The organism is Arthrobacter sp. K4-10C (assembly GCF_059090085.1).
The window spans coordinates 1-56644 of sequence record NZ_JBNHFI010000013.1 but is presented as its reverse complement, the minus strand read 5'-3'; the positions used below and the strand labels follow the sequence as shown (position 1 = coordinate 56644).

The 56644-nt window shown below is 65.9% G+C and carries 51 protein-coding genes, 1 tRNA gene, 1 pseudogene and 2 riboswitches (1 of these 55 cut by a window edge); of the genes and pseudogenes, 18 read left to right on the top strand and 35 right to left on the bottom strand.

Annotation, left to right across the window (positions count from 1 at the left end; genetic code table 11):
* Together iolC and AC5RUU_RS17455 are read right to left on the bottom strand one after the other, a co-directional pair.
* Positions 1–751, bottom strand: partial view of a 5-dehydro-2-deoxygluconokinase gene (iolC, locus tag AC5RUU_RS17460; RefSeq protein WP_493976471.1) — the 5' portion only. 248 nt of this gene lie to the left of the window's left edge; 751 of the gene's 999 nt are visible here — the first part of the coding sequence; its start codon is at positions 749–751; its stop codon lies beyond the left edge, outside the window.
* 191 nt (positions 752–942) lie between these two features.
* Complete coding sequence (locus tag AC5RUU_RS17455) at positions 943–1347, bottom strand: tautomerase family protein (protein ID WP_493976470.1); 405 nt, start codon at positions 1345–1347, stop codon at positions 943–945.
* 184 nt (positions 1348–1531) lie between these two features.
* Between AC5RUU_RS17455 and AC5RUU_RS17450 the strand changes: the two genes are divergently transcribed.
* Both AC5RUU_RS17450 and AC5RUU_RS17445 read left to right on the top strand, forming a co-directional pair.
* Positions 1532–1891 carry an ArsR/SmtB family transcription factor gene (locus AC5RUU_RS17450; protein ID WP_493976469.1) on the top strand — a complete coding sequence of 120 codons (360 nt, stop codon included), beginning with the start codon at positions 1532–1534 and terminating at the stop codon, positions 1889–1891.
* Entirely contained in the window at positions 1888–2370 is a 483-nt protein-coding gene (locus tag AC5RUU_RS17445; protein ID WP_493976468.1) for an SRPBCC family protein, read from the top strand. The genes AC5RUU_RS17450 and AC5RUU_RS17445 overlap by 4 nt, the downstream gene beginning before the upstream one ends.
* Positions 2371–2532: 162 nt before the next feature.
* Here AC5RUU_RS17445 and sucD read toward each other — a convergent pair whose 3' ends face one another.
* The 6 genes from sucD to AC5RUU_RS17415 all read right to left on the bottom strand — a co-directional run bounded on the left by sucD (position 2533) and on the right by AC5RUU_RS17415 (position 10354).
* Entirely contained in the window at positions 2533–3435 is a 903-nt protein-coding gene (sucD, locus tag AC5RUU_RS17440; RefSeq protein WP_493976467.1) for a succinate--CoA ligase subunit alpha, read from the bottom strand.
* Positions 3436–3446: 11 nt separating this feature from the next.
* On the bottom strand, positions 3447–4616 hold the full coding sequence (gene sucC, locus AC5RUU_RS17435) for an ADP-forming succinate--CoA ligase subunit beta (protein WP_493976466.1): 1170 nt from the start codon (positions 4614–4616) through the stop codon (positions 3447–3449).
* 223 nt (positions 4617–4839) lie between these two features.
* On the bottom strand, positions 4840–5538 hold the full coding sequence (locus AC5RUU_RS17430) for a hypothetical protein (protein WP_493976465.1): 699 nt from the start codon (positions 5536–5538) through the stop codon (positions 4840–4842).
* Between the two features lie 27 nt (positions 5539–5565).
* A complete protein-coding gene (locus tag AC5RUU_RS17425; RefSeq protein WP_493976464.1) occupies positions 5566–6846 on the bottom strand; it encodes a glycosyltransferase in 1281 nt (426 codons plus the stop codon).
* A 20-nt stretch (positions 6847–6866) separates the two neighbouring features.
* Positions 6867–9401, bottom strand: a complete 2535-nt coding sequence (gene pcrA / locus AC5RUU_RS17420; RefSeq protein WP_493976543.1) for a DNA helicase PcrA — start codon at positions 9399–9401, stop codon at positions 6867–6869.
* A gap of 122 nt (positions 9402–9523) precedes the next feature.
* Positions 9524–10354, bottom strand: coding sequence for an inositol monophosphatase family protein (locus tag AC5RUU_RS17415; protein WP_493976463.1), 831 nt, complete (start codon positions 10352–10354; stop codon positions 9524–9526).
* 32 nt (positions 10355–10386) lie between these two features.
* Between AC5RUU_RS17415 and AC5RUU_RS17410 the strand changes: the two genes are divergently transcribed.
* Complete coding sequence (locus AC5RUU_RS17410) at positions 10387–11016, top strand: hypothetical protein (protein WP_493976462.1); 630 nt, start codon at positions 10387–10389, stop codon at positions 11014–11016.
* Here AC5RUU_RS17410 and AC5RUU_RS17405 read toward each other — a convergent pair.
* A complete protein-coding gene (locus tag AC5RUU_RS17405; protein ID WP_493976461.1) occupies positions 11009–11767 on the bottom strand; it encodes a DUF998 domain-containing protein in 759 nt (252 codons plus the stop codon). The genes AC5RUU_RS17410 and AC5RUU_RS17405 overlap by 8 nt on opposite strands.
* Before the next feature lie 77 nt (positions 11768–11844).
* On the opposite strand from AC5RUU_RS17405, the gene AC5RUU_RS17400 reads away from it, so the two are divergent.
* From AC5RUU_RS17400 to AC5RUU_RS17390, 3 genes are all read left to right on the top strand, one after another.
* Positions 11845–11917, top strand: a tRNA-Arg gene (locus tag AC5RUU_RS17400).
* 1 nt (position 11918) lies between these two features.
* Positions 11919–12410, top strand: coding sequence for a DUF6314 family protein (locus AC5RUU_RS17395; RefSeq protein ID WP_493976460.1), 492 nt, complete (start codon positions 11919–11921; stop codon positions 12408–12410).
* Positions 12407–12835: an NUDIX hydrolase gene (locus AC5RUU_RS17390; protein WP_493976459.1), complete on the top strand. Its 429-nt coding sequence runs from the start codon at positions 12407–12409 to the stop codon at positions 12833–12835. Before AC5RUU_RS17395 ends, AC5RUU_RS17390 begins: the two co-directional genes overlap by 4 nt.
* A gap of 39 nt (positions 12836–12874) precedes the next feature.
* Here the strand turns inward: AC5RUU_RS17390 and AC5RUU_RS17385 are convergent, their stop codons facing one another.
* Together AC5RUU_RS17385 and AC5RUU_RS17380 are read right to left on the bottom strand one after the other, a co-directional pair.
* A complete protein-coding gene (locus tag AC5RUU_RS17385; protein WP_493976458.1) occupies positions 12875–14788 on the bottom strand; it encodes an ABC transporter ATP-binding protein in 1914 nt (637 codons plus the stop codon).
* The gene (locus tag AC5RUU_RS17380) at positions 14785–16428 is read right to left on the bottom strand and encodes an ABC-F family ATP-binding cassette domain-containing protein (protein ID WP_493976457.1); all 1644 of its coding nucleotides are present in this window, start codon (positions 16426–16428) and stop codon (positions 14785–14787) included. Before AC5RUU_RS17380 ends, AC5RUU_RS17385 begins: the two co-directional genes overlap by 4 nt.
* Before the next feature lie 243 nt (positions 16429–16671).
* On the opposite strand from AC5RUU_RS17380, the gene AC5RUU_RS17375 reads away from it, so the two are divergent.
* Together AC5RUU_RS17375 and AC5RUU_RS17370 are read left to right on the top strand one after the other, a co-directional pair.
* Positions 16672–17409, top strand: a complete 738-nt coding sequence (locus AC5RUU_RS17375; RefSeq protein ID WP_493976456.1) for a hypothetical protein — start codon at positions 16672–16674, stop codon at positions 17407–17409.
* Entirely contained in the window at positions 17406–18143 is a 738-nt protein-coding gene (locus tag AC5RUU_RS17370) for a hypothetical protein (RefSeq protein ID WP_493976455.1), read from the top strand. The genes AC5RUU_RS17375 and AC5RUU_RS17370 overlap by 4 nt, the downstream gene beginning before the upstream one ends.
* A gap of 210 nt (positions 18144–18353) precedes the next feature.
* Here AC5RUU_RS17370 and AC5RUU_RS17365 read toward each other — a convergent pair whose 3' ends face one another.
* The 10 genes from AC5RUU_RS17365 to AC5RUU_RS17320 form a co-directional block, all read right to left on the bottom strand.
* Positions 18354–21386, bottom strand: coding sequence for an alpha-mannosidase (locus AC5RUU_RS17365; RefSeq protein WP_493976454.1), 3033 nt, complete (start codon positions 21384–21386; stop codon positions 18354–18356).
* 119 nt (positions 21387–21505) lie between these two features.
* On the bottom strand, positions 21506–22384 hold the full coding sequence (gene fdhD / locus AC5RUU_RS17360) for a formate dehydrogenase accessory sulfurtransferase FdhD (protein ID WP_493976453.1): 879 nt from the start codon (positions 22382–22384) through the stop codon (positions 21506–21508).
* 102 nt (positions 22385–22486) lie between these two features.
* Positions 22487–23854 carry a molybdopterin molybdotransferase MoeA gene (locus AC5RUU_RS17355; protein WP_493976452.1) on the bottom strand — a complete coding sequence of 456 codons (1368 nt, stop codon included), beginning with the start codon at positions 23852–23854 and terminating at the stop codon, positions 22487–22489.
* On the bottom strand, positions 23851–24144 hold the full coding sequence (locus tag AC5RUU_RS17350) for a DUF6457 domain-containing protein (protein ID WP_493976451.1): 294 nt from the start codon (positions 24142–24144) through the stop codon (positions 23851–23853). Before AC5RUU_RS17350 ends, AC5RUU_RS17355 begins: the two co-directional genes overlap by 4 nt.
* 15 nt (positions 24145–24159) lie before the next feature.
* Positions 24160–24834, bottom strand: a complete 675-nt coding sequence (mobA, locus tag AC5RUU_RS17345) for a molybdenum cofactor guanylyltransferase (RefSeq protein ID WP_493976450.1) — start codon at positions 24832–24834, stop codon at positions 24160–24162.
* Between the two features lie 56 nt (positions 24835–24890).
* Complete coding sequence (locus AC5RUU_RS17340; protein WP_493976449.1) at positions 24891–25391, bottom strand: HNH endonuclease; 501 nt, start codon at positions 25389–25391, stop codon at positions 24891–24893.
* Positions 25392–25712: 321 nt separating this feature from the next.
* Positions 25713–26480, bottom strand: a complete 768-nt coding sequence (locus tag AC5RUU_RS17335) for an NlpC/P60 family protein (protein ID WP_493976448.1) — start codon at positions 26478–26480, stop codon at positions 25713–25715.
* A gap of 157 nt (positions 26481–26637) precedes the next feature.
* Complete coding sequence (locus AC5RUU_RS17330; protein ID WP_493976542.1) at positions 26638–27309, bottom strand: C40 family peptidase; 672 nt, start codon at positions 27307–27309, stop codon at positions 26638–26640.
* Between the two features lie 70 nt (positions 27310–27379).
* Positions 27380–27557, bottom strand: a riboswitch (cyclic di-AMP (ydaO/yuaA leader).
* 128 nt (positions 27558–27685) lie between these two features.
* The gene (locus AC5RUU_RS17325) at positions 27686–28507 is read right to left on the bottom strand and encodes a M23 family metallopeptidase (RefSeq protein ID WP_493976541.1); all 822 of its coding nucleotides are present in this window, start codon (positions 28505–28507) and stop codon (positions 27686–27688) included.
* 10 nt (positions 28508–28517) lie between these two features.
* Positions 28518–28736: riboswitch (cyclic di-AMP (ydaO/yuaA leader) on the bottom strand.
* Between the two features lie 129 nt (positions 28737–28865).
* Entirely contained in the window at positions 28866–29561 is a 696-nt protein-coding gene (locus tag AC5RUU_RS17320) for an iron-dependent transcriptional repressor DtxR (RefSeq protein ID WP_493976447.1), read from the bottom strand.
* Positions 29562–29844: 283 nt separating this feature from the next.
* Between AC5RUU_RS17320 and serC the strand changes: the two genes are divergently transcribed.
* Positions 29845–30975, top strand: a complete 1131-nt coding sequence (serC, locus tag AC5RUU_RS17315; protein WP_493976446.1) for a phosphoserine transaminase — start codon at positions 29845–29847, stop codon at positions 30973–30975.
* Positions 30976–31055: 80 nt separating this feature from the next.
* Here serC and AC5RUU_RS17310 read toward each other — a convergent pair whose 3' ends face one another.
* A complete protein-coding gene (locus tag AC5RUU_RS17310; protein WP_493976445.1) occupies positions 31056–31733 on the bottom strand; it encodes a DUF3027 domain-containing protein in 678 nt (225 codons plus the stop codon).
* A 6-nt stretch (positions 31734–31739) separates the two neighbouring features.
* A complete protein-coding gene (locus tag AC5RUU_RS17305) occupies positions 31740–32123 on the bottom strand; it encodes a cold-shock protein (protein ID WP_493976444.1) in 384 nt (127 codons plus the stop codon).
* Positions 32124–32338: 215 nt separating this feature from the next.
* Between AC5RUU_RS17305 and AC5RUU_RS17300 the strand changes: the two genes are divergently transcribed.
* The 6 genes from AC5RUU_RS17300 (at position 32339) to AC5RUU_RS17275 (ending at position 39458) form a co-directional block, all read left to right on the top strand.
* Positions 32339–32572, top strand: a complete 234-nt coding sequence (locus tag AC5RUU_RS17300) for a hypothetical protein (RefSeq protein WP_493976443.1) — start codon at positions 32339–32341, stop codon at positions 32570–32572.
* Between the two features lie 10 nt (positions 32573–32582).
* Positions 32583–35060 (top strand): helicase-associated domain-containing protein, encoded by a 2478-nt coding sequence (locus AC5RUU_RS17295; RefSeq protein ID WP_493976442.1) that lies wholly within the window; start codon positions 32583–32585, stop codon positions 35058–35060.
* Between the two features lie 13 nt (positions 35061–35073).
* On the top strand, positions 35074–36720 hold the full coding sequence (locus AC5RUU_RS17290; protein ID WP_493976441.1) for a DNA repair helicase XPB: 1647 nt from the start codon (positions 35074–35076) through the stop codon (positions 36718–36720).
* Positions 36721–36873: 153 nt separating this feature from the next.
* Entirely contained in the window at positions 36874–37584 is a 711-nt protein-coding gene (locus tag AC5RUU_RS17285; RefSeq protein WP_493976440.1) for a response regulator transcription factor, read from the top strand.
* Between the two features lie 2 nt (positions 37585–37586).
* The gene (locus AC5RUU_RS17280) at positions 37587–39062 is read left to right on the top strand and encodes a sensor histidine kinase (protein ID WP_493976439.1); all 1476 of its coding nucleotides are present in this window, start codon (positions 37587–37589) and stop codon (positions 39060–39062) included.
* Between the two features lie 108 nt (positions 39063–39170).
* Positions 39171–39458 carry a WXG100 family type VII secretion target gene (locus AC5RUU_RS17275; RefSeq protein ID WP_493976438.1) on the top strand — a complete coding sequence of 96 codons (288 nt, stop codon included), beginning with the start codon at positions 39171–39173 and terminating at the stop codon, positions 39456–39458.
* 41 nt (positions 39459–39499) lie between these two features.
* Here the strand turns inward: AC5RUU_RS17275 and AC5RUU_RS17270 are convergent, their stop codons facing one another.
* Positions 39500–40525: an RNase H family protein gene (locus tag AC5RUU_RS17270; protein ID WP_493976437.1), complete on the bottom strand. Its 1026-nt coding sequence runs from the start codon at positions 40523–40525 to the stop codon at positions 39500–39502.
* 248 nt (positions 40526–40773) lie between these two features.
* On the opposite strand from AC5RUU_RS17270, the gene AC5RUU_RS17265 reads away from it, so the two are divergent.
* Positions 40774–42084, top strand: a complete 1311-nt coding sequence (locus AC5RUU_RS17265; RefSeq protein WP_493976436.1) for an ABC transporter substrate-binding protein — start codon at positions 40774–40776, stop codon at positions 42082–42084.
* A gap of 98 nt (positions 42085–42182) precedes the next feature.
* Here the strand turns inward: AC5RUU_RS17265 and groL are convergent, their stop codons facing one another.
* The 5 genes from groL to AC5RUU_RS17240 form a co-directional block, all read right to left on the bottom strand.
* The gene (gene groL, locus AC5RUU_RS17260; protein WP_493976435.1) at positions 42183–43811 is read right to left on the bottom strand and encodes a chaperonin GroEL; all 1629 of its coding nucleotides are present in this window, start codon (positions 43809–43811) and stop codon (positions 42183–42185) included.
* Between the two features lie 297 nt (positions 43812–44108).
* On the bottom strand, positions 44109–45386 hold the full coding sequence (locus tag AC5RUU_RS17255; RefSeq protein WP_493976434.1) for an ABC transporter substrate-binding protein: 1278 nt from the start codon (positions 45384–45386) through the stop codon (positions 44109–44111).
* Positions 45383–45589 (bottom strand): cold-shock protein, encoded by a 207-nt coding sequence (locus tag AC5RUU_RS17250; protein WP_493976433.1) that lies wholly within the window; start codon positions 45587–45589, stop codon positions 45383–45385. The genes AC5RUU_RS17255 and AC5RUU_RS17250 overlap by 4 nt, the downstream gene beginning before the upstream one ends.
* 168 nt (positions 45590–45757) lie before the next feature.
* Entirely contained in the window at positions 45758–46402 is a 645-nt protein-coding gene (locus AC5RUU_RS17245) for a LytR C-terminal domain-containing protein (RefSeq protein ID WP_493976432.1), read from the bottom strand.
* A gap of 43 nt (positions 46403–46445) precedes the next feature.
* Positions 46446–46787 carry a DUF3263 domain-containing protein gene (locus AC5RUU_RS17240; RefSeq protein ID WP_493976431.1) on the bottom strand — a complete coding sequence of 114 codons (342 nt, stop codon included), beginning with the start codon at positions 46785–46787 and terminating at the stop codon, positions 46446–46448.
* Between the two features lie 138 nt (positions 46788–46925).
* Here AC5RUU_RS17240 and AC5RUU_RS17235 point away from each other — a divergent pair, with 138 nt between their 5' ends.
* Both AC5RUU_RS17235 and AC5RUU_RS17230 read left to right on the top strand, forming a co-directional pair.
* Positions 46926–47696: a uracil-DNA glycosylase gene (locus AC5RUU_RS17235; RefSeq protein ID WP_493976430.1), complete on the top strand. Its 771-nt coding sequence runs from the start codon at positions 46926–46928 to the stop codon at positions 47694–47696.
* A 14-nt stretch (positions 47697–47710) separates the two neighbouring features.
* Complete coding sequence (locus AC5RUU_RS17230; RefSeq protein ID WP_493976429.1) at positions 47711–48550, top strand: siderophore-interacting protein; 840 nt, start codon at positions 47711–47713, stop codon at positions 48548–48550.
* Positions 48551–48588: 38 nt separating this feature from the next.
* On the opposite strand, the gene AC5RUU_RS17225 is transcribed toward AC5RUU_RS17230, so the two are convergent.
* The 6 genes and pseudogenes from AC5RUU_RS17225 to AC5RUU_RS17200 all read right to left on the bottom strand — a co-directional run.
* Positions 48589–50136: a threonine/serine exporter family protein gene (locus tag AC5RUU_RS17225; RefSeq protein WP_493976428.1), complete on the bottom strand. Its 1548-nt coding sequence runs from the start codon at positions 50134–50136 to the stop codon at positions 48589–48591.
* A gap of 37 nt (positions 50137–50173) precedes the next feature.
* The gene (locus AC5RUU_RS17220; protein WP_493976427.1) at positions 50174–51490 is read right to left on the bottom strand and encodes a peptidoglycan bridge formation glycyltransferase FemA/FemB family protein; all 1317 of its coding nucleotides are present in this window, start codon (positions 51488–51490) and stop codon (positions 50174–50176) included.
* Positions 51491–51603: 113 nt separating this feature from the next.
* Complete coding sequence (locus AC5RUU_RS17215; protein ID WP_493976426.1) at positions 51604–52677, bottom strand: lipid II:glycine glycyltransferase FemX; 1074 nt, start codon at positions 52675–52677, stop codon at positions 51604–51606.
* 131 nt (positions 52678–52808) lie between these two features.
* Complete coding sequence (locus tag AC5RUU_RS17210) at positions 52809–54269, bottom strand: L-serine ammonia-lyase (protein WP_493976425.1); 1461 nt, start codon at positions 54267–54269, stop codon at positions 52809–52811.
* Between the two features lie 74 nt (positions 54270–54343).
* Positions 54344–55504, bottom strand: coding sequence for a glycine cleavage system aminomethyltransferase GcvT (gene gcvT, locus AC5RUU_RS17205; protein ID WP_493976424.1), 1161 nt, complete (start codon positions 55502–55504; stop codon positions 54344–54346).
* Positions 55505–55514: 10 nt separating this feature from the next.
* Positions 55515–56644, bottom strand: a pseudogene (locus AC5RUU_RS17200) (glycine dehydrogenase (aminomethyl-transferring)); the annotation flags it as partial.

The window sequence follows — 56644 nt, the reverse complement described above, 5'->3', positions numbered from 1 at the left end:
CAGAAACGACCCGCTCTGTGCGGGTCTTCGCCATCACGCCCTCGGGGCCGAGCTTTACGACGGCGATCTCCACGCCCGCGGCCAGCAAACGGTCTGCCTGCTCATCCGGGGTACCCTCGCCCACCGCGACAGCGCATTCCTTGTCGTTGCCGATCGCGACCGTCACATGCGCGAGGACCTTCGCCACCTCCGCGCGGGCCTCTTCTTCCGAGGCCCAGAACATCGGCCGGTAATCCAAATCCAGGACGGTGAACTGCCCGTTGGCCAGCCCGGTCCGCGGCCGGGCCTCATGGGCTGCTATGTGCGCACTGCGGCTGGGCTCCTGGCACAGGCCGGTGACCGTGGACCAGAAAATCCCTGCCTCGCGGATGGCGTCCAGGTCCAGTTCCTCAGCCCTGATCTGCAGGTCCGGGGCGGTGGGGAAACGGCCGTAAAAATACAGCGGGAAATCCTCCGGCGGCCGGATCGCGCAGAACGTGACCGCCGTTTGGAGTCCCTGCACAGGGGCTACAAACGAATTATCCACACCGAACTTGTCCAGTTCACGGTGCAGGTACTTGCCAAAGGGGTCGTCACCGGTCCGGGTGATTACGCCGGTGCGGCGGCCGTGCCGGGCAGCTGCGACGGCTACGTTGGACGGGGAACCACCGAGGTATTTCCCGAAGGACGTGACGTCCTCCAGCCCAACCCCGATGTCGTCCGGGTAGATATCAACGCTGATGCGCCCGATCGTAAGAAGCTCGTGGGTCACGATAGTCGTGGACCTTTCTGGAGTGGAACTCTTGAACCTCTGAGTCTCAGGAGCTCCGGAACTTGCAGGCCGTGGCCGGGGCCACACGGACTACTTTGCCCTAGATCAAATGTCCTGTCAAAGGTTTGTGCTGACATGCTTACAACAGTGGCCTTACCGCACCGCCATCCCCAACGGGGCGGCCTCGGGAGCTACCTTTTCGGCACGGACAGTTCCCCGGTGACGTACTGTGCGCGCCCGAAGCCGAACGACCAGTCACCGGCAGTGTTCTCGACATACCCGATAAAGACATCCGCCCCCGAAACGCCTACGCCGGAAAGCTTGTCGGCAACAGCTGAAAACAGCCGCTGCTTCGCCTCCTGCGAGCGTCCTCCCTGGGTGAAGATCTGAATCATGACCACGCCGCCCGTCCGCTCGAATCCCAGGCCGGCGTCCTGGGCGAAGATCTGCCCCTGCTGGTGCTCCGTCAGGATATGGAAATAGTCCCGCTCGGGAATGCCGTATTCGGCGAGGATGGCGTCGTGGATGGCGTGACTGAGCCGCTGCAGCTCCTCGGCGCTGCGTCCTTCATTGACGTCGATTCGGACAAGCGGCACATTGGCTCCTTCGGTAGTTTGTTCTGACATACTAACAAATTGCTTTTCACCGAGGCAAGATCGTGGGCCAAAAAGGGGGCAGGAAAAGTATTGAAACCCGAGGGGCTCGGGAGTAGCCTTAAACAACCGAAAGGTTGATAAAGGAAACAGTTGATAAACTAAGTAATTGATTAGCGAGGCCGTAATGAACTCCGGAAGCGTGGAACTGGACTCGGCTTTTATGGCCCTGGCCGATCCCGTCCGGCGGAGCATCATTGCCCGGCTCAGCCGGGGCCCGGCCACTGTGAACGAGCTGGCGGAACCATTCGAAATCTCCAAGCAGGCAGTTTCGAAGCACATCCAGGTTCTCGAGCAGGCGCAACTGGTCACCCGGACCAGGGAGGCCCAGCGCAGGCCCGTCCACCTGAACCCCGCACGGCTGGAGGCACTCACCGCCTGGATTGACCAGTACAGGTTGGTCCGCGAGGAGCAGTTCCGCAGCCTCGACGCCGTGCTTCAATCCAGCGCCGGGCAGGACGGCGCCAAGCCAAAGGAAAAGCAATGACCAACCCACTGAAACTCTCAGTCCCCGAAGGCGTCCCTTTCATCGACTACGAGCGTGAGTTCGATTTTCCCGTCGCGGACGTGTTCCGGGCCCACAAGGAGCCCGAGCTGATTGTGCAGTGGCTCGGGCCGCGGGGCTACAAGATGGACATCGACCACTACGATTTCCGTACCGGCGGCAGCTACAGCTACCTGCACACGGGCCCGGAAGGCGTGCCCTACGAGTTCAAGGGCGTCTTCCACACCGTGCGGGAGAACGAGTTCGCCATCCAGACCTTCGAGTTTGGCGGGTACCCGGACGTGGTCAGCCTGGAGTTCATGACTTTTGAGGACCTGGGCAACGGCCGGACACGGCTGCGGGGACATTCGGTCTACCCCACCCTGGAAGCACGGGACGGGATGGCCCAGTCCGGCATGGAAGGCGGCCTGACCGAAGGCTACGAACGCCTGGACGAGCTGCTGAGCGGCGCCAAGGTATAGGGCCCAAAGTACGACGACGGGCGGTGCTTTCCGCAGGGAAGGCACCGCCCGTCGTCGTACTTCGCCCGTCGTCGTACTTAACGACAAACGCGGGGCCACTTCGCGCCCGCTCCAAAGACTGGAACGGGCGGCAAGTGACCCCGCGTTGTTCGGCAGTAAAGCCTAGAGTGCTGCGTAAACCTCGCGAAGCAGCTTGGCGGTCTCGGACGGCGTCTTGCCGACCTTGACGCCGGCAGCCTCGAGGGCTTCCTTCTTGGCCTGGGCGGTACCGGCGGAACCGGAAACAATGGCACCGGCGTGGCCCATTGTCTTGCCTTCCGGCGCGGTGAAGCCTGCCACGTAGCCGACAACCGGCTTGGTGACGTTGGCCTTGATGAAGTCGGCGGCACGCTCCTCGGCATCGCCACCGATTTCGCCGATCATGACGATCGCCTTGGTCTCGGGGTCAGCCTCGAACGCGGCCAGGGCATCGATGTGTGTGGTGCCGATGATGGGGTCGCCGCCGATGCCGATGGCGGTGGAGAAGCCAAGGTCGCGCAGTTCGTACATCATCTGGTAGGTCAGGGTGCCCGACTTGGAAACCAGGCCGATTGGTCCCTTGCCCGTGATGTTTGCGGGGGTGATGCCCACCAGCGCCTCACCCGGGGTGATGATGCCCGGGCAGTTCGGGCCAATGATGCGGGTGACCTGGTTACCGTCGGCGTCCACCTTCGCCTGGGCCAGTGCCCAGAATTCAGCGGAGTCCTGGACCGGAACGCCTTCGGTGATGACAACCACCAGGCCGATGCCGGCCTCGATGGCTTCAACAACGGCGTTCTTGGTGAAAGCCGGCGGAACGAAGACGATGGAGACGTCGGCGCCGGTCTCTGCCATGGCTTCCTTGACGGTGCCGTAGACGGTGATTTCCTGGTCGCCGTGCAGCACCGTGGTGCCGGCCTTGCGGGCGTTGACGCCGCCAACAATATTGGTGCCCGCCTTCAGCATTAGGGCGGTGTGCTTGGTGCCTTCGCCGCCGGTGATGCCCTGGACGATGACCTTGGAGTCCTTGTTCAGATAGATAGACATGGTGCGTCCCTTTACTTAGCTGCGTTGGCGAGCTCGGCGGCCTTGTCGGCGCCCTCGTCCATGGTGGCGGCCAGGGTAACCAGCGGGTGGTTGGCCTCGTTCAGGATGCGGCGGCCTTCCTCGACGTTGTTGCCGTCAAGGCGGACTACCAGCGGCTTGTTCGCGGTGTGGCCGAGTTCGGCCAGTGCGCCGACGATGCCCTTGGCGACGGCGTCGCAGGCAGTGATGCCGCCAAAGACGTTCACGAACACGGACTTGACCTGCTCATCGCCCAGGATGACGTCCAGGCCTGCGGCCATGACCTCGGCGGAGGCTCCGCCGCCGATGTCCAGGAAGTTCGCGGGCTTGACGTTGCCGTGGTTTTCACCGGCGTAGGCAACGACGTCAAGGGTGGACATGACCAGGCCGGCGCCGTTGCCGATGATGCCCACTTCGCCGTCGAGCTTGACGTAGTTGAGGTCCTGCGCCTTTGCCTTGGCCTCAAGCGGATCGGCGGCGTCCTTGTCCTCAAGGAGTGCGTGCTTGGCGTGGCGGAACTCGGCGTTCTCGTCCAGGGAGACCTTGCCGTCCAGGGCGATGATGTCGCCGGCGCCGGTCCTGACCAGGGGGTTAACCTCCACGAGGGTTGCATCTTCCTTCTTGAAGACGTCCCAGAGCTTGAGGATGACGTCGGCCACCTTGCCGCGCAGTTCCTCAGCAAAGCCTGCGGCTTCGACGATTTCGTCTGCCTTGGCCTGGTCGATGCCGACAGCGGGGTCGATGGCAACCTTGGCCAGCGCCTCCGGGCGTTCGACGGCCAGCTGCTCGATATCCATGCCGCCTTCAACCGAGCACATGGCCAGGTAGTTGCGGTTGGCACGGTCCAGCAGGACGGAGAAGTAGAATTCCTCGGCGATATCCGCACCCTGGGCGATCATCACCTTCTTGACGGTGTGGCCCTTGATGTCCATGCCCAGGATGTTGGTGGCGTGCTCATGCGCCTCGTCGGCGGACTTTGCGACCTTCACGCCGCCGGCCTTGCCGCGGCCGCCGATCTTGACCTGTGCCTTGACGACAGTGACGCCGCCAATCTTCTCGGCAGCTGCCTTTGCTTCTTCTGGGGTGTACGCCACGATGCCGGCCAGCACGGGTACACCGTGCGCCTCGAACATATCGCGCGCCTGGTATTCAAACAGGTCCACGGTTTAGTGTCCTTCTACGTCGAAGTAGTTTCTGTACAGTCGGACACCATCGGAAGACGATGACCGGGCTGCGGATTGCACGCACCGGCGGCCTGTTGGAAACGAGCCACGCGGCGTGATGCTCCTCTGGGAACTCTAGTCCTTTGCGGGGACCGGCCCGTCCCAGAGTACCGCTTATGTGAGTAAGGACACTATTCTATGAGGCGTAGAAAAACCCGCGGATTTACGGGGTTTTTGAGGCCTCGGCAGGCGCCGCTGAGGCTTCTCCGGCGGGACCGGGAATCAACTCGTAGCGCTTGGGGGAAACGAAGAATCCGACGCCCGCGGACACGTTTCCGCATGCCACGCCGCCGTTGTAGGCCGAACACCGCAGCCCGTTCCGTTCGAGGTTCTGCCCCTCGGCCAGGACCGGCAGCTGGGCCAGCGCCCCTGCCCTGCTGCCTTTAGGCCCGTAGGTTGCCTCCATTTGTGTGACGCCGGACCGGCACTCGCCATACGAGGCCTTGTCCGGTTTCAGCAGGGCAACGCCGCCCAGGTAACCGAGCCCGGTTCCTGCGCAGTCGTCGCGGACGTCGTCGGGGCCCGGTGTGGGGTATGTGGCCAGTTCGCAGTGGGCAACGGGCACGATCGCCAGCCGGTTGTTCGCGGAATCGCTGTAGCCGTTCACTTCGTACGGCAGGTTGATGTGCTCTCCACGGGCGGCCGTGAGCGAACACGCCACCGTACGGTCTGCGGTGACGAACGAAAGGATGTCTTCCCCGTTCGAGAAATCCTGGGGGTTGGCCAGGGCAGCCTGCTCCAGCTGGTCCATAGGCGCGGGCGGTGCAGGCGGGACGTAGCCGGGGTCCTCCGTGGTGATGCTGCAGGCGGTGGCCGCCGCCAGGATCAAGGCGGCGAAGATCCCCAGAACAGTCCGTCGCATGGCCCCATTATGCTTTATGCCCCCCGCTCACCTGGAGCTGAGGACACCTTCCACGACGCCGGCCGCTGCCTCGGCAGGGTCCTGGTGGGCGAAATCCTTCCGCATCTGCTCCGCCCGGTTCTTCCATGCCGGGTCGGCCAGGATATTCCGCACGGCCCGCCCGATATTCTCCGGCGAGGGAGCGTCGGTCCGCAGGTTGATGCCTGCACCGGCATATTCGACCCTGGCATTGACGTCGCTCTTGCCTTCGTTGATTCCGGACACCACCAGGGGCACGCCCTTGGATAGGGCCAGTTGGACGCCGCCGAATCCTCCATTGGTGACAAAGACGTCCGTAAACTCAAAGACGGCCGCAAAGTCGATGTAGTCGCGGATCCGGATATTCGGCTGCGGAAAACGTGCCCGCAGTTCCTCTGTTCCCCGGCCTCCCGTTGCCACCAGGACCAGGGCGTCCATGTCCTTCAAAGCCTCCAGGGTGGGGATGATGAGCTTGCTATGGTCCACGTTGTCCACTGTCCCCTGCGTGACCACGATGGTGCCGGCATACTCCTGCGGCACCGCTTCCTGCACCGCAGCTCCCGGCACCCGGTAGGGCAGGAGCGCGCCGACGTAGTGGACCTTGGGGTTCGTGTTGCGGCGTGGAAAGTCCAGGGACCTGGTCCCGGTCTGGATGATTGCATCCGAGCACCGGTAGGGCTCGTCGGTCAGGCTGCCGCCTTTGGGGACCTCCTGCCCATAAAAGGTGTGCTGGCGCCGGTAGCTCCTGCTCGCAGGACGGAGGATGACCTTGTCCGACAACATCCCGGCCGCCGACTGCAGGACCTTTTCCGCCAAGTTGCGCGCCGGACGGAAGCCGAAGAACAGCGGGGGCACCAGCGGATCGCTTTCCATGTTGGGAACCACCACAAAGTTCACCACCGGCTTCCCCATCAAGTGCGAGACAAGGCGCTGGATGAACATGGAACTGTCCACCACCAGGACATCGAATGAGAAATCCTGGTCCAGCTCCCGGATGTCCTCGAAGAAGTTGCTGATATTGCTGGCGAAGATCTTTTCGCCATCGAATCCGATGGCCCGGGGCCCCTTCAGCTTGGCCCGTTCCGGATAGAGCTCCAAGAGGTTGTCAGCCCGGTGCTCGATGGCCCGCTTGAAGGGAAACAGCGGAATCCCGAACTCCTCCAGCTTGCGGGCAAACACCTGGCCCGTGTACCAGCGCACATCATGGCCGCGCTCTTTGAGCCTCATGGCGACGCCGGTCATCGGGTTGAAGTGCCCGTCGATAGCCTGGCTGGCGAACAGGATGTTCATGACCCGCCCCGTCCGCGAACCTAGGCGTCCAGCTTGGTCAGCGGCGCGTAGCGAAGCAGCAGGCGCTTTTCGCCGACGTCGAACTTCACCTTGGCCACGGTCTTGTCCCCGGCTCCTTCCAAGGCGAGGACGGTACCGTTGCCGAAGCTCGTGTGGTTGACCTTGTCCCCCACGCTGACGGCGATGATTTCCTTTTGCGGCTGCACCCGGTTTCGCGCAATGACCGCGGGAACGTCGGCGTTGAAACCGGCCGAGGGGTCGGCGGCGGCTCCGCGGGAGGTACCCGCACCCCAGAAAGATCCGCCGTAGCGGCCCGAACTGATCGAACCCCCGCCCCAGGCGCCGGCCTGCCGGCTGGTTCCTTCGCGTTTCCATTCCAGCAGCTCCGCGGGAATCTCCTCAAGGAACTGACTGGCAGGGTTGTACTGGCTCTGGCCCCACATGCTGCGCACCTCGGAGCGCGTGACATAGAGGCGCTTACGGGCCCTGGTGAGGCCCACATAGGCCAGGCGGCGTTCCTCGGCGAGTTCCTTGGGGTCCGTGGCGGACCTCTGGTGCGGGAACAGGCCGTGTTCCATGCCCGTCAGGAATACCACCGGGAACTCGAGCCCCTTGGCCGTGTGGAGGGTCATCAGCGTGACCACACCGAGCCGCTTGGCCTCAGCCACGGCGGCATCGATGTCCGTGCCGGGGGCGTCCGGAATCTGGTCTGCATCCGCCACCAGGGAAACCTGCTCCAGAAATGCTTCCAGGGTCCCTTCCGGGTTTTCCTGCTCGTATTCGCGGACAACCGCAACAAGTTCGGCGAGGTTCTCCACGCGGGATTCGTCCTGCGGGTCTGTGCTGGCCCGCAGTGCTGCCAAGTAGCCGGTCTGTTCCAGGACTGCTTCGAGGGCGGCGGCAGCGCCGGAGCCCGCGGCCACCTCGGCAAGGTCGTCCAGCAGCTTCACGAACCCCAAGACGGCGTTGACGGAGCGGGTGGCCATGCCCGGTGCCTGCTCGGCGCGGCGTGCGGCTGCCATGAACGAAATCCGCTCGCGCTGCGCAAGGGCGGCGACGGCCCCTTCCGCACGGTCGCCGATCCCCCGTTTGGGTTCGTTGAGGACCCTGCGGAGGTTGACGTCATCGTCGGGATTGACCAGGACCCGGAGGTAGGCGAGGGCGTCCTTGATTTCCTTGCGTTCGTAGAAGCGGGTGCCGCCCACCACCTTGTACGGCAGGCCTACCCGGACCAGCACGTCCTCAATGGAGCGGGACTGGGCGTTGGTCCGGTAGAAGATGGCGACGTCACCCGGGCGCAGGTTGTCCTCGTCCTGGAGCCTGTCGATCTCCTTGGCGATGAACTGGGCTTCGTCGTGCTCGTTCTCGCCCACGTAGCCGATGATCTTGTGGCCTTCACCCTCCGCGGTCCAGAGCCGCTTCTCCGGACGGTTGGGGTTGCGGGAAATCACCGAGTTGGCCGCGCTGAGGATGTTCTGCGTGGAGCGATAGTTCTGCTCCAGCTTGATGGTGCGAGCCTCCGGGTAGTCCTTCTCGAATTCCACGATGTTGCGGATATCGGCACCACGGAAGGCGTAAATGGACTGGTCCGAGTCGCCCACCACGGTGAGCTCCGATGCCCCTGGCCCCTCCCCCACGATTTCGCGGACCAGCGAGTATTGGGCGTGGTTGGTGTCCTGGTATTCGTCCACCAGGACGTGCCGGAACCGGCGGCGGTAGGACTCCGCGAGCGCCGGGAAGGCACGGAACATGAAGACGGTCTCGGCGATGAGGTCGTCAAAGTCCATGGCGTTGGCCTGGCGGAGCCGCTGCGTGTAGCCCTTGTAGACCTCGGCAATGGCCTGCTCGAAGGGATCGTTGTAGTTCGCGGCAGAGGCGTAGGAATCGGCGTCGATGAGTTCGTTCTTCAGTGCCGAGATCTTGTGTTGGATGGCCTTGGGGGCGAACTTCTTGGGGTCCAGGTCCAGCGCTTTGGACACTTGCGTGACCAGCCGCAGGGAATCCGCGGAATCGTAAATGGAGAAATTCGACTTCAGCCCTACGTTGGCGGCCTCCTGGCGCAGGATCCGCACACAGGACGAGTGGAAGGTGGAGATCCACATGATCTTGGCGCGCCCGCCCACCAGCGCCTCAATGCGATCCCGCATTTCCGCCGCGGCCTTGTTGGTGAACGTGATGGCCAGGATCTCGCCGTGATGGGCCCGTCCCGTAGCGATCAGGTAGGCGATCCGGTTACTGAGGACACGTGTCTTGCCGGAACCTGCACCGGCCACGATCAGCAGTGCGGAACCGGCATGCTTGACCGCTTCTTCCTGCTGCGGGTTGAGCCCCTCCAGGAGCTTGGCGGCATCGAGCCGGGGCTTGCCATGGTGCTGCCGGTCCGGGCCGGCGCCGGGGTGCCCGCCGCGTGCCTCCTGGCTGCCGGCGTGCTCCCCGGAGGGGATGCTGCCGCCCGGACCGGCCGACGTAGCTAAGGCGTCCGGACGCGCCTTGGTGCGGGCAGCCGCTGCGGGGGCGGCCTTGAACGGTCCGTCAGAGTACGGGTCAAACAACATATCCATGGTGCCTACAAGTCTAGGCGGTGGGACCGACACGCACTTCCGGTCTGTGGATTACGCTGCAGGAACCTCGCTGTGGCGGGGCTGGAATCCTTCCAGCGCGGCCGTGCCTCCCGGGCTCAGGCCACCGAGCCGGATTCGAGCGCGGCACGCAACTCCCGCACCGCCGTCGTGCCTCCTGCCATGAACCACTCCAGGCCGTTGACCAGGACCGTGTCCACGGCGCCGCCCGCGGCGCGGACGATGGCCTTACCGGGGAGCCAGTCCCATTCCGGGCAGCTGTGCTGGAACCAGCAGCCGAGCTGCCCGTCCGCCACCCTGCCCAGGTCACAGGAGCCGGAACCAAGCATGCGCAGGGCCGCGGCGGAGGTTGCAGCGGCGTGCCAGGGCATCGCGCACAGCGGGTCCATGAGCCAGGTGGGGTGGATGTAGGTGGCGGCGCCGAGTTCGGCCACGGCGGTACCGTTCCGCTCGCCCCGGTTCTCGCGGAATACCGTGAGCAGCTCCCCGTTGAGGGTGGCCGGGTGGGAGCGGCCGCCCAGCCAGAGCTTGTCCTCCTCCGGCTGGTAGATCGCCCCGAGCCGGACGTCGGAACCGTCCTTCAGTGCGATGGCGGAGCACCAGTAGGTGGAGCCGTGCAGGAAGTTGTAAGTGCCGTCCACGGGGTCAATGACCCAGGTCCGGCCGCTGCTGCCCTGCACTGAGGCGCCTTCCTCGCCCAGGATGCCGTCCTCGGGCCGGCAGCGCTGCAACTGCTCCAGCACGTAGGCCTCCGCGGCGTGGTCGGCCGCCGTCACCACGTCCGAGATGGACGTCTTTTGCTGGGACTGCAGCCCGGCCATCCGCATCAGGAGCGCCAGCTGCCCGGCTTCCCGCACCAGGGCTGCCGCCAGCTGGTGGTCGTCCAGTGAGGGGTCAAGTTCAACAGCGCTGTGCCGGCCAATGGTCATGGCATCAGTGTAGGCGGCGGGATAATGGTGCCATGGCCAAAACCCCTGCCCAGCGAATCAAGAAGCACGGCGCCAAGGCGGCTGTGCCGCAGCACAACCTGCCGCCGGTCATCAATCCAACCACTACCCGGACACCGGAAAAAGCCCAGAACAACAGCAACCTCATCCTGATCGCGGGCGTGGTGGCCAGCCTGTTCCTGTTCTGGTATCTGCACCTGCTTACCATGGATCAGCTCCGGCAGCTCGCCGGCGGCCTGGCCATGCCCGACTCGCTCATCGGCGGCTTTGATCCCGCCTACATCGGCCAGCTGCAGGCGGCGATGAATGACGACGCGCGGGGCCAGCTCAACTACGTCCACAAGACAGCCGGGACGCTGTTTCCGCTGATCTTCGGCTTCACCTGGCTGCTGCTGATCGGCACCAATGTAGCCCGCAAGGCACTGCGCTGGACGCTCTGGGCGCTGCCGCTGCTGTTCGTGGTGGTCCGGTTGTGGGCCAACGTGGCCATCGACGGGATGATGGCGGCGGACTCCCCCGACGCCGGCCAGGTGGCTTTGGCGTCCGGCCTCACCGTTGCGGGCTGGGTGCTTTTGGTCCTTAGCCTGGTGGCCGGCGCCGCGGCCGTGGTGCTGGGCACGCGGCGCAGGAAGCCTGCTAGCTGAAGGCTGCCATCGCCCGGAGTTGCTTCCTGTGGCGGTGCACCCGCTGCGCGATCACCAAGCCAGCCGTTGCCATTCCCACGGTGACCGGATAGCCCATCAGGCGCTCGAGCGTGCCGGGCTCGGGGACGTCCATCCCGGTCAGGCCGCCGGTCACCAGGGCGGCCAGGGACACAACGCCGCACACCAATATGAACCAGGCCATGGCCGATTTCCGCAGCCACAGGATGCCCAGTACCAACAGGGCTGCGGCGCCCGCCAGGAAGTACATAACTGCTCCGGTGAAGTGCCAGCCGGAACCGGCGTCCTCCGGCACCAGTCCCACGATGACCGTGCCTGCCCCGGCTATCCCGGTCAGTACCCGCACCCAAATGGCCGCGAGCCAGGGCTTCCGGCGGCCGGGCTGCACCCGCGCGCCAGCCTGGGCGGCAACGCACAGCAGACCAGAGCTCAGCAGTATGGCGCCGAGCAGCATTCCCAGGCCCTGGACCACGAACGAGGCGTTCATCAGCCAGTTCAGCGGGGAACAGACCTCCCGGCCGTCAAAGATGCCGCAGTTCAGGGCGCCCAGGTCGCTGATGTAACCGGTCCGCAGGTCATACGGCCGGGGACCGGCCCATGCCCCGATCACCGCCGCTTCGGCCGCAAAATACTGCAGGACGCTCAACACGGACCACGCCCCGATGTACTGCCGGGTGGACGCGGTATCCGGAATGAACGCCGCAGCGGGCGCCGTCGAAGGGGCTGGGCTCATGCCTTGAGCGTAGTACGGCCCGGCACCTTGTATGCTTGTAAGCGTGTTCGGGCCGGTCCGTCGGTTACCGGATACCAGCCCTCGTAGCTCAGTGGATAGAGCACGGCTCTCCTAAAGCCGGTGTCGTTGGTTCGAATCCAATCGAGGGCACTTGAACCCTTTTTCCCCAAAGTTCAACCTCCGCGCCTACCTGCTCGGCGTCGATGAGCACAGCCCCGCCGGCACTCTGGGGGATGGCCTCTGGACGGTCGAACGAGACCTGCTGGACCGGGCGGACGGCACCCGCGGAACCTTTTCCGGCGTCGTGCGTTTTGTCCCGGACGACGACGACGGCGGCCTGGCCCTCCGCGAAGAAGGCACCATGCTCTGGCCCTCCTTCACCGGCCCCGCCTCGCGCGAATACCTTCTCCAGCCCTCCGGACACCCGGACGCCCTGGACGTGTTCTTTCCGGACGGGCGGCCGTTCCACCGGATGAGCTTCACGCCGCAGGACAACCTGGACAGCCACTGGTGCGATCCCGACACCTACCGCGTGGTCTACACCTTCGAGGGCAGGGACCGCTTCAGCTATAGCTGGGACGTCACCGGGCCACGGAAGGACCTGCTGCTGACGTCGCACCTGGTGCGGGGTGCCGCCGCATGAAGGCCCGGATTGTGGTGTCCGCCGTCTGCGTGTTCGACCGCGCGGGGCGGCTCCTGACCGTCCGCAAGCGCGGAACGGGCATGTTCATGCATCCGGGCGGCAAGCCGGAGGCTGGCGAAACAGCTGTCCAGGCAGCCGCCCGCGAGCTCGCTGAAGAGGTGGGCATCGTCCTCGATCCTCAGGACCTGGAGCTGATGGGCGTCTGGATCGCTGACGCCGCCAACGAGGCCGCCACGGACATCGAAGCCACCGTGTTCCGGGCACCCGGCACGTGGCAGGCGCACCCGTCAGCGGAAATCGCCGAGATCAGGTGGCTCGACCTTGCCGCCCTGGACCGGGGTGGGGCCCTGCCCTCGGACCTGGCCCCGCTGCTGACGGACCATATCCTTCCCGAGCTGGCCGCGGCACGGGACGACGGCGCCTAAGTTAATGGTTCCCTAGGACCAGGAGCCCCGGCGGCAGGGCTACGGCTCGGGAACCGCCTCCTGCGCCACGGCGGTCGCCTCGGCAAACTGGGTCCGGTACAGCTCGGCGTAGCGGCCTTCGGCGGCCAGCAGCTCAGAGTGGGTGCCTCGCTCCACGATCCGCCCGTCCTCCACCACCAGGATGGCGTCCGCGGCGCGGATGGTGGACAGGCGGTGGGCAATCACGACGGCGGTACGCCCCTCGAGCGCAGCGCCCAGGGCGGCTTGCACTGCAGCCTCGTTGGTGGAGTCCAGCGCCGCGGTGGCCTCGTCCAGGATGACGACCCGGGGCTGGGCGATCAGCAGCCGGGCGATGGTGAGGCGCTGGCGCTCACCGCCCGAAAGCCGGTAGCCGCGCTCCCCCACCACGGTGTCCAGCCTGTCCGGCAGGGACCGGACCATGGTCTCCAGCCGTGCCTGCCGGATGACGTCCCACATGTCCTCCTCGGTGGCGTCCGGCCGGGCGAGGCGCAGGTTGGAGGCAATGGTTTCGTGGAAGAGGTGCCCGTCCTGGGTGACCATGCCCACGGTGTCCCGCAGGGAGTCGAAGGTGGCGTCCCGCAGGTCCAGCCCCGTGCCCGGCACGGTGCCGCCCAGCCGGACGGCGCCGGAATCGACGTCGTATAGCCTGGCCAGCAGTTGGGCGATGGTTGATTTGCCTGCCCCTGAGGAGCCCACCAGTGCCACCGTCTGCCCTGGTTCCACCCGGAAGCTGATGCCGTGCAGCACTTCCTCGCCGCCGCGGGTGTCCAGGGTGGACACTTCCTCCAGCGAGGCCAGCGAGACTTTGTCGGCTGAGGGGTAGGCGAAGCGGACATCGTCGAACTCCACGGACACCGGACCAGGCGGAACCGGCACAGCATCGGGCTTTTGCTGGATCAGGGGCTTGAGGTCCAGGACCTCGAACACGCGCTCGAAGCTGACCAGGGCGCTCATGATCTCCACCCTTGCGTTGGACAGCGCCGTCAGCGGGGCGTACAGGCGCGTGAGCAGCAACGCCAGGACCACCACATCCCCTGCGGCGAGTTGCCCGGTTATGGCGAACCACCCGCCCAATCCATAGACCAGCGCCAGGGCGAGGGCGGACACCAGGGTCAGGGCCGTCACGAACGTGAACTGCAGCATGGCTGTCCGGATGCCGATGTCACGGACCCGGCCCGCGCGGACGGCAAACTCACGTGATTCCTCCGCGGGCCTGCCGAAGAGCTTGACCAGCGTGGCGCCCGGGGCGGAAAAGCGTTCAGTCATCTGCGTGCCCATGGCCGCGTTGTGCTCGGCCGCCTCGCGTCGCAGGTCCGCCAGCTTCGAGCCCATCCTCCGGGCCGGAACCAGGAACACCGGCAGCAGGACCATGGCCAGGACCGTGACCTGCCACGAGGTGCCCAGCATGACCGCCAGCGTGAGGATCAGCGCCACCACGTTGCTGACCACGCCGGACAGGGTTCCTGCGAATGCCGATTGGGCGCCTATGACGTCGTTGTTGAGGCGGCTGACCAGGGCGCCGGTCCGGGTGCGGGTGAAGAAGGCGATGGGCATTTTCTGCACATGGTCGAAGACGCGCGTGCGCAGGTCAAGGATCACGCCTTCACCGATGGTGGAGGAGAGCCAGCGGTTGACCATGCCCAGCGCTGCCTCGGCAACGGCGACGACGGCGATCAGCAACGCCAGGCGGATCACCTCGCCTTCGCTGGCGCGCGCCACAATGGCGTCCACAACCTGCCCCGCGAGGACCGGGGTGGCCACGGCAAGGAAGGCCATGGCCACGGACAAGGCCACGAAAGCCAGCAGCTTGCCGCGGTGCGGCCGGGCGAACGCCAGGACCCGTTTCAGGGTGGCTTTGGAGAACGGTTTGGAACCGCTCTTGGCCCGGGTGATCTTGTACAGGGAGTTCCAGGCCACCCCTTCCATGCTCATTGCTGCAGCTCCTTTACCATGCCGTTTTCCACATCCCAACGTACATCCAGGCGCACGTTCTCCAGCAGCCTCCGGTCGTGGGTCACCAGGAGGAGGGCGCCGTCGTAGCTGTCCAGGGCCTCTTCGAGCTGCTCGATGGCCGGCAGGTCGAGGTGGTTGGTGGGTTCGTCGAGGACCAGCAGGTTCACGCCGCGCGCCTGCAGCAGGGCGAGTGCCGCGCGGGTCCGTTCGCCAGGTGAAAGGGAATCCACCGGCCTACCTGTGTGATCCGCCTTCAGGCCGAACTTTGCAAGGAGCGTGCGGACCTCCGCCGGGGACATGTCAGGCACAACGGCCGCGACGGCGTCAGCGAGGGCAAGGTGCCCCGCCAGCAGTCCGCGTGCCTGGTCGATTTCGCCGATGGCAACGGAGGCGCCCATGGAGGCGCTTCCTGAGTCGGGTTCGATGACGCCCAGGAGGAGGCGAAGCAGTGTGGACTTGCCGGCCCCGTTGGGACCGGTGATGCCGATCCGCTCCCCCGCGTTGAGTTGGAGATTGACCGGGCCCAGGGCAAACCCGCCCAGCCGGACCACGGCGTCGCGGAGGGTTGCAACAACGGCACTGGAACGGGGAGCCTGGCCGATGGAGAACTGCAGCTGCCATTCCTTTCGGGGTTCCTCCACCACATCCAGCCGGGCGATGCGGGACTCCATCTGCCGGACCTTCTGCGCCTGTTTTTCCGAGGACTCGGTGCTGGCCGCCCGGCGGATCTTGTCGTTGTCCGGGCTTTTCCGCATGGCGTTCCGCACGCCCTGGGAGCTCCACTCCCGCTGGGTCCGCGCACGCGACACCAGGTCCGCCTTCGTGGCGGCAAACTCGTCGTACTTCTCGCGCGCGTGCCGCCGCGCGACGGCGCGCTCCTCCAGGTAGGCGTCATATCCGCCGTCGTAGACGGAGACGGCGTTCTGCGCCTGGTCCAGTTCCACCACGGTGGTCACGCAACGGGCCAGGAACTCGCGGTCGTGGCTGACCAGCACCACGCCGCCGCGAAGCCCCTTGACGAAGTCCTCCAGCCTGGCGAGGCCGGCGAGGTCGAGGTCGTTGGTGGGCTCGTCCAGGAGCACCACATCGAAGCGGCTCAGGAGCAGCGCGGCCAGCGCCGCCCGCGCCGCCTGGCCACCGGAGAGGCCCGTCATCGGAGCCTCAGGCCCGCAGTCGAGGCCCAAATCGGCCATGACGGCAGGGATCCGGTCATCGAGGTCCGCGGCGCCGGATGCCATCCACCGGTCGAAGGCCCGGGCGTAGGCGTCGTCTGCCCCCGGTGCACCGGTGCCCAGTGCTTCCGCAGTGGACTCCATCTCTGCCGTTGCCTGCGCACAGCCCGTGCGGCGGGCGATGTAGCCGGACACAGACTCGCCGGGCACCCGCTCGTGCTCCTGGGGAAGCCAGCCCACAAACGCATCCGCGGGAGCAAGGCTGACGGCCCCATCCTGCGGCTGGTCGGCACCGGCAAGGATTCGAAGCAGGGTCGTTTTGCCGGCACCGTTGGCGCCGACGACTCCCACAACGTCGCCGGGGGCGACGGTAAGGGAAAGCCGGGAGAAGAGTTGGCGGTGATCATGCCCGCCTGCGATGTCTTTGGCAACGAGCGTCGCTGTCATCGGTCCGTCCTTTCACCGGTGAACCCGGTTTCATGCCGGAACAAGGCCGGCGTGGCCGTGCAGATCACCAGGGAAGATTCGTCCTGGCAGCAGGGCATGAAAGAACCCGCTGGTCCGGACTTGGGGGGTGTACGGACCAACGGGCTCGACCATCAAGCATAGCCGAAAGAGGACGGGCGGTAAAATCGCCGGGGTGGCACCGCGCTAAAATCGATACACCGTCCGTTCTGCAGAGAGCACCCCATGACCCTTCCCGCCAAGGCGTTCCAGCGCTGGCTGCAAAGCATCGCCCCCGATGCCAGCACGGCAGACGTCTGCAGGGTCTCCGGGATAAAGCGGACCACGCTCGCCCAGCAGCTGGTCAGGGGCAAAGTTTCCGTGTCCACCGTGGTCAGCATCAGCCGGGCCTACAACATCAATCCCGTCACTGCGCTGGCTGATTTCGAGGGCTTCCGCGAACTTGCCGGCCCGCCCCGGCCACCCACCCGCTGTGAGCTAATCAGCCAGATCTCCACCCCGGACCTCCTGCATGCGGTGCTGGCCAGGCCGGCCATGGACCCCGGCGGTGGACCGGGCGGGGCGCCTCCGGCGCTGACCCCCGCCCCGCACCCCACGTCGGTCAAGAACTGGGTTGACGCCATTGACGACGGGGAGGTGCGGCACCGCGTCTCGGCCGCAACGGGGGTGGCACCGCAGAACTACTCCGCGCAGCTGACCGCAAACCGGCTGTCCCCGGAGCTTGCCCTGGCCACATCCCGGGCGGCCGGGGTAGGGCCCACGGGCGGCCTGGTGGCCACCGGACTTATTACCGAGCAGGAGGCAGGCTGGCCCCCGGGCGCGCGCCAGGCGGCCCTGGACAGCATGTCCGACGGCGACCTCACCGCCCTGGCCGGGGACAGGCTGCAGGCTCTGGGCAAAGTACTGCGGCGGCAGGAGCAAGACCAAGCACAGACGGAAATGATCTGGGAGAACCTGGGATGATTGCAGTCCTCCAATGGACCACACTGGCCATATGCGGCCTGATCGCCATCGCGCGGGTACCCAGCTTGCTGAGGGGTGAGAACCGGTCGCCCTTCTATATCTTCGCCCTGATGACCCTTGCCATCCTGCTGAGCATCGAGGCGCCGTATGTTGCGATCGACAAGGCACTGGGCGGCATCAACCTGGCCAACCTCCTGCTGCGCTTCATCATCTTCGCCACCATCTACCTCCTCGGCATCAGGGTTACTAAGGGATTTGGTGCCGAAGGCGCCCACCGGCTCATCACCGGGAAGGCCGGAATGGCCGTACTGCTGGTGGTGTCCGCAGTGATGGTGGTGGTGTTCTTCCTGATGGACACCGCCGGATCATCGGCGGGTCTCATGGGCCCTGCCACCAAGGACATCCGCAACGGAATACTGGTCGAGTACTACGGAGCCGCCGGCCGCGCCTACCCCGCCTACGTTTCGCTGGTCCTGCTGCCCGCCATGGTCCGCGCTGTCCGGAGCCGGCTGCCGGTTCTTGTACGGCTTGCCGCCGGCCTCCTGGCTGTGGGCGGCATTGCCATCACCTTCTCACTGCTGTTCCCGTTCATCCCCCTCGCATGGAATGCCGTGGAGTTCGTCGTGAACTACACCGCGGTGCTGTGCTTCGTGATTGGGCTCGCACTGATCTGGGCCGCGCGGGTTAGAAACAGCAAGGTCACCGGCCGGGGAAAGAATTCTACCGAAAAGTAACCTTCCCGCTTTCACAAAATCATTAGAATGTGAAACAATCATGAATGTGTGAAGGTGGGGCCTACGAGGCGTTTCTGAACGGGGATAAATTCTTGAACGCCTCCTGCCCTGGGGGCCTTTGCACCCATTGGGGGGATGAGTGGTGGCGGCCGTTGGGGACCGCCCCCACTCAGCCTATTTAAAGGCCTTGTCCGTCAAAGGAGCCTGTCCCTAGGCGCGGACGAATCTCAGCGTGACCAGCTGGAACGGGCGGAGCTCCAGCGCGGCAGCTCCGGCCTCCGTTTCAACTCCCGGCGCCTCGACGTCGCGCTCAAGCAGGTCCACCGTGCGGACCCCACCCGACAGGAAGTTTGCGGCCATCCGTCCCACCGAGCGTTGTCCCAGCGACTCGTACAGCCGCACGATGACGTCGCCGGAGCCGTCCTCCGCAAGCTTGACGGCTTCGATCACCAGAGCCGGATTTGTCACCGAGAACAGCGGTTCGACCGGAGCGGCACCGCGGACCAGCCGGGGTTTGAGGTTGGTGCGGTAGCCCTCCTCAACGGCGTCCGCGATCCCGGCACCGGGACGGATCGTAACGGCCAACTCGTGCAAACCGCGGTCCGCTTCCGGATCCGGGAACTTGGGGGCGCGCAGCAAGGACAGGCGCACGGTGGTGGTGGTGCCGCCGTCGGACGTCCTGACGCTCCTGGCGACGTCGTGCCCGTAGGTGGACGCGTTGGACACTGCTACCCCGTAGCCGGGTTCGGCAACGTGGATCCACCGGTGGGCGCAGATCTCGAATTTCGCCGCTTCCCATGAGGTGTTGGTGTGCGTGGGCCGGAAGACATGGCCGAACTGCGTCTCAGCGGCTGAGCGGTCCGCCCGGATATCCAAGGCGAAGCCAAGCTTCAGCAGCTTCTCGCGCTCCTGCCAGTCCACTGTGGTGCTGATGGACAGTGACGGACTTCCCGGCTCAAGGGAGATCCGCTGGGTCACCGGCGACGTCCCCGCCAGGCGTTCCACCACCACGACGGCGGCGTTGCTGTCCCCTTCCAGCCGGACATTTACCGCGCTGGTCAGTGGCGAAACGTTGCGCCGGTAGAACTCGTCGATGTCCCAGGCGTCCCACTCGTTGGGGGTGTCGCGGTGCAGTTCCAGCAGGTTGCCGTACTGGTCCGGCGCTATTGCTTCGCGGCCCGTGGCATAGTCGCGCAGGGACGTCAGCAGGCCATTCGCGTCCAGGACTGCGCGGATGACCCCGTTATCCAGGACGTATCCGCCGGCTTCGGCGGTGGCGGATACTGCTTCGGGATGGGTGACCGGTTCTGCCGCCGCCATGGCGGGCACCCCGACCCTGGCATGCGGTGCGGCGTTGAGCAGGAACTGCGTCTGCCCCTCGCCGAGGACAGCGGACGCGGCCTGGCCGATGAGTGCTTCCAGCCCGGCATCGATCGCCTGGTAGTTACGCTCCGCATCCTGGTGGACCCAGGCGATGGAGCTGCCGGGAAGGATGTCATGGAACTGCTGGAGCAGCACCAGCTGCCACAGTTGCTTGAGCTCGGCTGCCGGGTATGCGTAGGCGCCGTTTGTCCGGACTGCCGCCGTGGCACACCACAGTTCAGCTTCGCGCAGCAGGTGTTCGCTGCGCCGGTTTCCCTTCTTGGTCCGCGCCTGGCTGGTGTACGTTCCGCGGTGCAGCTCAAGGTACATCTCTCCCACCCACACGGGCAGCGCGGAATAGTCCTGTTCCGCCTGGCGGAAGAAACTCTCCGCGGACCCGATCCGGACTTTGGGCGACCCTTCCAGGTCTGCGGTGCGGGCGGCCGCGGCAAGCATTTCCCGGGTAGGCCCGCCGCCGCCGTCGCCATAGCCGAACGGTACCAGGGACACCGTCCCCCGCCCATGGTCCCGGTAGTTCCGCTCGGCATGGGCGAGTTCGCGCCCGCTGAGTTCGGAGTTGTAGGTGTCCACCGGGGGGAAGTGGGTGAAGAGCCTGGTGCCGTCAATGCCCTCCCAGTTGAAGGTGTGGTGCGGCATCCTGTTGGTCTGGTTCCAGGAAATCTTTTGGGTCAGGAACCAGCGGCTGCCGGCGGACTTCACGATCTGCGGCAGGGCTGCCGAGTATCCGAAGGAGTCCGGCAGCCACGCTTCCCGGCACTCCACGCCGAACTCGGACAGGAAGAAGCTCTTGCCTTCCAGGAACTGCCGGGCCATGGCCTCGCCGCCGGGCATGTTGGTGTCCGATTCCACCCACATGCCGCCCACCGGCACGAACTGGCCGGAACGGACCTTTTCCCGGATCCTGCTGAACAGTTCCGGGTAGAACTCCTTGATCCAGGCGAGCTGCTGTGCGGACGAACAGGAAAAGACGAAGCCGGGGTTTTCGTCCATCAGGGACACCACGTTGGAAAACGTCCGGGCGCATTTGCGCATGGTTTCCCGGACTGGCCACAGCCATGCGGAGTCGATGTGCGCATGGCCGGTGGCGACCAGCTGGTGGGCGGACGCATAGGCCGGCCGCGCCAGGACCTCGGCGAGGGCTTCACGCCCGGCCGCCGCCGTTCCGGGAATATCGTCCGGGTCCATCACGTCCATCATGCGTTCAAGGGCGCGGAGAATTTCGTGCCGGCGGGGAAGTTCCAGCGGCAGTTGCTCCATCAGTCCCGCAAGGGTCCAGACGTCCTGTTTGAGCTCCCACACGTTCTGGTTCAGCTCCGCGATGGCAATAGTCCCCAGCCTGTACTGCGGCGCGGTTCCGGCAGTGGACTTGTCACCGTAAGGCGTAGCGGCAAATGTCCAGCCCTGGGCAACATCCGGGTTGGCAGCTGCTTCCACATAAAAATCCACCGCCATGCCGCCGCCCAGGAGCTTCAACGGGATGTACTGGTTGCGCGGGGAAACGGCCTTAATAATGGTGCCGTCGGGCCGCCAGGCAATGCCCTCGCACTGGAAGCCCGGAGTTTCGATGGTGAAGCCCAGGTCCACCACCACTTCCACCGTGGTGTCCGGCTCGGTTCCCCACGTTTCGGGGACCTCACCCTGCAGGCGGAGCCATTTGGTGCCCCAGGGCTTGCCCCACGCAGCACCATGTTCCTGCGGGAGGAATTCCTGCCGCATGGCCTCCAGCGCTGGGACCGGTTCGTCCGGTACATCCCAGCTGCTCAGGGTAAGGGGGAGGCTCCGGCTGTAGACCGAAGGGCTGATGCGTTCACGCACAAACCTCTCGAGGCGGACTTCCGTGATCCGGCGGTCGTCATGCAATGTAAGCCTTCTTCAAAGTTTGAAACTGAACAAATCGTGTCCATTCGATGGACAAATCTACCCGCAAGTAGCCTCTTATCCAACCCCCTCAGGGAACATGGGAAACCGATGCCGGCGGCTTAGGACACCGGCACTTCGGCAACAGGCCTGACAATGCGGGCGTCGCCGGCGTAGACGTTAAGGCTGGTTCCGCGGCTGAAACCGGCAAGTGTCAGTCCGCTGGCTTCCGCCAGTTCAACAGCAAGGCTGGACGGGGCACTGACCGCGGCGAGCACCGGAATTCCCGCCATTGCGGCTTTCTGCACCAGCTCGAAGGATGCCCTGCCCGATACCTGCAGGATTGTTCCGCGCAGCGGAAGGAGGCCTTCGCGCAGGGCCCAGCCCACCACCTTGTCCACGGCGTTGTGCCGCCCCACGTCCTCGCGGAGGCAGAGAAGCTGCACGGCGCCGTCGTCCTCCACCTTGAAAAGCCCGGCCGCGTGGACTCCTCCGGTGTCCTCGAAGAGACGCTGGGATTCCCGCAACAGTCCCGGCAACGACGCAAGCACGTGCGCATCCACCGTCATGGGATCGGACTGGGGGCTGTAGTGCGAGGATTTGCGGACCGAGTCGATGGAGTCTGTCCCGCAGATTCCGCAGGAACTGGAGGTGTAGACGTTGCGTCCGGTGTCGGGAAGCTGGACGTCCGGCCTTAGCTGGGCCTCCACCACATTGAACGTCTGGGCACCGTCTTCGTCCTCGCCGGCACAGAACCGCAGGGAAACCAACTGTTCCGGGCTCCAGATGACGCCCTCGGACACCAGGAACCCGGCCACCAGGTCAAAGTCGTCGCCAGGCGTCCGCATAGTGACCGAGAAGGACATCCGGCCCAGCCGGATCTCCAATGGTTCCTCGACGGCCAGGACGTCCTCCCGGTAACGGACCGGGAACTCAAGTGCCTTGGGCGAGCCGTCCAGCAGATACCTGTGCACCTTGCGGCGCTGGGTTACGCGACCCATTTTCCGTCCCTGTTCATAGCTCCATCATCGCAACCGCATGAACCATGCTCAACTGACGGGGCATGGCTCGGCCGGAAGCCACGCGTGGTAAGGGAAACCGGCTCATCCAAGGAGGGCACTCCAGTCCACCGGGCCGGCGGGAGCGGGTTTCGAGGCTGTCCGGCCACCCCTCGGCTTGGTCTTTGCAGGAGCATCAGCTGGCGCGGGAATAGCCGGCCCCCAAGGCAAGGCAAAAGCAGGCACCGGCTCCCCCAACTGCACCCCGTGCGGCGGCACCACCATGACGCCGTCCGCGGAAGCCAGGCCGCGCATCATCCCCGGCCCCGTGTGCTGGGCCGGCGACGCCATCCCGAACAGCAGGCGGAAAGGCATCAGCCTGGTTCGCCCGGGATCGGGTTCGATAACGGTACCGCAGGGCACCTCCTGCACAGCGGGCATGGTGCCGTGGCCCAGTGCCGCCAGCAGCGGAGCACCCACGGTGCACAGGGCAATCATTGCCGCCAGCGGATTGCCGGGCAGCCCCAGGACAAACCGGCCGTCCGGCAGCTCGGCCAGCACGGCAGGATGCCCGGGGCGCATGGCCACGCCATCGATCAGGAGCCGCCCTCCCAGCTCCGCCACGGCCCTGCGCAGATGGTCCGTGCCGGAGCGGCCGGTCCCTCCCGTGGTGATAACGACGTCGGCAGGCAGGTCCGGCGCGCCCGGTACCTCCGGGACCACGTCTTCCAGGGCGGCGAGCCATTCCGCATACGAGTCACCAATCTTCTGCTGCCCGCCGGCGATACCGCCCAGCATCGTTACGACTGCCGGAAGCTGGGGGCCAAAGGTGTCACGCACCTTGCCGGGAGCCGGAAGCCCCTGCGCCACCACCTCCGAGCCAGTCAGCAGGAGCCGCACCAGGGGTTTGCCCCGGACACGCAGTTCGTCATGCCCGGCCAGGGCGGCAAGGGCAAGATGCGCAGGGTTCAGCTGCACCCCGGACTTGACCAGGACGTCGCCCTCCATGGCTTCCTCCCCCGCCTTCCGGATGTGCTGGCCGGTCCGCGGCTCCCCGGGCCGGGCGTTGCCCCCAATGGTCAGGATGGGCAACCCGTCGTCGTCCTTGCCCAGCACAGCGCTCTCACTTCGCAGGATGGCCTTGCCTCCTGGCGGGATGAGGCCGCCGGTCACGATGGGGCTCGCCTGGTGCGGCGCCAGCCTGGTTCCGGGTTCGGCAGGAACCCAGGGCCCGCTGCCGTTGACTACCCACCCGTCCATGGCGGAAGACGCATAGTGCGGCATGTCCTGCAGCGCCACGATGTCCTGGTCCAGGGTGCGTCCAAGCGCAAGCTCAAGCGCCACCGGCCCGGAAGGAATGGGTGTAGCTGAGTCAAAGGCCGCCTGCCTGGCCTCCTGCCAGGTATGGGCCAGGTGATGGTGTGCTTCCTGCCCTTCTTGTCGGCTCGCTTCTGACGGGGTGTCCTCGGTCATTCCCCGGGGGTCCCGGCGGCTTCAGCATCGTAGTCGGCTGCCAGGGAACGGGCCACGGCGAGTGCCGAGTCCATGGAGGCGGAATCTGTTGCCCGGCCAGCGCCGGACGCGAGGCCGGCGGCATAACCCGCAATGAAAGTTGTCAGCGGCGCGGCCGGACGCACCACGGAATGGGCAGCCACTCCGGCGAGCGAGAGAATGGCATTGACGTCCACCTGGACGTCTTCGAGTTCATAGGCCTGGAGCAGGGACCTGCACCATTCCTCCAGCGTTTCATCCTGGCTCTTCATGAACTGCCTCCCAAATCAACTGCGGCTGCGCCGGCCCTGGTCCTTGATCTGGCTGCCGGCGGCAACCCCTAGAGCGGCGGCATCGTCCCAGGTGTCCACATCGGCTGTGGACCCGGCGGGGACGGTGACAAGCTGCACGTCCAGACTAGCAAGGAGCGACCGGACAGAGCCGTTGATTAACGCTCCCGTTGCGGCAAGGTCCTGTACGGCTTTTGTTAACCCGTCTGTGCGATAAAACGCCGCCAACGGCTGGGCCCTGCCGCGGGCTGTACCGTCGTCAGTATTGGCCATGACCGCATCGGGCTGGCCGTCCTGCCCCGAGGCCTGCTTCGCCGCCAGCACCGGGAAGAGCCTGGCGACGGCGTCCGCCACCAGCGGCATGTCACATGCGAGCACCAGCGTGTACTCCGCCCCCTCCACATCCCGAGCCAGGACGGCCAACCCCGCGGCGATGGCTGCGGCGGGACCTGCGAACGCGGGCTCCTCGCGGCAGGACAGCACACCCTTTGGCAGGGGTCCCGGGTCAGGGCCCACCACCGCCACCCGCCGGGCACCGGAGGCGGCATCCAGGGAGCGCTGCAGCAGGGTGGCACCGTGAAAGACCAGGTGCTGCTTCGGCACGCCGCCCAGCCGTGAGGACCTGCCCCCGGCGAGGATCAGGGCATCGAAAATCGGAGGTTGAACTTCCACTGTTCCAGCCTAGCCACCCGCATTGCCCTGGCGGCCCAACAGCGGCGAACCGCGGGTCAGGCAGCGCGCTCGGGCAGCAGGAAGGGATCCCACGCGGGGGTGGGCTTCTCCAGCTCCTTGATCTGCCAGATGGTGCCGTGCGGAGGTTCCGGCACGAACCGCAGCTTCCAGCCCATTTCCGCAGGAGTGTGGTCACCCTTGGCGTTGTTGCAGCGGAGGCAGGCTGCCACCAGGTTTTCCCAGGAGTCCGCTCCGCCACGTGATTTTGGGTGCACGTGGTCGATCGTGTGCGCGGCCTTGCCGCAATATGCGCACTTGTGCCCGTCGCGCCTCAGCACACCCCGTCGGCTGACAGCCGTGGCCTTGTTGTACCGGGGGCGGATGTAGCGGTTCAGGAGGATCACCGAGGGGCGGCCCAGTATCTCCTGCGGCCCCACGACAGGATCGTCCCCTTCGGCCACCACGCTCGCCTTGCCCGTCAGCACAAGCACCAGCGCCCGGCGGAAAGTCACAACCGCCAGCGGTTCATATCCAGCATTCAGAACGAGAGTGCGCATGCACGTACCTCTTCACGGCCGCACCCGTCAGGGGCACGAGGGCCGGCTGCCCTCGGCATGTCCGGGCTATGGATCGACACCACAAGAGTAAACAAAGAAGTGCACGATCAGCTAATCGCCCGGCCATTAGCCTCTGCTGCGCACAGCAGGGATCTCCTGCTGCAGCCCACGCGGGCTGCCCGAGGGCGGGGTCCCCACAGCCCCGTGGAACGGACCGAGATGTTAAGACCTGAGCCCTTAAAGAGCGAGGACCCCTGCCTTGTGGGCAGGGGTCCTTACTGCATCGCGACCGGCCGGGAACCCTGCCGATGATGCTGGTGGCTAGCTGACGCGGATGAAGACCGGGCCGGAACCGACGTTCGCGCTGAAGACAACAGTCTGGTTGCCGTTGTAGCCGCCGTGTACTGCCTGGCCGTTGCCGGCGTAGACAGCAATGTGGGCCATGCCCGCACCGCCGTCGGCGTAGTAGATCAGGTCGCCGGGCTGGGCCTCGGCGGCGCTCACGGTGCGGCCCAGGGACAGGTAGCCTGCAGGCCAGTCGTGGAAGTTGATGCCAACGGCGGCCAGGGAGTTGGTGACCAGCATGGTGCAGTCCTGCATGACACCCAGCTGGGCGTACGCGGCGGACAGGATGGCTGCACCCTTGCCGCTGGCGGAAGCAGCGGGTGCCGCCGGGGCGGCGGCAGTCGAAACCGTGGAGGTGACCTTCGGAGCTGCGGCGGTCTTGGCTGCGGGAGCCGGTGCGGCTTCCTGGACCTCGACCGCGGGCTCTTCCTCGACAACGGGAGCCGGCGTGGTGGTGACGGCAGGCTTTTCGTAGGCGATGGAGATGGTGGACGCCGCGGAGATCGGGGCCTCGATCGCCGATTCAACTTCCAGGGCCGACGCCGGAGCGGAGTCGCGCTGGATGTTGGCGTCAGCAGCATTGGCGGCGATGCCGCTGGTCAGGACCAGGCCGGAGGCGGCGGCGATCACGGCCGCCTGGCGGCCTACGCCGCCGGCGTTGTCGCCCACAGCCTTGGCGATGATGGCGATTGAGCTGGTTTTGGTGACCTCGGCACGGTGCCGTGCGGTAGCACGAGTAGTCATCAGTTCTCTCTTTCGATGTCCTCGGGGCCTGTGGGCGGCCCGAGAGTTTTGGACGCGCCGGCATCTTGGGGGTATGCCGGCGCGTCCCGAACGGGGATTGGCGAATTGGCGAAAAGTGGGGGCAAAGAAATAGTTCCTGGGGCCGAAGCCCCAAGAACTATTTGCCTGCGAGGGTGTAGAAGGAGGAGGTTCCGGTGGCGGCCACAGAGTGCAGCAGCGTGCCCTGGGAGGGGTTGAGGGCGCTGATCATCATGCCGTTGCCGACGTAGATGCCGACGTGCGCACCACCGTTCTGCATGACCAGGTCACCCGGCTGGGGGGTGGAAGTGGGGGTCATGGCGGTCCACGCGTTCACGCGGGGGATGCTGATGCCGGCCTGGGCGTAGACCCACTGCGTGAAACCGGAGCAGTCCCAGCCGGTGGTGGGGCTGGTGCCGCCCCAGACGTACGGGCTGCCAATGCCGGTGTAGGCGATGGCGGCGAGACCGGAAGTTGCCGCTGAAGCGGCGGTGGCCACAACCTTTTCCGCTGCCGTGGAGGCGGTGGCCGGCTCATCGTCTTCGGAGGTGGACTGGACCGTCACCCGCTGGACGACGGGAGCGGCAACGGTGGTGACAACCGGGCGCTCGAAGGAAACGGTGGCGGTGGGTGCTGCGGTGACGGCAAGGGCAGTCTGCGCAGAACCGGACTCGGTGGAAGCCGAGACACCAGCGGTGGTGTCCGCAGCGCCGGCCGGCAGGCCCATAGCGAGGACAAGTCCGGAAGCAGCTGCAACCACTGCAGCCTGGCGACCAACTGTCCCGGCGTTGGCACTCACAGCCTTGGACACTGCGTCCAGAGGGTTGGTACGAACCGGTTGCGCACGGTGGCGCGCAGAATTATGGCGTGATGACACGAAGGTAGCCTCTCCCAATGCCTGCGAGGTGAGCTGTCGGATTCGGATGGGAGTCACCCGGCCGCGCCGCTTCCAGGAAGCTTTGCGACTTAACCCCAAGGCCTTCATGAAGAAGGCCAAAATTGGTTCCCCCGCCCCTGCCAGACGATGAAATGCGAACGGACCTTGAGCGGTGGCAGAGTTAGGCAATCCGCACAAGAGCGTCAACTTCGGAAAAGTTGACGCGAGTTAGACGGTACAGCAGTTTAGCTTGAATGTCACATTCAGGTCACGGCTGGTCACAGCGATTTGAGAGTGGACCATCATTTGACTACAGCCAGCCGGTAGGATCGACAACTTCGCCGTTGACCTGCACTTCAAAGTGCAGGTGGCAGCCAGTGGAGGCGCCGGTGGTTCCGCTGAGCGCCACAACGTCGCCGCGGGAGACCGTCTGGCCCTCTGTCACATTGAAGGACGACAGGTGGTTGTAGGTGGTCTCCAGGCCGTTTCCGTGGTCAATCACCACGCGGTTCCCGCCACCATACTGGTGCCAGCCGACAAAGGTCACGGTACCCGTGGCGGCGGCGAGCACTGAGGTGCCGCACTGGGCAACGTAGTCCTGCCCGCGGTGGAAGTCGCCGGATCCGCCCGTGATCGGGCTGACGCGGTAGCCAAAGGGTGATGCGGTGACCAGGGTGGCCAGCGGGGCACCCAGGCTTCCCGCGGATGCTGCGCGGGAGACGGCGCCGGCGGACTGGGCACTCAGGAGCTGCTTGAGCTTGCCGTCCGGATCGGCCTGCGTCACGACGGCCGAGCGGCTGAAGTCGATCTGCGCTCCGGCCTCAGCCGAAATTGCGGGCTGCGGGGCTGTTGCCGAAGCTGCAACGGGCGCTATGCCGGAGCCATCGGTGGCCATGACGGGGCTGGTGGCCGGAACTGTCACCGTGAGTACCAGGCCGGTGGCGGCGAGTGCAATGCCGGCTTTTTGGCCAATGCCGCTGGCTGAGGCGAACTCCGTGACCTGCCGGAACGGACCCCGACGGCGGCGCGCATCACGGTGGAGATCGCGGGGGCGCTCCGTGTGGATGACTTCGACGACACGCGGTGCCGAAGCGGGGCCCGCCGCGCGGCGGCGCCCCCTGGAGGTCTGCATGGACAAGAAGGATTCCTCTCTGGAAAGCCTGCGAAGTTAGCTGTCGGATTCGGGTCAGAGAGTTCAAAGACCCGGTCCGCCGTAAGCAAGCTTTCGGCACAGAGATATCCCCGAGGGATTCCTTCGCTGGAAGAGGCTTGCTGCTGACGGACTTCACCCCAAGGCAGTCCCCCGCTGCCGCTTGTGGTTCCCCCGCCTCTGCCAGTTATGACTCGTGCTCCTGATCCGCTGGCAGAGCTCGGCTCCGGATCAGGTAACGCTTATGTATCAACGCTTGGTTCAACTATAGGGGCTTAATCCCCAAAGTAACAATTCCGTTATCTTGCGTAATTAGCGTCACGTGGGGTAGCGCCGCAGTTTAGCGGACGGACACAAAGACGTGCGCGGCGACCTCCGGCGGAAGCTCAAGGGCCCCTTCGATACCGGGCACCCGGACCGAGATGTAGTCCCCCACCCGTTCCAGCGAGAGCGCGGCGCCGGGGCGGATGCCTCCCTCGTCGAGCTGGGCCAGGAGCTCAGGCTCCACCTGGATGGGCTCGGCCAGCCTGCTCACCGTCACCGCGGAAGCGGGTTTGTAGGACTTCATCGCTTCGAGGAGGCTCATGGCCGAATCCGTTGCGGCCAGGCGCGGTTGTCCACCCAGTGCGGCGAGGCCAGGAATCGGGTTTCCGTATGGCGACTCGGTGGGATGGTCCAGCAGTTCGTAGATACGCCGTTCCACCCGCTCGCTCATGACGTGCTCCCACCGGCAGGCTTCGTCGTGGACGTAGGCCCAGTCAAGCCCAATGACGTCCGCCAGGAGCCGCTCGGCAAGGCGGTGCTTGCGCATGACTTCGGTGGCGCGCTTGCGTCCAATCTCGGTGAGCTCTAGGTGGCGGTCGCCGGACACCACAACCAGCCCGTCGCGCTCCATCCGGCCAATGGTCTGGGAAACCGTGGGACCCGAGTGGCGCAGGCGTTCTGCAATACGGGCCCGCAGGGCAACGATGTTCTCTTCTTCCAGTTCCAGAATGGTCCGAAGGTACATCTCCGTAGTGTCGATCAGATCCGTCATCCAGCTCAGCTCCTCGAGCGCAGTACCTTGCGTTGTCCCACCGTATCGCTGTTCACCGCGACGTAGTCCGTTGGCTAGCTTAGCCTATTTTGACTTAGTCCGAATAGTTGGAAGCGCCCCCGGAGTGCGTCTCAGTGGTCGGACTATGACGGTCCCGGTTCCCGCCGAAACAGCTGTTCAGGCAGAATGGGAAAGGCCTTCGATGCAGTCATTGCCGACTGCGTGCCTTTGACCATCCACCCGCCCGGACCAAAGCTGCGTCCACGCCGAAATTGGAGCCCCTGTGAGCGAACCCAGCATCACTATTCCTGCCGATCTCCTCCCCAAGGACGGGCGGTTCGGCGCCGGACCTTCCAAGGTCCGCCAGGAGCAGATTGATGCGCTGTCCGCCGCATCGAAGGACATCCTCGGCACTTCCCACCGCCAGGCCCCGGTCAAGAACCTCGTTGGCTCTGTCCGGGAGGGCCTGAGCCAGTTCTTCCGCGCCCCGGAAGGGTACGAGGTTGTCCTGGGCGTGGGCGGTTCCACGGCATTCTGGGACGTTGCCAGCTTCGGCCTGGTGGAGAAAAAAGCCCAGCATTTGTCCTTCGGCGAGTTCGGCTCCAAGTTTGCGGCAGCCACCAACAAGGCACCCTTCCTGGACGCTTCGTCGATCATCAAGTCCGAGCCCGGCACCCGCCCGGCCGCTGAGGCAGAAACCGGCGTCGACGTGTACGCCTGGCCCCAGAACGAAACGTCCACGGGCGTGTCCGCTCCGGTCAAGCGGGTGGCGGGTGCAGACGAGGGCGCACTGGTGCTGGTGGACGCCACCTCGGCGGCCGGCGGCCTGGATGTGGATGTGGCCCAGAGCGATGTCTACTACTTTGCCCCGCAGAAGAACTTCGCCTCCGACGGCGGCCTGTGGCTTGGCCTGTTTTCCCCCGCTGCACTGGAACGCGCCGCACGGATCAAGGCAAGCGACCGCTGGATTCCCGACTTCCTGGACCTGCAGACCGCCATCGATAACTCGCGGCTGAACCAGACGTACAACACCCCCTCCCTGTCCACGCTGGTGACCCTGGACGCCCAGGTGCAGTGGCTGAACTCGAACGGCGGGCTGGATTTTGCGGCAGCCAGGACGGCAGACTCGGCAGGCCGCATCTACAACTGGGCCGAGTCCGCCGAGTTCGCCGCCCCCTTTGTTGCCAACCCGGATGAGCGTTCCAACGTGATCGCCACCATCGACTTCGACGAATCGGTGGACGCCGCCGTCGTCGCCAAGGTCTTGCGGGCCAACGGCATCGTGGACACCGAGCCCTACCGGAAGCTTGGCCGCAACCAGCTCCGCATTGCCACGTTTGTGGCCATCGAGCCCGCAGACGTCTCCGCGCTGCTGGCCAGCATCGATTACGTGGTGGGCGAGCTGCGCAAGTAGCGCTCTGCCAGGTACGACGGCGCCGCCCGGGTTTCCCTGGGCGGCGCCGTTCGTGTGTCCCACGTTGGGGAAGTGTGTACTTAGTCTCTTCCGGCGTCCCTGGCTGAGGCCGGTGCGGCGGGACCGGCTTCGGTGTAGTCCGCGTCGGCGGCGTCGGAGCCTGCCATACCTGCGTCAGCATCGGGTTCCGCAATATCCCTGGCTGCGGCCGGGGTACCTTCCGATTCCCCGCCCGCAGTCCACTCGGTTGCTTCCGGCTCCGGGCCTTGAGATTCCGGGCCTTGAGATTCCGCAGCTTCGTCCTGCTGCTGCTCGTCCTCCGGCCGGACCCGCTCAGCCCAGGGCACCCACTCCGGGGCAAGGATTGAATCCTCGGAAGGCAGCAAACCCAGTTCGCTGACGGTGACCACCTTTGAACGGGAGTTGCGAGTCACCACCGCATACCACTGCCAGCCCATGTAGCCGGCAAGCTTCGATTCGAACAGGTGCGTGACCAGGCGGTCGCCCTCGCTCTTGGCTGCGAGGTGCCGCCCGATGTCCGAGGGCGCGGTGATGCCCTCCAGCGCGGTGCGGGCCGTTTCGACGGCGGCGGCCAGGAAGGCGTCCGGCTTTCCCGTACGCCACACCGGCACCCCTGCCCGGCGCTTGGCCGTGTTCTTGGCTGCGGCAGGGACCGGGGAGGTCCCTGCTGCCTGAGCCGGTGGGGCACCCCTCGGGTCCTGCACCTGCGTCTCCGGCTGTTCAGCTTCCGGACTCATCGGTGCCTAAACGTCCAGCTCGTCGGCAACCTTACGCAGGGCAGCAGCGATGGCCTTGCCCTTGTTGCCTTCCGGGTACTTGCCTTTGGACAGCGTGCCGGACAGGTTGTCCAGCACACTCACCAGGTCCTGCACCAGCGGGGCGAGGTCCCTGGCGGCGGGCCGCTTCGCCTTGGCAATGGAGGGCGTCTTGTCCAGCACCCGCAGGCCCAGTGCCTGGGCGCCCTTGCGGCCGTCGGCCACGCCGAACTCCACCCGGGTGCCGGCCTTGAGCTCCGTCACGCCCTCTGGCAGAGACGATTTTGGCAGGAAAACTTCCTGGCCGTCCTCGCCCGCGAGAAACCCGAAGCCCTTGTCCTTGTCATACCACTTGACCTTGCCGGTAGGCACGTAATCAACCTTCTTCGTTCTGCTGTCATGAGACACGGCCAGCCGCCACCGCATCCGCAATGTTGTGCGGGTTCAAGGTATGGCAGCTTCAAACCGTGTTGGTCTGTTCCTCCAAGGTTATCCTGCCGAGTACCCTATTCCCGCTTTCAACGGGCTTCCGGGGCCCCAGGTAACAGCGTTCACTCCCGCCGCCCCGGGGCTGTAGCGTTACGTCCATGACACCCTCGCGCTACCGCCGGCCCGTTATGATCGCGGCCGCAGTCATTGCCGTGCTCTCCCTGGCAGCAGTGGGAGCAGTGATGGCGCTCGCTTTCGCTGACTCGGTGGCGCCGGCCTGGGTTACCTACTCCGCGCTGTACGGGCTGCCGGCGGCGTTCCTGCTCATGCTGTTCCTTGTCCTGGACAGCGTTGCCGGGCGGCGCCGGGCAGGAAAGCCGGACCGGCGGTAACGTTGGACTGATGTCCCTCATACGCGCGCTCAGCAAGGACCTGGAGTCACGCAGCGACGACTCGCTGCGTGCGCTGTTCGCCGCGCGGCCGGACCTGGTCTCCCCCGCTGTTCCCGATTTCTCCGCCCTCGCTGCCCGCGCAAGTTCCCGGGTCAGCGTCCAGCGGGCGCTCGAACGGCTCAACAAGCCACAGATGCAGGTCCTTGAAACCCTTCACCTGTGCACCAACACGGATACGGAACACAGCGCCTCGGCCGCAGGTCTGCGGAAAATGATCGCCGGGGCCACGGTGGCCACGGTTGAGCAGATCCTCGCCGTGTTGCAGGAACTGGCGCTGGTGCACCGCGCATCGCCGCCGCACGGGACCCCTGCCTCCGGCGCCAGGCAGCGTTTCTACCTCCCCGTCGGGTGCCTCAAGGACGTGGTGGGACTCTATCCCGCAGGCCTCGGCAGGAGCTACACGGAACTGGTGCGCCTCCAGCCGGCGTTCGCCCAGCGTGCGGTCCAGCTGGTCTCCGAGCTGCACCACAGCGGCGCCGCCATCCAGGATGCCACCACCCCCATGGAGGCGGCGCTCGCGCTGCAGCGCTGGACCTCCTCGCCGGAGGCACTGAAGGACATCCTCGCCGGAGCGCCGGAACGGACGACGGCGCTGCTCGCCAGGTTCCGCAACTGGGCCATGGGTGCCGTCCCCCAGGCGCAACGCAAGGCCTCCGTCACGACGGAAGGGTCCGACGTCGGGCCCGTTGACTGGCTCCTGGCCCGCGGGCTGCTGGTGCCGCTCGACGCGGCCCACGTCGAGCTGCCGCACAGCGTGGGGCTGTCCCTGCGCGGCGGAGTGATCATCGATGACTTCGCCCTCTCACCGCCGGTCCCGGAACTGGGGAGGACTACCGCCCTGCTGCGGAGGAATGCGGCCATGAGTGCCATCTCGGAGGCGCTGCGGCTGGTGGGTGAACTGCTCCACGCCGTGCGGGAGCAGCCGTTGTCGACGTTGCGCAGCGGCGGCGTGGGCGTACGCGAGACGCGGCGGCTGGCCGACCTGCTCCGGGTTGACCAGGCACTGGTGGGGCTGTTGCTGGAACTGTGCGGGCTCGCCGGCCTGATCCGGCTGGACGTTGACTCCTCGTCGTGGGTCCAGCCGCCGGAGCTTGAATGGCTTGGGTTGCCCCGGCAGGAGCAGTGGCTGTGGCTGGTGAACGCGTGGCTTGCCAGCGAAAGGGTCCCGTCCCTGGTGGGCCAACCCATTAATAGTGCCCAAACGGCGGCGCACCGCACGGCGTCCGGCAGCACCATTGTGGCGTTGTCCGCCGAGCCCCAGAGGCCCGACGCCCCGGTGATCCGCAAGCGCGTCCTTGAAATTCTTCACGAGCTCACCACGGAGGCTGCGGCGGAGGACGGCGCCGCGCCGGTGCTGGACGCGGCCGCCGTCCTCCAGCGTGCAGAGTGGGCACAGCCCCGGATGGCGCGGCGGTTCAGTTCGCTGATCCGCGGGGTCCTCGCCGAAGCGGAACTGCTCGGCCTGGTGGGCTCCGGGGCCCTGACGCAGCTGGGCAGCGCCTTCGCGGAGGACCGCCCCGATGCCGCCCTGGCCATCCTCGGCGAACATCTCCCCGCCGCGTTGAACCATGTGCTCTTGCAGGCGGACCTCACTGCCGTGGCTCCCGGATACCTCGCCCCGGACCTTGCCGGGAAGCTCCTGGTCATGGCCGACGCCGAGGGCCAGGGTCCCGCCACCATTTACAGGTTCTCGGAGGGTTCCATCCGCCGTGCCCTTGATTCCGGCTATGACGCGTCGGGCCTGCTGGCGTTCCTGCGCGAGCACTCCGCCACGGCCGTGCCCCAGCCGCTCGAGTACCTCGTGGAGGACACCGCCTCACGGCACGGCCGGCTGCGGGTGGGGCAGGCGGCCTGCTTTATCCAGAGCGACGACGAGGCGGCCCTCCTTGAGCTGCTCTCAGGGCCGAAGGCGTCCGGGCTGGGGCTGGTGCGGATTGCGCCCACGGTCCTGGTGTCCACCACTCCGGTGCGGGAAACCGCCCAGATCCTGAGGAGCCTTGGCCTGTCCCCCGCCGTGGAAGGAACCGGCGAACCGGCAATCCGCCTTCGCCGCACCCCTGCCCCGCAGGAAAGCAACCGGCCCGTCTACACGCCGCCCGGCACGGCGCCGGCTGCCGAAGACGTGGACGCCCAGCTGGCCGTGCTGCGCCAGGCGGGTACCGCCGTCGTACACCATGCCGGCGGGGACAGCGCCGGTGAAGTGGCCACGCAGCTGGGGCTCGAAGTCCTGCAGCGCGCCATCCGGCTGAAGCAGCGGATCAGCATGAACGTGGTGGACAGCCTGGGGAATGCCAACCTGGAAGTTGTTGTTCCCTTATCGGTGAGCGGCGGACGGGTCCGGGTGTTTGATCCCGCGAAGGAAACGGAACGCGTCCTGTCCATTCACCGGATTATCGATGTTGAGGCCGCAGAGGAACTGCGCCAGTGAAGGACTCTCCTGCGTGAACGACGGACCGCTGATCGTCCAAAGCGATAAAACCATCCTCCTTGAGGTGGACCACGAGTTGGCCACCGAGGCGCGGCATGCCATCGCGCCGTTCGCAGAATTGGAACGGGCGCCCGAGCACATGCACAGCTACCGGCTGACGCCTTTGGGTCTGTGGAACGCCCGCGCAGCGGGGCTGGACGCGGAAAAGGTGCTGGATACGCTGCTGAAGTACTCCCGGTTTCCGGTGCCGCACTCCCTGCTGATCGATATCGAGGAAACGATGTCGCGGTACGGCCGGCTCCGCCTGGAAAAGGATCCCCAGCACGGCCTGGTGATGCGGACGGACGATTACCCGGTGCTGGAGGAAGTGATCCGGGCCAAGAAGATCCAGCCCCTGCTGGGGCCCCGGATCGACGGCGAAACCGTGGTGGTCCACGCATCCCAGCGCGGCCAGCTCAAGCAGCTCCTGCTCAAGATCGGCTGGCCGGCGGAGGACCTGGCGGGATACGTGGACGGCACGCCGCACCTCATCGCGCTCAACGAGGACGGCTGGCAGCTGCGGCCCTACCAGCGGCTCGCCAGTGAAAACTTTTGGGCCGGCGGCAGTGGAGTGGTTGTGCTGCCCTGCGGGGCCGGCAAAACCCTGGTGGGTGCAGCCGCCATGGCCACCGGCTCCACCACCACCCTGATCCTTGTCACGAACACCGTGGCTGCCCGGCAGTGGAAGGACGAGCTGCTGAAGCGCACGTCCCTGACCGACGACGAGATCGGCGAATACTCCGGCGCTGTCAAGGAAGTCCGGCCGGTAACCATCGCCACCTACCAGGTCCTAACGACCCGGCGCGGCGGCCTCTATCCGCACCTGGAACTGGTGGACGGCCACGACTGGGGCCTGATCATCTACGACGAGGTGCACCTGCTGCCGGCCCCGATTTTCCGGATGACGGCCGACCTGCAGGCCCGGCGCCGGCTCGGGCTCACCGCCACCCTGGTCCGGGAGGATGGCCGGGAAGGCGAAGTGTTCAGCCTCATCGGGCCCAAGCGCTATGACGCCCCGTGGAAAGACATCGAGTCCCAGGGGTACATCGCCCCCGCCGACTGCGTGGAGGTCCGCGTGGACCTGCCCAAGGACGAGCGGGTGGCGTACGCCATGGCCGATGACGCCGACAAGTACCGCCTGTGTTCCACCTCCGAGTCCAAGACGCAGGTGGTGGAGGAGCTCGTGGCCAGGCATGCAGGCGAGCAGTTGCTGGTGATCGGGCAGTACATCGACCAGCTGGACGACCTCGGCATGCGCTTGGGGGCTCCGGTCATCAAGGGCGACACCTCCGTGAAGGTCCGCCAGAGGCTCTTTGATGAGTTCCGGGCCGGTGACATCCAGACCCTCGTGGTCTCCAAGGTTGCCAACTTCTCCATCGACCTTCCCGAGGCGTCCGTTGCCATCCAGGTGTCCGGTTCCTTCGGCTCCCGGCAGGAGGAGGCCCAGCGGCTGGGAAGGCTGCTTCGGCCCAAGAAGGACGGCCGGGCGGCCCGTTTCTATTCGCTGGTAGCGCGTGACACGCTGGATCAGGACTTCGCTGCCAAACGCCAGCGGTTCCTGGCCGAACAGGGCTACGCGTACCGGATCATGGACGCCAAGGACGTCGGCCAGCCGGGCTAGCACAGCTACCAGCCCAGCTCCTCCAGCCGTTTGAGGATGAACCGGACCATGTCCGGGCGGGCAGCCACCAGGCTTTCCAATCCGATGCTGCTCCGCATGTTTCTTTCATGGAACATCCAGACAACTCCCAGAGACTGGGAGCATGATGGGAGCATGAACAAGAACGGCCCCGAAGCAAAGCTCCTCGTTGTCGACGACGAACCCAACATCCGCGAGCTGTTGTCCACCTCGCTGCGGTTCGCCGGGTTCGAAGTTGTCTCGGCAGCCAACGGCCGGGACGCCCTGGCCGCTGCTGACTCGCACGCACCCGATCTGGCCGTGCTGGACGTCATGCTTCCCGACATGGACGGGTTCACGGTGACCCGCAAGCTCAGGGCGTCCGGGAAGCACTTCCCCGTGCTCTTCCTCACCGCGAAGGACGACACCGAGGACAAGGTCACGGGACTCACGGTGGGCGGAGACGATTATGTCACCAAGCCCTTCAGCCTGGACGAAGTGGTGGCGCGGATCCGGGCCGTCCTGCGCCGCACCCAGCCGCTGCTGGACGATGACGCCGTCATCCGCGTCGGAGACCTGGAGCTGGACGATGATGCCCATGAGGTGCGCCGCGGCGGCACCGTGATCGAGCTCTCCCCCACCGAGTTCAAACTGCTCCGCTACCTCATGCTCAACCCCAACCGTGTGCTGTCCAAGTCACAGATCCTGGACCACGTCTGGGAGTACGACTTCAACGGCGATGCATCCATCGTTGAGTCGTACATCTCCTACCTGCGCCGGAAAGTGGACATCGATCCCGAGGCGCCGGCCCTGATCCAGACCAAGCGCGGCGTTGGTTACGTGCTCCGGACGGCAGAAAAGCGCTGACCTTGCTGAAGCGGTGGAAGTCCTCCTCCTTGAGGACGCAGCTGGTGGCCATGATCATGGCCCTGCTGATCGTGGCACTGACCGTGACCGGGGCGGGCACCCTTGCGCTGCTGCACAGCTACCTGCAGGGACAGGTGGACGACAAGCTGAAGGCGGCCGTGGACCTCGCCGAAGAGCAGCAGTCCTTCACCCAGCTGCAGGCACCCCATCCGATGGTCCCCACGGACTATTCACTGACACTCTTTGTTCCGGGCGAAGAGCCCTTCCCGTTCGGCCGGGACCCCGACGGCGGCGGCCCGGACATCAGCGCCATGTCGGCGGAGCAGGCCCAGGCGCGCGGTGGTGTTCCCTACCAGGTCCGGGGCACAGACGATGAGAACTGGCGGGTCGTTGCGGTGAATGTGCTCGTCAGCAACCGACCCGCCGTTGTGGTTATTGGTTTGCCGCTCCGAAGCGTGGACGACGTCCTCAAACACGCCACCCTCGTGGTCATCGGCGTGGGCCTCCTCACCCTGCTCCTGGCTTCCCTGATCGCCAGCTGGACGGTGTCCCGGTCCTTCCGGCCGCTGGCAAGGGTTGAAAAAACGGCAGCTGCCATCGCTGCCGGCGACCTGTCCCGCCGCGTGGACGTGGAAAACCCCGCCACGGAACTCGGGCGGCTCAGCAGTTCACTTAACGCCATGTTGGCGCATATCGAAACCGCCTTCGCGGCCCGCACCGCCTCCGAGGCGAGGATGCGCCGGTTTGCCGCCGACGCGTCCCATGAACTGCGGACGCCGCTGGTGACCATCCGAGGTTTTTCCGAGCTGTACCGGCATGGCGCGCTCACCACTGACGAGGACGTGGCCACCGCCATGGGCCGGATCGAAAGCGAAGCCAAGCGCATGGGGTCAATGGTGGAAGACCTGCTGCTGCTCGCAAGGCTGGACGAGCAGCGTCCGCTGCAGCAGAAGCCGGTGGACCTGCAGTTGATCGCCCACGATGCGGTGGTGGATACCCAGGCCAGCGAACGCTCGCGCATGATCTCGCTGACCGGTCTCGATGGCGGCCCCGCTACCCCTGCACCAGTGCTCGGTGACGAGGCAAAGCTCCGCCAGGTGGTGGGCAACCTGGTTGGCAATGCGCTGCGCTACACCCCGGAGGGCAGCCCCGTCGAACTCGCAGTGGGCGTGCGGAACGTGAACGGTGAATCCCGCTCCATCATCGAGGTCCGCGACCACGGGCCGGGCATATCGGACGAGGATGCCTCGAAGGTGTTTGAGCGTTTCTACCGGGCTGACACCTCCCGTACTCGGGAAACAGGCGGCAGCGGCCTGGGCCTGGCCATCGTGGCTGCGATTGTGGGCTCCCACGGCGGCTCGGTCCGTGTTGAAAAGACCGACGGCGGCGGCGCCACTTTGGTGGTCAGCCTGCCTTTTCGCGATGAGAACCCCGCCCAGGCCGACGCGGGCAGCGACGGAGAAGTTATCCACATATAGCCTTTGGCCTTGGCACGGGATGCGGGCGCCTCCCTAGGCTTGTTGCAGCAGCCCGGATCGGCCGGGCGGGGAAAGCGCACGCTGCCCACCATCCCGAAAGGCACCGCCATGAGCATCATTTCCGTGGATACCGAACTGCTGCAGCTGAAGTCAGCCAACGTGCAGTCCACAGTGGACAGGATCAGCACGGACGTCCAGGCCATGAAGCACGGGCTGGATGAACTGCAGGGCAGCTGGCGCGGCTCTGCGGCGACGAACTTCCAGGCGTTGATAGCCGAGTGGACCATGACGCAGGGGCGCGTGGAAGCCGCGCTGGCGTCCATTAACGCAGCGCTGGCATCGGCTGCCGCAACGTACGCACAGGCGGAGCAGGGCAACACCCAGCGCTTCAGCTGAGCACTTTCAGGCCTGTCGCCGGCCGCGGGTGGCCGGGGCGGCTATGCTTCCGGTGTTCCCTGGTGGAACCGCAGCCGCCACCGGTCGCCATCAAGAACCCACAGCGAGCTGCGAAGGACGGTTCCGGAGCGGGCGAAGCTCCGGTAGGTCAGCAGGACTGCGCCCGTTCCGATCCTGTCTGCCCCCAGGATTTCGATGTCGGTTCTCTCCCCCGGATCCTCCTCGAGCGCCATCATCATGGCGTCGCGCGTCCAGACCCTTCCCGAGCTGCCGATCTCCATGAAATCCGGGTGCAGCAGAACCGCGGTGCGGCCGATATCGCCGCGCACCAGCGGCCCCAGCAGCTCACGCTCCAGCTCCTCGACGAGGGCCTCGGGCGGAGCGGCCTGCCGCTTGGCTTCGGCCACGTCGAGGGCGTCACTTTCAAGCTGGCTGAACAGGTCGGGCTCTTCCAGGCTTCCCGCGGGCACGGCCACTGCTGTCCGCTGCGATTCCGCGGCACCAGGAGTTTTTGCCGGCTGTGTTTCTGCTGCCCCCCGGGTTTGCGGGGCAGCAGTTGCAGGCCGGACGGCTGTCGCACCCCCGGGCGAGGCATGGTGTGCGCCCGGAAAGCCGGGACCTGAACGCGCAGCGACCCCTTGCTGGTAGGCGGTGGCCGCCGCCCGGGCGCGCTCGTCAGCAGCCTCGTTCAGATCGTGCCCGGCGTGGCCCTTGACCCATTCGAAGGTGTACCTGCGGCCCGCAAGCTCGCGGTCCAGTTCCTTCAAGAGCTCCACGTTCAAAACAGGCTTTCCGTCTGCCTTGCGCCAGCCTTTGCGCTTCCATCCCGGCATCCATTTGGTGATCGAGTTGATCACGTACTGGCTGTCACAGAGTATGAGCAGGTCCTCCTCCGGGAGGTGGGCGGTGGCACGCAGAAGATCGAGGACCGCCATCAGTTCACCCTGGTTGTTGGTACCGTGGGGCCATCCGCCCGCCCGCCAGCAGTCGTCATTCACGTACCAGGCCCAGCCGGCCGGGCCAGGGTTTCCCAAGGCTGAACCGTCAGCCGCTGCAGTAATCGTCACCGGTCCATCCTGCCAGAACGGCACGACAATTGTGGCCCCCGCAAGCTTTGCCCTGGCCCACGGACTGGCGCCAGGCATCCGGAGCATTCGCCCCTCACGGGGCACTGCCGGGAAAGCGGTTACCGAAAGATCTTGACGGACGGGAAAGATTCAAGGAACAATCGCAGTACGCATACGAGAAAACGCTTTCTCATTTCTGGCTCATGGATGCACAAGGAAGTGGAAAGCGGCATCAGGAAGGCACATCAATGACGATTCGGACTGTTAGCCGGCGGAAGTTCCAGCTTGGCGCGGCGGCACTTGCCCTCTCCATCCTTGCAACCGGCTGCGGCGCGCCAGGCGGCTCAGGCGGCAACGAGCAGGTCACCCTGCGCTTCGCCTGGTGGGGCAACGAATACCTCAATGCCCAGACCGAAAAGGTCATCGCCGCCTTTGAAGCGGAACACCCCAACATCACCATCGAATCAGAACCCGGCGAATGGTCCAGCTACTGGGACAAGCTGGCCACCAAGACGGCAGCGAACGACGCTCCGGACGTCATCCAGATGGACCAGAAGTACATTGCCGAGTACGGCGGGCGCGGAGCACTCCTGGACCTGGGGAAGCAGGACGGCATCGACACCTCCAAGCTGGACAAGGAAGGGCTGGCATCAGGCCAGTACGACGGCGCCCAGTACGGCCTGAGCACCGGCCAGAACGCCTACGTCATCATGGCCAACACCAAAGTCTTCGAGGCCGCTAATGTCCCCATCCCGGACGACACCAGCTGGACCTGGGATGACTTCATGGCCACAGCGTCGAAGATCAGCGCCGCGGGTGACGGAAAGAACTACGGTGCCGCGTATGGCAGCAACGAAGCCGACCTGATCATCTGGCTGCGGCAGCACGGCGAAAACCTGTACTCCGCGGACGGCAAGCTGGACTTCGATACGGCGACGGCTGCGTCGTTCTGGGAACGCCTGAAGGAGCAGCGGGATTCCAAGGCAAGCCCGCCGGCCACGGTGGCCACCGAGGACTCCGGCGCCGGCCTGGAGGAAAGCCTCTTCGGCACCAACAGGGTGGGCATGGCCTGGTGGTGGACCAACCAGCTTGGTTCGCTGGAATCCACCACGGGCAGCGGCATCAAGATGCTCCGTGCCCCAAGCATGGACGGTTCTGCCGCCCGGAACGGCATGTACTACAAGCCCACCATGTTCTGGTCTGCCTCGTCGCGCTCGAAGCACCCCGAGGAAGCCGCCACCTTCATCAACTACCTGGCCAACAGCCCTGAGGCAGGCGCCATCCTGATGACGGACCGCGGCGTGCCCACCAATTCGGAGATCGTCGAAAGCATCACCCCCAGCCTGAAGCCTGCGGACACCACCGTGGTGTCGTTCCTTAAGGACATTGCCCCGGAGATGAAGGAAGCACCTCCGGTTCCGCCGGTAGGAGCCGGCAGCGTCCAGAACGTCATCAAGCGGTACACGGATGAAGTGCTGTACGACCGCCTCACTCCCCACGCTGCTGCCGAGGCCTTCAAGAAGGAAGTTGAAGGCATGTTGTCCAGCGCGCGGAAGTAGCAGTACCCCGCTGCCCGGGCGTACGGGCAAGAAAAAATGCGGCCCCTCCGAAGAGGGGCCGCATTTATTTCTACTGCGGGACTGGCCCGGCGGGAAGGCTAGAAGCCGCCCATGCCGCCCATGTCGTCGCCGCCGCCAACGGGAGCCGGGTTCTTCTCGGGCTTGTCGGCCACGACTGCCTCGGTGGTGAGGAACAGGCCGGCAATGGAGGCCGCGTTCTGCAGGGCAGAGCGGGTCACCTTGACGGGATCGTTGACGCCGGCAGCCAGCAGGTCGACGTATTCCCCGGTCGCTGCGTTCAGGCCGTGGCCTGCAGGCAGGCCGCGGACCTTGTCCACCACAACGCCCGGCTCGAGGCCGGCGTTGAAGGCGATCTGCTTCAGCGGGGCGTCGATGGCAACGCGGACGATGTTGGCGCCGGTTGCTTCGTCGCCGGAGAGCTGCAGGTTGGCGAAGGCCTTCGCGCCGGCCTGGATGAGGGCCACGCCGCCACCGGCGACGATGCCTTCTTCAACAGCGGCCTTTGCGTTGCGCACTGCGTCCTCGATGCGGTGCTTGCGCTCCTTGAGCTCAACCTCGGTTGCGGCACCGGCCTTGATGACTGCAACGCCGCCGGCCAGCTTGGCCAGGCGCTCCTGCAGCTTCTCGCGGTCGTAGTCGGAGTCGGAGTTTTCGATCTCGGCGCGGATCTGGGACACGCGGCCGGCGATCTGGTCGGCGTCGCCTGCACCCTCAACGATGGTGGTTTCGTCCTTGGTGACAACAACCTTGCGTGCCTTGCCCAGGAGTTCCAGGCCGGCGTTCTCCAGCTTCAGGCCGACTTCCTCGGAGATGACCTGGCCGCCGGTGAGGACGGCGATGTCGGCGAGCTGTGCCTTGCGGCGGTCGCCGAAGCCCGGAGCCTTCACGGCGACGGACTTGAAGGTGCCGCGGATCTTGTTGACGATCAGGGTGGCCAGGGCCTCGCCCTCGATGTCTTCGGCGATGATCAGCAGCGGCTTGTTGGACTGCATGACCTTCTCGAGGACAGCAACCAGTTCCTTGACGTTGGAGATCTTGGAGTTGACGATCAGGATGTACGGATCCTCGAGGACCGTTTCCTGGCGCTCTGCGTCGGTGACGAAGTAAGCGGAGATGTAGCCCTTGTCGAAGCGCATGCCTTCGGTGAGTTCGAGCTCCAGGCCGAAGGTGTTGGATTCCTCGACCGTGATGACGCCTTCCTTGCCCACCTTGTCCAGGGCCTCGGCAATAAGCGCACCGATTTCGTCGTCACCGGCGGAGATCGAGGCCGTGGCAGCGATCTCTTCCTTGGTTTCGATTTCCTTGGCGGAGTTCAACAGTTCGGCGGTGACAGCGTCAACGGCCTTCTCGATGCCGCGCTTGAGGGACAGCGGGTCGGCGCCGGCGGCAACGTTGCGCAGGCCTTCCTTGACCAGGGCCTGGGCCAGCACGGTAGCCGTGGTGGTGCCGTCGCCTGCGACGTCATCCGTCTTCTTGGCAACTTCCTTGACCAGCTCGGCGCCGATCTTCTCGTAGGGATCGTCCAGCTCGATCTCCTTGGCGATGGAAACGCCATCGTTGGTGATCGTGGGGGCGCCCCACTTCTTCTCGAGGACGACGTTGCGTCCACGCGGGCCGAGGGTGACCTTAACGGCGTCGGCGAGGGTGTTCAGGCCCCGCTCAAGGCCGCGGCGTGCCTCTTCATCAAATGCAATGATCTTGGCCATAACGGCAGTGGTCCTTTCGGGACAGTCGTTAAGAATGAACCTTCGCTGCAGTGCCCGCGACGGACGATCCTTCGCCGGCGGCCTCTGTATGCCTCCGGGTGCGGATCTCACTCCAGTTAGGTGTTTCTTCGCTCCTCGCCCGATGCCGCGCTCCGCCAGCTTGAAGCAGGCTTTGCTTTAGCAGTCGGTACGTCAGAGTGCTAAGTCAATAATTAGCACTCCCCACGTGAGAGTGCAAGCGAATGGACCGGGAACGGGCCGCTAATCCGGCGTATTCGCTGATGGCGATCAGGGCAGTCAGTTCCCGGTGCGGCCTGCTGTTTCGCGCCCGCTGGCCGCTGGAATGTTGTCGGGCCCGTAGGTGAAGACTCTGAAGTTGGCCGTGGTGATGTCTCCATTCGGGTCAAACGCGACGGGACCTGACTCGCCGTCGTAGTTCATCCCAGTTCCCGCCGCAAGGCCGCTGACGCAGTCCTTGTAGGTGGAACAGGCCGCCGCGGCCGCCGTCCCTCCCGAAGCGCCGGCAGTACCGCCGGACACGCTGATCAGGTTGGCAGCGATTGAACGGCCGGCGTCGTCCTGGGCCCTGGCCGCAGCAAGCGCGGCCAGTGTGACGGCGTCGTACGTCTCGGCGGCAAAGGATACGTCTTTCAGCTTGCCATCGACGGCCAGCAGCCGGTCTTGGAAGCCGGCGGAGGGAAGCTGCCCGGGCACCACGGCGCGGGCCCCGTCCAGTGCCTTGGTGCCCAGCTTGGAGCCGTAGCGGGCGAAGGCACCGTCGCTGAGGATGATGCGGGAGCCCGCAACACCGGCGTTGCTCAGCTCTGCGAGTGCACCCTGGGCACCGTCCCTGGCCACCAGGATCACAGCACCGGCGCCGGCCTTTCCAGCCCTCCCGGCCGCAGGGCCGGCCTCGCCCGGCTTGAACTCCTCGGTTGCCGCAACGTCCAGTCCGGCCTGTTCGGCGGCGTCGGAGACGGCCCCAGCCACGTCCTTTCCGTAAGAGCCTTCCTGGTACAGCACCGCGATGGTGGCAGCGCCGCCGTCCTTGGCGAGCTTGACCAGGACGGGAGCCTGGGCGACGTCAGCGGCGGCGGTGCGGAAGTAATAGCCGCCCGACCCGGCGCCGGTCAGGCCCGCGGCCGAATTGGCTGGCGAGATCAGTGGGGTCCGGGCACGGGAAAGAACGTCGATGGTTGCTGGTGCGTGGCTCGAGTCGGTAGGCCCTATGACCACGTCAGCTTTGCCGGCCACCAGGGCATGCGCCTGGGCTGCGGCGTCCTGGCCCGGGTCAACGGGCAGAAGTTCCACCGGCCTGCCCTTGTGGCCGCCCGTCGCGTTGATTTCCTGGACCGCAAGCTTGGCCGCGGCAAGCTGCGAGGCGTTGAGGAAGCTGCTGTCACCGGTGTTGTCCAGGACCAGCCCCACCCGCAGGATGCCGTCGCCGGACGCCTCCACGGATTCCACGCGGGCATTACCGGTGACACCGGAACAGGCAGTGGCAACCAGGAGAGCGCCGGCGGAAAGAGCGAGCGCGGGACGGATACGGACGGCGGGAACGGGCAGCTGTTTCACTCGGCGGGCCGGACACTTTCGGCCTGCGGGCCCTTTTCGCCTTCGCCGACTTCAAGCTCCACCCGCTGCCCCTCGTCGAGTGCACGGTAGCCCTCACCCTGGATGGCGGACCAGTGCACAAAGATATCGTCTCCGGAATCGTCAACGGTGATGAATCCGTAGCCCTTTTCCGCGTTGAACCATTTCACGGTTCCCAGTGCCATGCTGACCAACTCTTTCCGTTGAGACCGGGACTCATGCTCCCGAATCGTGCTTGCCTGCCCCGGAGCCCACCCTGGTTTTCACTCTAGCCAATGCCGGGGCGGCGCTACAGGACACCGGATGGGCCGGCGGCAAAAGTTATTCACGCGTGACCGGTCCGCCAGGGATGCCTACCGGTATCCCGGGCCCAGCACCACTACCAGGGGAACCTGGAATTCCGTGCTGCTGACGAGGGTGGGGATGCCCAGCAGGCGCGCGAGTGCCTGGGCATTGGCCAGTTGCTCCGGCCCTGAGTAGAAAATGGCAGAGCCCTGCTGGGGAGCTCCTGCCCAGTTGCCTACCTGGCCCAGCGTCCAGCCGTCCGCCTGGACGGTCCCGCCCACGCGGCCCGCGAGTCCTGCAGTCCCGGCAGCGTTGTAGACGGCGACGGGCTGTGTCCGGTCGAGGAAAACCTGGCTCTGAGCCGACCCGGCTGGCCCGGGCCCGGCCTCTGAAATGGCGGACGGCTCGGTTGAGGCCGGCGGCGCGGCTTCCGCGGTGGGCTCCGGGGAACTTTGGGGGCTGGCCGGCGGCGTTGTTCCGGTCTCCGCCAGCGGCGATGCTTCCTGGCTTGAGGACGCCTGGGCGTCCGTGCCGCTGAAGCCAAGCTTGGGGAGGATCAGGAAGGACACCAGCCCGATGGCCAGGGCTGCCAGCCCTACTGCAAGGATGGGCCACAGCCGTACCCGCGACGGGGCAGTGGCGGCACGGTGGACTCCTTGCCGCTGCGGGGTCTCGGGGACCTTGTCGAATTCATCGCGGGCGTATTTGGTCATGGATGACATCCTTGGGGATTGCTGCTGAAAAGGCGTGGGTGTCCTAGGCGTCGGACCCCAGGCGCCGTGCGGTCCGGGCACGGTGGCGGGACGTACGTAGTCTACGCAGTCTCTTGACCAGCATGGGATCGTGGGCGAGTGCATCCTCACGGTCGATCAATGCGTTCAGCAGCTGGTAGTAGTGGGTGGCGGAGAGGTCGAACAGCTCCCGGATGGCCTGTTCCTTGGCTCCGGCGTACTTCCACCACTGGCGCTCCAGCGCCAGCATCTGCTGCTCGCGCTCACCGAGCGGGGAGTCCCGCAGCGCGAAGTCCGCCAGCAGGGTATTCCGTGGTTCCTGCTCCGGCAGCTCCTGGGGCACATGTTCCCGGGCCGGTTCCGCCACGGCACACTCCTTCGCTGTCTACGGAAAATGTCTCACCCCCATGCTACGGACGAATAACAAGCTTGTCATTTGCGCCGGAAGGGCCGGAACGACGCTGCCGGCGCCCCATCACCTGCGCTCCCCTGCAAGAATGGGACGGTGTTTGACTCTGACGCTTTGTTCGAACTGGAGCAGGAACCGGCCGATGCGGAGAGTTATGCCGGGCTCGCGCAGCGCCCGCTGACCGACCTCGTCGCTGCGGACTGGGCCGAGGCGCTGGCCGGGGTGGAAAGCGAACTCCGGGCCGTTCTTGGCTTCCTGGCACAGGAGGAGGCAGCCGGGCACCAGGTGCTGCCGTCGCCGTCGAACGCCCTGCGTGCCTTCCGCCAGCCCCTTGCCGGCGTGAAGGTCCTGCTGGTGGGCCAGGATCCCTACCCCACGCCCGGACACGCCGTCGGCCTTTCCTTCTCCGTTGACAAACGGACGCGGCCAATACCACGGAGCCTGGCGAACATCTACCGCGAACTGGAAGCCGACCTCGGCGTCCCCGCCCGGGTGCACGGGGACCTTTCCGCCTGGGCGGAACAGGGGGTGCTGCTGCTGAACCGGGTGATGACGGTCCGGGCCGGAGCCGCCGGTTCCCACCGCGGCAAGGGCTGGGAAAAGATTACGACGGCGGCCGTCACCGCGGTTGCCGCCCGGCAGTCCCCGGACGGCTCGCCCTTGCCGCTGGTGGCACTGCTGTGGGGCAAGGAAGCCGAATCCCTGCGCCCGCTGCTGGGGTCTGCCCCGGTGGTGTCCAGCGCCCATCCGAGCCCGTTGTCCGCATCCCGCGGCTTCTTTGGTTCCCGGCCTTTCAGCCGCGTGAACCAGCTGCTGCGGGAGCAGGGTGCACCCGACGTAACCTGGGAGCTGCCGCCGATGCCTTAGCTTAGGCTTACCTTATGAGTACCGTTCCCGCCGCCACCAGCGCCACCAAGAAAAGCCGCCCGCAGATCAACCTTGAGGTGCTCCGCCGGGAGCAGCTGTCGCCGCATATGGTCCGGATCGTTGCCGGCGGCGAGGGCTTTGCGGACTTCGTCAACAACGGCTTCGTGGACCGGTACGTGAAGATTGTCTTTCCGCAGCCCGGCGTCGAATACCCCGTTCCCCTGGACCTGTGGAGCATCCGGGAAACCATGCCCCGGGAACTGTGGCCCTACACCCGCACCTACACACTGCGCCGGGTTGATCTGGCAGCCCGCGAGCTCGCCATCGACTTCGTGGTGCACGGTGATGAAGGGCTGGCGGGGCCTTGGGCGGCCAAGGCACAGCCCGGCGACCCCCTGACCTTTACCGGCCCGGGCGGCGCCTACAACCCGAACCCGGAGGCCGACTGGTACCTCTTTGCGGGCGACGAGGCAGCGCTGCCCGCCATCGCGGCCAGCCTCGAGGCGCTGCCGGTGCATGCGACGGGCCTGGCCTTCCTTGAGGTGGACTCCGACGCCGACATCCAGCCGGTCTCCGCCCCCGCCGGGGTCACAATCACCTGGCTGTTCCGCGACGGCGTCCCGGCGGGTTCCAGCGACCGGCTGGTCAACGCTGTGGCCGGCGCCGAGTGGCCTACCGGGACGGTGGACGTTTTCGCGCACGGCGAGAGGGGCTACATGAAGGCCCTCCGTGACGTTTTCTTCGTCCAGCGCGGCCTGGAACGCAGGCAGGTTTCGCTATCCGGCTACTGGGCCCAGGGCCGGGTTGAGGACGTATTCCAGGCCGAAAAGAAGCTCCCGGTCGGGCAAATCTGACGTTGGGGCACATCTGACGTTTTGGGGCGGGGCTGCCGTCAGCGGCGCCGTGCGCGGCGCCGCTCGTTGCTGGCCAGGCTCCTGGTCAGGGGCCGGGCCAGGGTATCGCCCAGGACGATTCCGCCGGCCGTCCCCAGCACGATGGCGCCGGCGCTAAGCATGCCCCCGGCCCCCAGCAGGATCTCCGATTCCTCGATGGTGAGCACGTACATGGACCGGAATATGGTGAGCCCCGGAAGCAGGATCAGCGCTGCGGGGACCGCAACCACTAGCTGGGGCGCGCCCATGCGGAGGGCCACCACCCGCGCCAACAGGCCGATGACCACTGCGGCAAGGGCCGGCGAAAAGCGGTCGCCGATGCCCAGCAGCCCGCCACCCAGCAAAACGAAGTAGCCTGCCACGCCGACGGCGGCGGTGGGCAGCAGGAGCTGCCAGCTGGTCTGTTCCGTGATTCCGATGGCCATGACGGCCACGGCTACGAAGATGACCAGGACCCACAGGTCATAGGCAGGCGGGTACGTTTCCGTGACATCGATGCGCTGCATGCCCGTTAGTTCACCCACCACGAAGGCGACGGCGATGCCGGCAACGATGGCGCCGAACGTAAGCAGCGTTGACAGGAACCGGCCGGCCGCCGTGACGGGGAACCCATTGATGGCGTCCTGCACGGACGAAACCAGGCGGCCGGTGGGCAGCAGCAGGAGGATGCCGCCCACCACCACGATCGCTGGCGCGTTGGTCAGCCCGAACTGCCAAAGCAGCAGTGCCAGCTGGGTCACCACGAACGAGCAGCTGGCGGTGATGAAGAAGTCCGGCACGCGCCACCTGCCCAGCTGGCGGGCCAGCAGGCTGATGGCGATGCTGGAGCCGAACGCGATGGCCGAGGACGCCGGGCCGCCGCCCAGGACGCCCACGAACACCGCCGCGAAAATACCGAACGCCGCCGTGACCATCCAGCGCGGAAACAGCTTGGGGCTGGTGATCGCCTCGTTCAGCCGGCGCATGGCCTCATCACGGCCCACTCCTCCGGCCACAATGTCGGTCACCAGCTGGTGGACTTTGGCCAAACCGGCGTAATTGTTGGTCCAGGAGCGCACCACGCGCAGCAGCGCAATGGGCGTCTGGTCCTTGGGGGCGTAGTTGATGGCTACTGACTGGTTGGTGATGTCCACTTCGATGTTCTTCAGCCCCAGCGCGGCGGTGACCGCGATGATGCTGGTTTCCACTTCCAGCGCGCCTGCCCCGTAACGGAACATGGTTTCCGCCAAATGCAGGGCAAAGTCCAGGGTTTTGCGCGCCGAGGTGTCCACGCCGCCCACCTGGATGGTGGGATTGGCGTAGGGGCTGCCCGCCAGCCGGTCCACGATGCTCAGCGGCGCCGTCGGCGGGTTGTCGCCCTGGACCAGGCGCCGGAGCATCTTTTTGGCGGCAGCGTTCTGCCGCAGCTGGGCTGCGGTCAGCGGCTGGGTCTTCGGCAGGCCGTCGGTCTGCGGCTGCAACCCGGAAGGCCCGGCTCCGTGGCGCTCCTGTCCGGGGCCCTGGAATCCTGGACGGTCTGCTGCGGGGCGCTCGCGTCGGTCGGTCATGCTTCCCTCCTCCCTGTGCTGTGGTGTGGACTGCGGGTCAGGATGGCCGCTTACGGGGCAGCTTGCCCAGCACCGTGCGCGCGGCCGCGGCGGCCGCCCTCACCAGCCGGTTGACGTGGAACACGGCGGGCCGGACGGGCATCACGAAGTCGCCCACCAGTTGGACCACCTCGCCCCCGAAGCCCTTCTTGAACTCGTAGCCGCCATGGCCTTCCTGGTCCTGGCCCGAGATACCGAATGTTCCGTAGAAGTTGTAGCGCGGGTATCCCTTTTCCAGGGCGTGCAGCATCATGCCCCAGTACAGCGACGTGGCGCCGTTGAAGTAGATGTAGTCCTGCACGGTGCCGCCGATGACGCATACCACCTCATCGCCGTAGCAGACGAAGTGGATGGCGGCTACCGTGGCAACTCCCACGGAGTCGGGGAAACGCTCGATGTCCTTGAGGCTGCGCTCGTAGCTCTCCACCAGGTCCTGGACCACCTTGAGCCGGTTGGCTTTCTTCTTGCTGCCGGTCTCTTCCACTTCGCGGCGCAGGTCCGCCGCGGTGGCGGATTCGGCGGCCAGGCGGTCGGTGATGGATTTGCGGTAGGCCGGGATGTCGATCTTGGCCATCATGAGTTTCGTGAACTCTGGAGACGTGGTGCGGAGCAGGTGCTCGTAGTAGTCCCGCTCGCGGTAGGCGAACCCTTTTTCGTCCCCGGCACGGCTGAGGGCGCCGTAGAAGTCGTCGAGGGTTTCCAGCGTGGCCTGTTCGAGGAACACCCCGTTCTTCTCCGCTTTCCGGATGGCTTTCCGGGTGCGGTAGCTGGTGCTCATGATCAGCTCCTCTGCATCCTCGATGCCTTCGAGGCTCTTGATGAACATCCAGTTCACGTTGACGAAGTCCATGTCCAGGCCCTGGTGCCGGAAACCGAGCCCTTCCAGCTGCGCCACAAGGGGGCGGTTGTCCAGCACCTCGGGGTGTTCCGCGCCGTCTTCGTCACGGGCGATGTAATGGATGTTCGGTGAGATGCGCAGCTCTGCCGCTTTACGTTCGGCGGCCCGCTTTTGCAGAAGTCCGACGACGGCCCGCACCAATTCCGGGTCCGCATAGTCCATGAGGGGTCCCTTGGTGCATTCGCAGACCTTGTAGCCCAGGCGGGTGGCGGTGTAGTTCAGCTTTCCGGCCGCCACCAGTTCACCATCGCGGCGTACACCGAAGAGTTCCACCTGCTGCCCGCGGGCGCGCTGGAACCGGGCAAAGTCGACGGACTGCAGGAAGCTGTTCTGCGGGTGCTTCAGCCCGAAGGCTTCGAAGTCGGCATCGCTGAGGACCGCGAACTCAAGGCCTGTGACGGTGGGAACTGGATTCAAGGGGGTTACCTTCTTCGTGGTTCTTTGCGGCCCTGGCAAGCGGCCGCGCATCGGGAGGTCTTCGGGCGGAGGCACCCTGTTGGCACGCGTTGGCGGCCTGCGGACAGCTGGGGTCAGTAGAACTGCTGGCCGGTCCGTGCCGTTTCGATGCGGCGAAACACCTTTTCTGCACCCATGACCCAGAGACGGTGCCGGAATGGCGACAGCACGTAGTCATGGCAGCCAACAAAATCAGTGACCGTCTTGGTGAAGCTGGTTTTGAACATGCCCATGCCGTAGAGGTTGTGGCTTTTGTCCTTGATGCGGGAGGACGGCGGTGTGCCGCAGAAGTCGTACTCGGTGCAGCCCAGTTCCTGCATGCGCCGGATTGCTGACCACTGCACCATATGCGAATCACCGTACTGCTTCCGGTTCTGGATGGAGCCGCCGTCCTTGTAGGTCGCCTTGCCACCGTAATTGATTACGAACGCGCCCACACTGGGCTGGCCGTCCTCGTAGGCGAAGAAGAAATTTCCCTGGCCGCGGTTGCAGAACTCGTCCCAGAAGGCGGCGTAGTAGTCGTAGCTGCGCAGTGGCATGGAGCCTTTGGCCTTGACCGTGTCCGTCATGAGGTCATAGAGCGCCCGGTAGGTCTCCGGGCTTTGTTCCTTGCGTACCACTTCGCAGCCTTCCCGCTCCGCCCGCCTGATGGCGTTCCGGGCCCGGGAGGAGATGTTCTTGAAAACGGATTCCTCGGATCCGGAGATGTCCAGCAGGGCAGTGGAGTCATTTGACTGGATGTTGGGGGCCTTGACCAGCCCGGCGGCGGCCAGCTGCACCCGGGCGTCCTCGGAGTCGATAATGTCCGGTTCGATCTTGATGGTGAAGACGTTGAGCCGGCGGCCGCGAACAAATGCGGCACAGGCACCGAGGGCCGCCTTCATATCTTCTGCCGCGGCGAGGTCCGGGCCCTTGATGAGGTACCACAGCCGGCCGAGCACGGGGAATTTCTTCTCCAGCACCAGGTTGTAGCTCGCGGTTTCCCCGCCTTCCAGCACCAGGAAGCGAACCTTCCAGCCGCTGCCGTTCTTCACCGTGGCGTAGGCGGCCGACTGCAGCATGTTGCCGCCGTTCGGGTTGGCCGTGACGTGCTTGTCCCAGTTTTCAATTTCTTCGGCGGTGGCAAAACGTGCGGTGAATTCTCGCAAGGGGGCCGTGTCCAATCGGGTTGATGCGCGGTTTCGGTACTCGTGGCTGTGTGCGGACAATGCAGCCTCAAGTCTAAAGCCTGCAGCGGTACCGGCTCTCCGCCTGGACTCTGGAGCTCAGGCCTCCGCTGTCAGCATTCGACGACGTTGACGGCGAGGCCGCCCATGGCGGTTTCTTTGTATTTGGAGCTCATGTCCTTGCCGGTTTCGCGCATGGTGATGATGACCTCGTCGAGCGAGACCCGGTGGGTGCCGTCGCCCCAGAGCGCCATCTTCGCGGCGTTGATCGCCTTCGCGGCGGCGATCGCGTTCCGTTCGATGCAGGGCACCTGGACCAGCCCGCCGATCGGGTCGCAGGTCAGGCCCAGGTTGTGTTCCATCGCGATTTCCGCGGCGTTTTCCACCTGCGCCGGGGACCCGCCCATCACCTCGGCCAGGCCCGCGGCGGCCATCGATGATGCCGACCCCACCTCGCCCTGGCAGCCGACCTCGGCCCCGGAGATCGAGGCCTGCTCCTTGTACAACACCCCCACCGCGCCCGCAGCGAGCAGGAACCGCACCACCACACCGTCCCGGTCAGCCTGCGTGGCGGTATCCATGCCCGGCGCGAAATGCAGCGCATAGAACAGCACCGCCGGGATGATCCCGGCCGCCCCGTTCGTCGGCGCCGTGACCACCCTGCCGCCGGTGGCGTTCTCCTCGTTCACCGCCAGCGCCACCAGGTTCACCCACTCCTGCCAATACCTGGGGTCGAACGGGCCCGCATCCCACGCGCTGTCCTGGTCCCCGTCATGGTCTTGGCTGGGGCGTCCGGATTCCTTCTTCAGCCGGGCGTACCAGTCCGGGGCGCGGCGGCGCACGTTCAACCCGCCCGGCAACACACCGGCCCGCTTCAGGGAAGTCGCCACACAGCTCTCCATCACCGACCAGATCTGCAGCAGCCCGGCCCGGGTCTCATCCTCGCCCCGGGAGGCTTTTTCATTGAGCAGCATCACGTCCGCGATGCCCAGCCCGGTGTCCCGGCAATGCGCCAACAGTTCCGCGGCCGTCCTGAACGGCAACGGCAGCTCCTGCCTGGACTCCTCCAGTTCCTGCTGCGCCGCGTCCTCTTCCCCTTCCCGGACAATGAACCCGCCACCGACCGAGAAGAACGTCGCCGCATGCAGCACCTCCCCGGCCGCGTCAGTGACCGTGAACGTCATCCCGTTCGTGTGCCGGGGCAGCACCGTCAACGGCCGCAGGACCATGTCCTTCACCCCATACGGCAACCGCACACCCCCGCCACCGGCGCCTGCGAGGGTCAGGATCCCGGTCTCAGCGATCGAGGCGAGCCGTTCCTCCACCTCCCCGGGCAGGATCAGTTCCGGATGGAACCCCTCCAACCCCAGCAGCACCGCGGTCATCGTCCCGTGCCCATGCCCGGTCGCCGCCAACGACCCGTACAGATCCACCCGCAACCCCGCCACCGACCCAAGCACGCCCGAAGCCTTCAACTCCTCCGCGAACACAGCAGCAGCCCGCATCGGCCCCACAGTATGAGACGACGAAGGACCGATCCCAATCGAGAAGAGATCAAAAACGCCAACTGCCATGGTGGTTCCTAACTGGACAGAAAAAGGAGGTCGATAACGGGCCCACCGGGCCAACGGCGAGCAGGGAGAAGCAACTACTGGGCGCGCTTGTAGAACGGCAGTTCGACGACTTCGAAGGGTTCCGCCTTGCCCCGCAGGTCGATGTCCAGGGCGGTGCCGGGGGCGATGTGTTCGATGTCGACGTAAGCCATGGCCACCGGGTAGCCCAGGGTGGGTGAGGGCTGCCCGGAGGTGACCTCGCCGACGGTGGCGCCGTCCTTGAGGACCGGGTAGTGGGCGCGGCCTGCGCGGCGGCCCAATCCCCTGAGTCCTACGAGGCGGCGGCCGGAGGTTGTGCCGGCGCCGGCTTCCTTCATGGCGGCCAGCGCCGACTTGCCCACGAAGTCGCCTTCCTTCGACAGCGCGACAACGGCTCCCAGCCCGGCGGCGAAAGGGTCACCCTGCAGGGACAGTTCGTTGCCGTACAGCGGCATGCCGGCTTCCAGGCGAAGTGAGTCGCGGGATGCCAGGCCGGCCGGGACGAGCTCCCCCTCGTCGGCGATGGCCACTACAGCCTGCCAGAGGGCGGGGGCGACGTCGTTGGACACGAAGACTTCGAACCCGTCCTCGCCGGTGTAACCGGTGCGGGCCAGGAGGAGCTCCTGTCCGGCCCCTCCCACAAGGAACGGAACCTCCACCGCAGCGTAGTATTTCAGCTCCGTCACATCGCTGTGACGGTTTGCGGGGACCAGGCGGAGCAGCAGTTCCTGCGCCTTGGGTCCCTGCACAGCGATCAGCGAGGTCTCCGCCGACGCGTCCCGGACCTGCACGTCAAAGCCAGCTGCGCGTTCGGCCAGCGCTTCGGCCACCACTGCTGCGTTGCCAGCGTTGGGCACCACCAGGAAGACGTCCGTCCTGTCTGGTGCGGAGTCCGCGGCCGCCGGGCGGCGGTACGTGATGAGGTCGTCGATGATGCCGCCGTCCTCATTGCAGATCAGCGAGTACTTTGCCTTGCCCACGGGCATGGCGGAAATCCTGCCCACCAGGGCGTAGTCGAGGAAGGCGGCTGCGTCGGGGCCGGTCACCCAGACCTCGCCCATGTGGGACAGGTCGAACAGACCGGCGGCGTTGCGCACGGCATGGTGTTCGGCCAGCTCGGAGTTGTATTTGAGTGGCATCTGCCAGCCGCCGAAGTCCGTGAAGGACGCACCCAGCTTTTTGTGCTCGTCGTAGAGAGCGGTGTACTTCTCGGTCATTGGCTGGTCCTTAGTTCTCGGGGTCTGCTGTGGTGTCCTCGAATGCTTCGAGGGGCGGGCAGGAGCAGACGAGGTTGCGGTCACCGGCTGCGCCGTCGATCCGGCCGACGGGCGGGAAGTACTTGTCCTGCTTGAGGTGGTGGACCGGGAACGCGGCCTGTTCCCGCGGGTACGCGCGATCCCAGTCGGAGGACACGACGGCGGCTGCAGTGTGCGGTGCCCGGCGAAGGGGCGAGTCGGCTACCGTGAAATCGCCTGCTGCGACCTGGTCGATTTCGGCGCGGATGGTGATCATGGCTTCGATGAAACGGTCGATCTCGACGAGGTCTTCGGATTCGGTGGGTTCCACCATCAGGGTCCCGGCGACCGGGAACGCGAGCGTCGGGGCGTGGAAGCCGAAGTCGATCAGCCGCTTGGCCACGTCCTCGGCGGTCACCCCGGTCCTGGCCGTGAGTTCACGCAAATCCAGGATGCACTCGTGCGCCACCAGACCGCCTTCACCGGTGTACAGCACCGGGAAGTACTCGTTCAGGCGGGACGCGACGTAGTTGGCCGCCAGCAGCGCCGACTTGGTCGCTTCGGTCAGGCCCTGGCCGCCCATCAGCTTCACGTACGCCCAGGAAATCGGCAGCACACCGGCCGAGCCGAAACGCGAGGCACTGATGGCAACGCCGTGGCCCTCCTGGCGGGCGGCGTTGTTCGCGTCGCCGGGCATGAACGGGGCCAGGTGCGCCTTGGCCGCGACCGGGCCGACACCGGGTCCGCCGCCGCCGTGCGGGATGCAGAAGGTCTTGTGCAGGTTCAGGTGCGAGACGTCCCCGCCGAACTTGCCCGGCTGCGCCAGGCCGACCAGGGCGTTGAGGTTCGCCCCGTCGATGTACACCTGCCCGCCGGCGGCGTGGACCGCGTCACAGACCTCGCGCACGTCCCCGTCGTACACCCCGTGCGTGGACGGGTAGGTGATCATGATGCAGGACAACACATCCCGGTGGGCCTCGATCTTCGCGTACAGGTCCGCGTGGTCGATCGTGCCGTCCGCCGCGGTGGCCACGACCACCACCTTCATGCCCGCAAGGACCGCGGAGGCGGCGTTGGTGCCGTGCGCGGAGGCCGGGATCAGGCACACGTTGCGCTGGCCAT

What these genes read in the sequence shown, in the direction of transcription:
- AC5RUU_RS17430 (WP_493976465.1), bottom strand. Translation starts at nt 5,538, where the DNA reads ATGCGACGGACTGTTCTGGGGATCTTCGCCGCCTTGATCCTGGCGGCG.
- AC5RUU_RS17340 (WP_493976449.1), bottom strand. Translation starts at nt 25,391, where the DNA reads ATGCGCACTCTCGTTCTGAATGCTGGATATGAACCGCTGGCGGTTGTG.
- AC5RUU_RS17295 (WP_493976442.1), top strand. Translation starts at nt 32,583, where the DNA reads ATGTCCCTCATACGCGCGCTCAGCAAGGACCTGGAGTCACGCAGCGAC.
- sucD (WP_493976467.1), bottom strand. Translation starts at nt 3,435, where the DNA reads ATGTCTATCTATCTGAACAAGGACTCCAAGGTCATCGTCCAGGGCATC.
- AC5RUU_RS17300 (WP_493976443.1), top strand. Translation starts at nt 32,339, where the DNA reads ATGACACCCTCGCGCTACCGCCGGCCCGTTATGATCGCGGCCGCAGTC.
- AC5RUU_RS17310 (WP_493976445.1), bottom strand. Translation starts at nt 31,733, where the DNA reads ATGAGTCCGGAAGCTGAACAGCCGGAGACGCAGGTGCAGGACCCGAGG.
- AC5RUU_RS17325 (WP_493976541.1), bottom strand. Translation starts at nt 28,507, where the DNA reads ATGCAGACCTCCAGGGGGCGCCGCCGCGCGGCGGGCCCCGCTTCGGCA.
- AC5RUU_RS17450 (WP_493976469.1), top strand. Translation starts at nt 1,532, where the DNA reads ATGAACTCCGGAAGCGTGGAACTGGACTCGGCTTTTATGGCCCTGGCC.
- AC5RUU_RS17285 (WP_493976440.1), top strand. Translation starts at nt 36,874, where the DNA reads ATGAACAAGAACGGCCCCGAAGCAAAGCTCCTCGTTGTCGACGACGAA.
- AC5RUU_RS17375 (WP_493976456.1), top strand. Translation starts at nt 16,672, where the DNA reads ATGACCCTTCCCGCCAAGGCGTTCCAGCGCTGGCTGCAAAGCATCGCC.
- gcvT (WP_493976424.1), bottom strand. Translation starts at nt 55,504, where the DNA reads ATGACCGAGAAGTACACCGCTCTCTACGACGAGCACAAAAAGCTGGGT.
- AC5RUU_RS17415 (WP_493976463.1), bottom strand. Translation starts at nt 10,354, where the DNA reads ATGACCATTGGCCGGCACAGCGCTGTTGAACTTGACCCCTCACTGGAC.
- AC5RUU_RS17380 (WP_493976457.1), bottom strand. Translation starts at nt 16,428, where the DNA reads ATGACAGCGACGCTCGTTGCCAAAGACATCGCAGGCGGGCATGATCAC.
- AC5RUU_RS17425 (WP_493976464.1), bottom strand. Translation starts at nt 6,846, where the DNA reads ATGAACATCCTGTTCGCCAGCCAGGCTATCGACGGGCACTTCAACCCG.
- AC5RUU_RS17355 (WP_493976452.1), bottom strand. Translation starts at nt 23,854, where the DNA reads ATGACCGAGGACACCCCGTCAGAAGCGAGCCGACAAGAAGGGCAGGAA.
- pcrA (WP_493976543.1), bottom strand. Translation starts at nt 9,401, where the DNA reads ATGTTGTTTGACCCGTACTCTGACGGACCGTTCAAGGCCGCCCCCGCA.
- AC5RUU_RS17410 (WP_493976462.1), top strand. Translation starts at nt 10,387, where the DNA reads ATGGCCAAAACCCCTGCCCAGCGAATCAAGAAGCACGGCGCCAAGGCG.
- AC5RUU_RS17275 (WP_493976438.1), top strand. Translation starts at nt 39,171, where the DNA reads ATGAGCATCATTTCCGTGGATACCGAACTGCTGCAGCTGAAGTCAGCC.
- groL (WP_493976435.1), bottom strand. Translation starts at nt 43,811, where the DNA reads ATGGCCAAGATCATTGCATTTGATGAAGAGGCACGCCGCGGCCTTGAG.
- AC5RUU_RS17335 (WP_493976448.1), bottom strand. Translation starts at nt 26,480, where the DNA reads ATGACTACTCGTGCTACCGCACGGCACCGTGCCGAGGTCACCAAAACC.
- AC5RUU_RS17320 (WP_493976447.1), bottom strand. Translation starts at nt 29,561, where the DNA reads ATGACGGATCTGATCGACACTACGGAGATGTACCTTCGGACCATTCTG.
- AC5RUU_RS17230 (WP_493976429.1), top strand. Translation starts at nt 47,711, where the DNA reads ATGAGTACCGTTCCCGCCGCCACCAGCGCCACCAAGAAAAGCCGCCCG.
- AC5RUU_RS17385 (WP_493976458.1), bottom strand. Translation starts at nt 14,788, where the DNA reads ATGAGCATGGAAGGGGTGGCCTGGAACTCCCTGTACAAGATCACCCGG.
- AC5RUU_RS17350 (WP_493976451.1), bottom strand. Translation starts at nt 24,144, where the DNA reads ATGAAGAGCCAGGATGAAACGCTGGAGGAATGGTGCAGGTCCCTGCTC.
- AC5RUU_RS17225 (WP_493976428.1), bottom strand. Translation starts at nt 50,136, where the DNA reads ATGACCGACCGACGCGAGCGCCCCGCAGCAGACCGTCCAGGATTCCAG.
- AC5RUU_RS17390 (WP_493976459.1), top strand. Translation starts at nt 12,407, where the DNA reads ATGAAGGCCCGGATTGTGGTGTCCGCCGTCTGCGTGTTCGACCGCGCG.
- AC5RUU_RS17250 (WP_493976433.1), bottom strand. Translation starts at nt 45,589, where the DNA reads ATGGCACTGGGAACCGTGAAATGGTTCAACGCGGAAAAGGGCTACGGA.
- AC5RUU_RS17445 (WP_493976468.1), top strand. Translation starts at nt 1,888, where the DNA reads ATGACCAACCCACTGAAACTCTCAGTCCCCGAAGGCGTCCCTTTCATC.
- fdhD (WP_493976453.1), bottom strand. Translation starts at nt 22,384, where the DNA reads ATGGGTCGCGTAACCCAGCGCCGCAAGGTGCACAGGTATCTGCTGGAC.
- AC5RUU_RS17370 (WP_493976455.1), top strand. Translation starts at nt 17,406, where the DNA reads ATGATTGCAGTCCTCCAATGGACCACACTGGCCATATGCGGCCTGATC.
- AC5RUU_RS17210 (WP_493976425.1), bottom strand. Translation starts at nt 54,269, where the DNA reads ATGGCAGTTGGCGTTTTTGATCTCTTCTCGATTGGGATCGGTCCTTCG.
- AC5RUU_RS17265 (WP_493976436.1), top strand. Translation starts at nt 40,774, where the DNA reads ATGACGATTCGGACTGTTAGCCGGCGGAAGTTCCAGCTTGGCGCGGCG.
- AC5RUU_RS17405 (WP_493976461.1), bottom strand. Translation starts at nt 11,767, where the DNA reads ATGAGCCCAGCCCCTTCGACGGCGCCCGCTGCGGCGTTCATTCCGGAT.
- AC5RUU_RS17245 (WP_493976432.1), bottom strand. Translation starts at nt 46,402, where the DNA reads ATGACCAAATACGCCCGCGATGAATTCGACAAGGTCCCCGAGACCCCG.